Source organism: Shimia sp. (genome assembly GCF_022448905.1).
Lineage (GTDB): Bacteria > Pseudomonadota > Alphaproteobacteria > Rhodobacterales > Rhodobacteraceae > Shimia.
Window position 1 is genome coordinate 169318 of sequence record NZ_JAKVCW010000006.1, and the last position, 55668, is coordinate 224985.

Below are 55668 nucleotides of genomic sequence, written 5' to 3' on the forward strand. Positions count from 1 at the left end.
GGGGCCCCCGAGCTACAAGCCGCAATTGCCGGCTGGATTTACCGCCGATATGGCGTGAAAGTAGACGCGTCTACGCAAGTCATGGCGCTCAATGGTACCCGCGAAGGTCTGTACAACGCGGCCATGGCGCTGTGCCCGGAGCAGAAAAACGGACAGCAACCGCTGATCCTCACGCCAAATCCGTTTTATCAGGTTTATGCTGTAGCCGCGCAGTCCGTGGGTGCTGAAGCGCGCTTTGTGCCTGCAACCGACGCCAGCGGTCACCTGCCTGACATCGCCTCTCTATCGGACGAGGATCTTAACCGCGTCTCTATCGCCTACGTCTGTTCCCCGGCCAATCCGCAGGGCGCGGTGGCAGATCGCGATTATTGGAAAGCGTTGATTGCGCTGGCCGAAAAACACGAATTCCAGATTTTTGCCGATGAGTGCTACTCGGAAATCTATCGTGAAACACCACCTCCCGGTGCGCTTGAGGTGGCCAAGGAAGTGGGCGCTGACCCAGAGCGCCTGTTGATTTTCCATTCGCTGAGCAAGCGCAGCAACCTGCCAGGTCTTCGCTCCGGTTTTGTTGCCGGTGGCCCGGAAAGCCTGCGTCGCATCAAGCAACTGCGTGCCTATTCCGGTGCGCCGCTGCCGCTGCCGCTGCAAAAGGCGGCTGAAAAAGTCTGGAACGACGAGGCTCATGTGGTCGAAAACCGCCGCCTTTATGCGGAGAAGTTTGACGTAGCCGACGAAATCTTTGCGGACGTGCCAGGCTACAAAAGCCCAGACGCAGGGTTCTTCCTATGGATTCCGGTCGAAGACGGTGAGGCGGCCGCGATCAAAGCGTGGACAGAAACGGGTATCAGGGTGTTGCCCGGCGCCTATCTGAGCCGCGACGTGAACGGGGAAAACCCCGGCAAAGGATATATCCGGGTTGCACTAGTGGCTCCAAAAAACGAAGTGGCAGACGCGCTGACCAAGCTGCGTAACTGCCTCTACGGATAAGAATAAACGAGGTGGATCATGGCATATCAAGCGCGCGGACGCGGACCCTTGTTGGATAGCGCAACCCAGGCCGCAGTGGAAAAACGCGGCAAAGAGCTCATTGGCATCGCGCTGATCGTTGTGGCGCTGTTGCTGGCAGCGACGATCCTGTCGTATTCGCCCACCGATCCCAGCTGGATCTCCGTGACTGATGCCCCGGTAGAAAACCTGCTGGGCCGCCTTGGCGCATCCATCGCAGCGCCGCTGTTCATCATCGTGGGCTGGGGCAGCTTTGGTTTGCCACTGATCCTGGGTGTTTGGGGTGTGCGTTTTGCTTTCCACTTTGGCGAAGAACGCGCGCAAAGCCGGATCATCTTTGCGCCGATCATGTTGGCTTTGGCATCGATCTATGCGTCAACGCTCGCGCCTGGAGCTGAATGGATTCACGCGTTTGGCCTAGGCGGTCTGTTTGGCGACACCATCACCGGTGCGCTGCTGACCATCTTGCCTATCGGTGCGCAGTCCGGTGTGAAGCTCATGTCCATGCTGGCTGGTGTGGTGTTTGTGCTCTCCAGCGCCTTTGTACTTGGCTTCACCCGCAATGAGCTTGGCAATATGGCCCGCCGTTTCATGATTGGCCTTGTGCTGACCTATGACGCCATCATGCGTCTCCTGGGCCGTGGTGCCACCGGTGCCGTGCATGCCGCCAAATCCGCGCAGGCCCGCCGTGTTGAACGCCGCGAAGAGGCGCAGGCGCATTACGCGGCAGAGCAGGCTGCTTGGGAAGAAGAAAGCCTGGTCGAAGATGTGGTGGATGAGCCTTACGTTCCGGTTGAAGACGAGCGTCCCAAACCGCGCCTGCGCATGCCTACCCTGATCAAGCGGGCAGACCCTGCGCCGGAGCCCATGCCGGAGCCTGAGCTGGTCGAAAACGTTTTTGCCGATGATTGGGACGTGAAGCCCGAAGAAGAGCGGATCAGTGCCAAGATCGCTGACGTGATGCGCACTCGAGCGCGCCGTGGCGCGGCAATTGCTCCGCCAGAGCTACATTCTGACAAACCGCTGACCAAGGGTCGCGGGCGTGGTCCGGATCCGTTGTTGCTGGATGAAGGCCCGGAAGAGCATCATGTGCCACTGCAAGCGGAACCGCCGCTGACTGCAGGTCCGATCCTGACCCGCGCAGAACCGCCGCTCTCCGCACCTGTCGCCACACCTGCAGCCGCAGCGCCGACAATTTCACCTGCGGCCGCGCCGTTTGCAGAGCCTGTCGCGATGGAGCCAGCGCCCATGGTGGAACCTGTGTCACAATCTGTGCCGCAACAGCCGCGCATGGCGCCGATTCCAACGCCGGAACCCAAAAAGGTTGTGCAGCCACGGGTCAACAAAACCGTGCAACCTTCGACCCGCGCCAAAGCCGAGGCGCAGCCATCGCTGGCTTTTGAAGAAACCCATTCCGAGTTTGAGCTTCCTCCACTGGGCCTGCTGGAGAACCCGTTGGAAATTCAGCGCCATCACCTCTCTGACGACGCGTTGGAAGAAAACGCGCGCATGCTGGAGTCCGTGCTGGATGACTACGGCGTCAAAGGCGAAATCGTCTCCGTGCGCCCCGGTCCGGTTGTGACCATGTATGAGCTGGAGCCTGCGCCCGGCCTCAAAGCAAGCCGTGTCATTGGCCTGTCCGACGACATCGCCCGCTCCATGTCGGCACTGTCTGCCCGTGTTTCCACGGTGCCGGGCCGCTCGGTGATCGGTATCGAACTGCCTAACGAAAACCGCGAAAAAGTGGTGCTGCGCGAGATCCTCGCTGCCCGCGACTTTGGCGACAGCAACATGAAGCTGCCGTTGGCGCTGGGGAAAGACATTGGCGGCGACCCCGTTGTGGCCAACCTCGCAAAGATGCCGCACCTGCTGATCGCTGGGACCACCGGCTCCGGTAAATCCGTGGCGATCAACACCATGATCCTGTCGTTGCTCTACCGTCTGACACCGGACGAGTGCCGGCTGATCATGATCGACCCGAAAATGCTCGAACTGTCGGTCTATGACGGCATTCCGCACCTGCTCTCTCCGGTTGTGACCGATCCGAAAAAGGCGGTTGTCGCTCTGAAATGGGTCGTGGGCGAGATGGAAGAGCGTTATCGCAAAATGTCCAAAATGGGCGTGCGCAACATCGACGGCTACAACAGCCGCGTGGCGGATGCGCTGGCCAAAGGCGAGACTTTCTCCCGCACGGTGCAAACCGGCTTTGACGATGACACCGGTGAACCTGTGTTTGAGACCGAAGAGATTATCCCGGAGAAAATGCCCTACATCGTCGTCATCGTCGACGAGATGGCCGACCTGATGATGGTCGCGGGCAAAGAGATCGAAGCCTGCATCCAGCGTCTAGCGCAAATGGCGCGGGCCTCCGGCATCCACCTGATCATGGCGACCCAACGTCCGTCCGTGGACGTGATCACCGGCACCATCAAAGCCAACTTCCCGACCCGGATTTCCTTCCAGGTGACGTCGAAAATCGACAGCCGGACGATCCTCGGCGAAATGGGCGCGGAACAGCTCCTGGGCATGGGCGACATGCTCTACATGGCCGGTGGTGCCAAGATCACCCGCTGCCATGGTCCGTTTGTGAGCGACGAGGAAGTCGAAGAGATTGTAAACCACCTCAAGAGCTTTGGCCCGCCAGAGTACATCGGTGGTGTGATCGACGGTCCGGCTGACGACAAGGCAGACAACATCGACGCCGTGCTGGGCCTGAACACCGGCGGAAACACCAACGGCGAAGATGCGCTTTATGACTCCGCTGTGGCGATTGTCATTCAGGACCGCAAATGCTCAACCTCCTACATCCAGCGCAAGCTGGCGATTGGCTACAACAAAGCCGCGCGTCTTGTGGAGCAGATGGAAGAAGAGGGCCTTGTCAGCCCAGCCAACCATGTGGGCAAACGGGAAATCCTGGTGCCTGAGCAGTGATGCTCAGGTCCAATCAAATTTTTTTGTAACGCGTATCAGGGTAAGCGGGCCAAGCGCCCCTATATTGAACCTATGACCAAACTCAAAACCATTGCCACCGCTGCGATTCTGTCTCTGGCCACTGCCATGCCCGCCATGGCGGAAAAACTCTCGCTCAATCAGATCAGCAACTATTTCAACACCCTGAAAACCGCGAAATCTGACTTCATGCAGATTTCCGATGATGGCTCAGTGCAAACCGGCACTCTGTTTATCCAGCGCCCCGGCAAGATGCGCTTTGAATATGACCCGCCGCAAAAAGCTTTGGTTCTGGCGTCCAATAATGCCGTCGCGATCTTTGACAATCGTGCCAAAGGCGCCCCGGAGACCTACCCTTTGGGCCGCACGCCCTTGTCCATTATTCTCGCCCGCAAAGTGAACCTGCAGTCCGCCAACGCTGTAATTGGCCATACCTACGACGGTAAGCACACCATTGTGACGGCGCAGGATCCCAAGAATCCCGACATTGGCCGCATTCAGATGAAGTTCTCCGCCTCGCCGGTCACGCTTGATGAATGGGTGATTCAGGATGCGCACGGCGGGCGCACCACAATTCGCCTGGGTGATACCGAAACCGGTATGAGCTACCCGCGGGCTTTGTTTGACATTGATACGGAGCGCAGCAAGCGCCGCCGCTGATCTTCGGAGCGCTTAGGCAATGATGTCCGGCGTCAGCCGGTCTTCAATCCGCGAGATAATGTCTTTCAGGCGCAGCTTCTGCTTCTTCAACCGCTGGATCGTCAACTGATCGCCGGTGCCACGATCCACCAAGGCGTTGATCGCCTCATCAAGATCGCGGTGTTCCTGCTTGAACACCTCCAACTCGACACGCAAAACGTCGTCGGTTTTCATTGCGAGATCAGTGGTGGCGTTCATCTTTGGGTCCTTAGCCTAAGCGGACTCCTAAGATAGGGCTTTCCGCGCCCGCTGAAAAGAAGGCGATTTGTCCATTTTTTTGAGACCTTGTTTAGCATTCGATAGCGCGACACTTGCAGCACAGGTCAGGCTGCCCCATATTCAAAAGGCACATTGGTTGCCAGAAAGGGATCTTTGTGCGGACTGTCGCTTTGCACAAGGACGTGTCGATGACCAAACTATCTTTGGGGTCTCACCCCCACATGCTGGGCTTTGAACAGCTCGAACGCCTTTTGGAACGGACCGCCAAGTCCTCCGAAGGCTACCCGCCCTTTAACATCGAACAAACCGCAGACTATGCCTATCGCATCACGCTGGCTGTCGCTGGCTTTCGCGAGGAGGATCTGAGCATCACGGTGGAAGATCGCCAATTGGTGATCCGTGGCCGCTCCTCTGATGACGCGAGCGAGCGGGTGTTCCTGCACCGAGGTATCGCCTCTCGCCAATTTCAGCGCAGCTTTGTGCTCGCCGACGGCGTCGAAGTGGGCGAAGCGTCGATGGAAAACGGCCTGTTGCACATCGATCTATCCCACGCGCGGCCAGAGACAGTTGTTCAGACGATCCAAATCAAGAAAGGATAACCCATGCATAATGTTGACCTGCTGACCCATTTCACCGATGATCGCACCGTCTATGTGCGTGAGGTCATGGTGTCCGACCTGCCCGAAGAGATGCAGGAAGAAGCGGACGGGGCCGAAACCCTGTTTGCAGTGCACGCCACAGATGGTGAGCGGCTGGCACTGGTGAAAGAGCGCGGCTTGGCCTTTGTTCTGGCGCGCCAGAACAACTATTCGCCAGTGACCGTGCACTAAGCACGCCGCACATTCTGAGTAATTGGAGGGCGCCGTTTGGCGCCTTCATTCGTTTAGGGATACGGCTACCGTGTCCTCGCCCCACCCATCCAGATTGCACTTGCTGCGCACATGGATCGTGGTGATTTCCGGTGGGATCCAAACGCGGGATAGGCTGCGGGTAAACGGCTGCTCGTTTACGTGAGGGTGCGCCAAAACCCGCGTGCCAAGCACTTGACCGTTTTCAGTCTCAATGCGCCAGCCATCTGCATAATGGTCCCAGCCTGTGTCCGGATGTTCAAGGGTGACATCAAACCGCCAGCCTGCATCGCTTTGGGTGGCTTTCACATCGGTGATCTGGGCCGGATCGGCCAGCGCCGTCTTCGCGGCAAAAACTATCGGTACAACAAAATATCGCATGTTGGGAGGGTAGCAGCCCGGCGTCTCACTGTCGTGGTTTTACCTGACAAAAAGAAACCCGGGCCGCGATGGCCCGGGTCAAATTTTCGTGTCTCTTGGGGCTGTTTAGCCTTTGGAGAACTCTGGGTAGGCTTCCATGCCCAGTTCTGCCATGTCCAAACCGTTGATCTCGGTCTCTTCGTCAACCCGCAGACCCATGGTGGCTTTCAGGATGAACCAGACGATTGCAGAGACAACCACGGTGAAGAGCCCGACCACAACGATGGCGTAGAGCTGGGTGCCGAGGGACGCGTCACCGTTGGTGAACACAACCGCGATGGTGCCCCAGATGCCGGCGATCAGGTGCACCGGGATGGCGCCAACCACGTCGTCGATTTTCAGCTTGTCCAGGAATGGAACCGCGAAGACCACGATCACGCCGCCAACTGCACCGATCAGAGTTGCTGCGCCCAGGGACGGGGTCAGCGGCTCTGCAGTGATGGACACGAGGCCGGCCAGTGCGCCGTTCAAAACCATGGTCAGGTCAGGCTTTTTGTACATGATCTGGGTCAGGATCAGAGCTGCGATTGCGCCGCCTGCTGCCGCTGTGTTGGTGTTGGCAAAGATGCGGGACACGTCTGCAACGTCACCCACGGTGCCCATTGCCAGCTGCGAGCCGCCGTTGAAGCCGAACCAGCCGAGCCACAGGATGAATGTACCCAGAGTGGCGAGCGTCAGGTTGGAGCCTGGGATTGGCACGGTACGGCCTTCTTTGTTGTACTTGCCGATACGTGGGCCGAGGATGATGGCGCCGGTCAGAGCGGCCCAGCCACCTACGGAGTGCACAACGGTCGAACCCGCGAAGTCCAGGAAGCCAGCTGCATCCAAGAAGCCGCCGCCCCATTTCCAGGACGCCTGCAGTGGGTAGATCACGGCGGTCAGAACGATCGTGAAGATCAGGAATGGCCACAGCTTGATACGCTCTGCCAGAGTACCGGACACGATGGACGCGGTGGTGGCACAGAACATCAGCTGGAAGAAGAAGTCGGAACCGGTGGAGGCGTAGGAGTAGTCATCCGCCGCATCAGAGGTGACACCAACCGCTTCCAGAACACCGGGGCCCCAGACGCCGGACAGGATGCCGTCCACAGACCATGTGCCCAGCGGGTACATCAGGTTGTAGCCGATCAGGTAGTAGAAGATGGCTGCGAGCGAGAACAAAGAGATGTTCTTGATCAGCTGCATGGTCACGTTTTTGGAGCGGACAAGCCCCGCTTCCAGCATGGCGAAGCCTGCCGCCATCCAGAACACGAGGAAGCCACCCACAAGGAACAGCAGAGAGTTAAGAATAAAGACAGTGTCGGTGGAGGCATTCACGCCCGGCACCGGACCTTCTTCGGCCAGGCCTAGGCTCGGCAGCGCGATCAGCGCGGCGGGCAGGGCCAGTTTTGCGAGGGTATTCATCAGTGTATTCCTTCCTTGCGGCGCCTTAGATGGCGTCTGCATCCGTTTCGCCGGTGCGCACGCGAATGGCTTGCTGCACGTCCAGCACGAAGATTTTTCCGTCACCGATCTTGCCGGTCTGAGCGGTTTTGGTGATGGTTTCGACCACCTGATCGGCCATATTGGCGGCAACCACGAGTTCGAGTTTGACCTTAGGCACGAAATTCACCGCGTATTCTGCGCCGCGATAGATTTCAGTGTGGCCGGATTGGGAGCCGAAGCCCTTAATTTCAGTGACCATCATGCCGCGCACGCCGATGTCGGTCAGCGCCTCGCGGACCTCCTCCAGCTTGAACGGTTTGATCGTTGCGATAATCAGTTTCACCTTGTTCCCCTTTTGGCGGTGCGGGGAGTGCCCCGCGAATTTGCACCTGCAGAAAAACGCGGCAGGGCCTGAAAAACGAAGATTCGAGGCTGGTTTTTGGGCAAAAATTTAGTTTGAGAGGTGAAAAAATGGGCACAAAGGTTAATTTGCGCGAAAATTGGGCATCAAAAGAACGGATTTGACCGCTTCGGTGGGTCTACATCGGGGGGCACACAGGTTAAAATGCCCCAAAAGAACATCCCGGGCAGTGGGCAGATCATGAGTGATTCAAGACGTCGGAAACCACCTTTGGTGGCGGACAAGCGCTACTCGCGCAAATCCGCCAAACCCGCGCGCAAGCCGACCAAATCCAAAGCCAAGCCTGCCCCAAAGCGTCCTGCCCGACGTAAGGCGGCCCCGAAGCGTCCGCGCAAACAGTCGCGCAATCCCATTGTCCGGTTCTTCAGTAATATCATCCGCTGGATCCTGCGCCTGATCTGGACCGTTGTCTGGCGCACCTCCGTGGTGATCGGCATCATGGTTGGCTTGGCTGTGACCTATGTCTATGCGACCTTGCCTGAGGTAGACGAGTTGCTGGATGGCCGCGCGCGCGGCTCGGTCACGTTGCTGGACCGTGACGACAAGGTCTTTGCTTGGCGCGGGGACCAGTTTGGCGGCGTTGTGACCGCGGACACCGTGTCTAAACACCTCAAAAACGCGGTCATCGCCACCGAGGACAAACGCTTCTATCGCCACTTCGGCGTTAGTCCCCGTGGCATTGCCAGTGCTGTGCGCATTAACCTGAGCGAAGGTCGGGGGCCATTGTCCGGTCACGGCGGCTCCACATTGACCCAGCAGACGGCAAAACTTCTGTGTCTTGGCGTGGAATACGACGCCAGCGAATGGGAAAGCGAAGCCGAATATGTGCGCGATTGCCGTCGCGGCTCTTTGGGGCGGAAGGTGAAAGAAGCTATCTACGCCATGGCGATGGAGGTCAAATACACCAAGGATGAAATCCTCTCCGTCTACCTCAACCGCGCCTATATGGGCGGCGGCGCTTACGGAGCTGAGGCCGCGTCTCAGCGCTACTTTGGCAAACCTGCCGCCAATCTAACACCGGCCGAGGGCGCTATGATTGCCGGTCTCTTGACTGCGCCGTCCTCTCTTGCGCCCACAGCAAACTTGCAGCGCTCCCAGGACCGCGCTGCCACAATTCTGCGTCTGATGAATGAGCAGGACTACCTGTCCGACAAGGACACCAAATATTATCAAACCAACCCTGCAACCCTGTCCAAGGCGGCCGAAGCAAAGGCGGGCGGCTACTTTGCCGATTGGGTTATGTCCTCCGGTCCAGAGTTCTTCACCCGCAACACCACTGAAGATGTGATCCTGAAAACCACCATGGATCCGCGCATCCAAAAGGCTGCGGAAGATGGCCTGAAGTGGGTGTTTGAAAACAAGGTGCGGGAAGGCTCCAAAGCTCAAGCGGCCATTGTGGTTATGTCCGCCGATGGTGCCGTGCGCGCGATGGTCGGCGGTCGCAAAACCAAAGTCTCTGGTGCCTTCAACCGCGCCACACAGGCCAAGCGACAAACCGGCAGTGCGTTCAAACCCTTTGTTTATGCAACCGCTCTGGAGTTGGGGGGGCATTACGATGATAGCGTTGTGGACGAACCTTATTGCCTCAACATCGCCGGGTCCGGACAATGGTGCCCCAAGAACTACACTGGCAAACACTACGGCGAAGTCTCGCTGACTTTTGCTCTGATGAATTCGCTCAATATTCCAGCCGTGAAAGTCTCTGAGAAGGCAGGGCGCGAAAACGTCCGCACCGTGGCCAGTATGTTTGGCATTGAAAGCGATCTGGCCGCAGGCCCGGCGCTTGCGCTGGGCGCATCAGAAAGCAGCCTGCTGGAAATGACCGGCGCCTATGCCGGGATCCTCAACGGCGGCTCCTCCGTGACGCCTTACGGCCTCGTTGAACTGCGCCTGTTGGGAGAAGACAACGCCCTGATGGGCACCGGCGGCGGTATTGGTGAGCGGGTGATCTCAGACGCCGCTGCGCGGGAACTCATCTGGATGATGGAAAAAGTGGTCAGCGAAGGCACTGGCGGACGCGCCAAAATGGACGGCTGGCAGGTGGCCGGTAAAACGGGCACCACACAAGCAGCTCGCGATGCCTGGTTCATTGGCTTCACCAATGAATATGTCGCTGGTGTCTGGATGGGCTATGACGACAACACGCCGCTGACCGGGGTTACCGGTGGCGGTCTGCCTGCGGAAATCTGGCGCGAGGCCATGGTGCGTGTGCATGAGGGTCTGACGCCAACACCTCTGCCAGCCTTCACGCCAGTGCCTCAGAAAAGGCCGGCACAGACAGGTGGAAATCGTCAGCGCAAAGGACAGGGGATCGATGATGTCGTGAATGGCATCCTGCGCGACATCTTTGGCGGCGGGAACTGATCCCGCCTGCCTCGTGTCTAAAAGGGGCGCTTAGCCCGCTTTCTTGAGGTCCTGAATCAGCCCATTGATGTCGCCTTTGCGGCGATCCAGCATCGCGCCAATCTCTGCCTTCTCAGACAGGCGCAGGCTGATGCCTTCGATGATCAGATCAAAGAACTTGTTCTTGCCGGACTTGTCGGACACTAAAAACGCCACCTGAAACGGCTTTTGTCCTCGCAGGGTCACTTTGGCGCTCACCTCATAGAAGCTCTTGACCGGACGAGAGCCGGTCACTTCCACTTTGCCACCAACAAATTCGTTAAAGCGTTTGCCATATTTGCGGGAGATATAGCCCTGAAACGCCTTGGTGTAGCTGTTCAGCTGGCTTTTGCTCAGGCTGCGCGCATCCGGGCCAAGCGCGGAGCGGGCAATGATGCTCACGTCACCATACTTCACAAAGATTTTCTCAAAGTCCTTGATCATCCGGTCCAGCGACTTGCCGGAAGAGATCACCTTGTTGATGTCGGCAACCGCTTTGTCGATCAGTGCTTTGGCCTGCGCATCGTTGAGCGCAAAGGCAGAAGTGGGCAAAGTCGCCACCGCACCAGCAGCGGCAGACAGGGCGACGAAATTGCGTCGGGTCAGCTTAGAAATCTGCATAGGGATCCTCATACGGGTCAAATTCCGGATCGACATAGGTCTCTTCGCCCTGATTTCCAAGACGGAAGCGGCGGTTTTGCAGGTAAAGAATACGTGCCTGCGCATAGCTGTCAGCGCTGTCGTAGAGGATCGAGTCGACGGTCGCGTCATACTCATAGCGCTCGCCCATCTTGTTCACGACATAGGCCACGCCGCCGATATAGCGCGTGGGTTCCCGGACCACGACAAAGAACGGGTCCAACATAATGTCAACGGCAAAGCCATAGGCATCACGGGTTGTGGAGGGCCCAAAGAATGGCATCTCGGTGTAGGCCCCTTCACCGGCGCCCCAGACATGCAATGTCTCGCCAAAGTCGGTGTCATGGCGCTCCATGCCAGCCGCAGACGCAGGGTCAAACAGACCCGCAATGCCAAATGTGGAGTTGAATACAAAGCGAAACAGAGACGAGCCCGCTTCCGGTATCTTGCCTTGCAAGGTGTTGTTGATCACATCGTTGGGCAGCGACAAATGGTCGGCAAAGTTGGACACACCAGTGCGCACCGGCCTCGGAATGATGGTGCCGTAGCCGTTGGACGCGGGCGACAGCAAGATCGTATCGACACGTTTGTTGAACTCATGGATGCGCCGGTTGGCCGCTTCATTTGGATCATGGATGCCCGTGGGCGGGAGGTCCGATTTTGCGCATGCCGTTAGGGTTGTGCTGACGCAAAGGGTCAGTACAATGCTTCGCAACAAATTCTTGGGAACAAGTTTCAAAAGGCTACCACACGTCTTTCAATTCGCCACAACACTCCACCATTTAGATTAATCGATTGCTTACCCCAATGTCATAGTGATGTTCGTCACATGATGTGGCAGTTTGGGAACATAAGCCTGACCGCTTAACAGGCACAAGAACGCCGGACATCACATGTTTGTGGACTAGTCCGGCATACAGGGACCGTTTGATGACCACACAAGCTAAAGAACGCGGTTTGCAGGAACTTCGCTCCGTCCGGGCACAAAGTCGCGGCCTTTACTGGACCGTTGCGGTGTTCAGTTTTTTCGTAAACCTTCTGATGCTCACCGGACCGCTCTATATGCTGCAAGTGTATGATCGGGTGCTGGGAAGTGGCTCTCGGGAAACGCTTTTTGCTTTGTCGCTTCTGGTGATGTTCCTCTACGGCCTGATGGGGCTGATCGATTTTGCCCGCGGCCGGATCATGGCCCGTGTTGGAGCGCGGTTTCAGGATGCCTTGGATCAGCGGGTCTTTGATGCGTCTCTGCGCCGGGCGTCGCTGGGAAAATCTACCGGCTCGGAAACGGCGCTTCAGGATCTGGAGTCGGTGCAACGGCTGTTGACCTCACCGGTTTTGACCTCTGTCTTTGACATGCCCTGGGCGCCGCTGTTCTTTTTTGGCATTGCCCTGTTCCATCCCTGGTTGGGGCTGCTGGCCATCGTTGGCGGCACAATGCTGATTCTAGCCGCTGTGTTTAACCAACTGGCCACCCGACGCCATAACGAGCGCATGCTGGCCGCGACCCATAACGCCAACCGCATGTCGGCGCAGTTGCAGTCCGAGGCAGAGCTGGTCTCCGCTCTTGGCATGCGCAATGCGGCTTTTGAGCGTTGGAAAACCGTACGCCGCATGTCGCTTCAGGAAACCATGAACACCGCGGACGTGGGCGGTGGCTTTACCACCTCGATCAAAACGTTCCGCTTGTTTCTACAATCCGCCATGCTGGGACTCGGTGCTTATCTGGTGCTGGAAGGCGAAATCACCCCCGGTGCCATGATTGCCGGCTCTATCTTGTTGGGCCGCGCGCTGGCGCCAATCGAATTGGCCGTGAACCAATGGGCTGTCGTGCAACGCGCGCGCAAAGGCTGGAACAGCCTTGCGGAGCTTCTGGGCACGGTGTCGCCAGTACAGCCGCGCACCGAATTGCCCACACCGGCGGCCAAGCTGCAATTGCAACAGGTCACCATCGTGCCCCCAGGCGAGTCACAAGCCACATTACGGATGATGGCCTTTGACGTAAATCCCGGCGAAGCAATTGGCGTGATTGGCTCGTCCGGTGCCGGCAAATCCACTTTGGCCAAGGCAATTACCGGCGTGTGGCGCCCTGCAGGTGGCAAAATCCGCCTCGATGGGGCCTCGCTGGAGCAATACGATCCGGCCGCACTGGGCCGCTACATTGGCTATCTGCCACAGCGCGTGGAACTGTTTGACGGCACCATTGCGGAAAACATCGCCCGTCTGGAAAAAGACGCGCCAGCTGAAAAAATCGTCGCCGCCGCCCAAAAAGCGGATGCACACGAAATGATCCTGAAGCTGCCGGATGGGTACGAAACCCAGGTCGCCGCCCACGGCGGGCGACTGTCCGGTGGGCAGCTACAGCGTATTGGCCTTGCGCGCGCGATGTATTCCGATCCCGTGATCCTGGTGCTGGATGAGCCGAACTCCAACCTCGATAACGAAGGGTCCATGGCGCTCAACGCCGCGATCCGGAACATGAAACGTGAGGGCAAAAGCGTGCTGATCATGGCGCACCGCCCGGCTGCCATTCAGGAATGTGACAAGCTCTTGGTGGTGGAACAGGGCCAGAAACGTAGCTTTGGTCCCAAAGACGAAGTGCTCAAGGAAGTGCTGCGCAACCACAATGAGGTCCGCAACTCTATCGGTCCGGGAGGCGTACAATGAGCACAGAGAAAGCATGGAGCGCGCGCAAGCCGCTGTGGATTGGCGGCATTGCGCTAGCAACCTTGGTGATTGGCTTTGGGGCCTGGGCCGTGGGCACAGAGATCGCCGGGGCCATCGTTACCTCCGGCCGGGTTGAGGTGGACCGTAACCGTCAGATCGTGCAGCACATTGATGGCGGCGTGGTCACGGACATCAAGGTGGAGGAAGGTGACCGCGTCGAGCCGGGCCAGATCCTGATGCAGCTCGACGAAGCCGAACTTACGCTGGAACTCACCGTGACCGAAGGCCAGCTTTGGGAGCTTATGGCCCGCCGTGGACGGCTCGAAGCGGAACGCGACGAAGCGCAGGACATTGTCTTTGACCCCGCCTTGGTGGAGATCGCGGAAACCTCGCAAGAGGCCGCTGGCTTGATGACAGGTCAAAGCCGCCTGTTTGCCGCCCGCGCCGACACGCTCAACAAAAACCTCGATCAATTGGCCAAGCGCAAGGCGCAAATCCAAAGCCAGATTGTTGGCATCGACGCCCAAAATGTCGCCCTCACACAGCAGCTTGATCTGATTAAGGCGGAACTCAAAGACCAGCAGGCGCTGCTTGACAAAGGCCTTGCGCAAGCCACCCGCGTTCTGGCGCTACGCCGCGAAGAGGCCAACCTCGCTGGCCGCGTAGGTGAGTTGCAGGCCAATCGCGCACAGGCTGAAGGGCGCGTCACTGAAATTGAAATCGAGGCTTTGGCACTCGGCAGTTCGCGCCGCGAAGAGGCGATAACAACGCTGCGGGACCTGCGCTATCGTGAGTTGGAGCTGTCTGAGCGTCGCCGTCACTTGATTTCGAAAATTGAAAACCTCGACATCCGTGCCCCGGTGGCCGGTCTGGTTTACGGCCTACAGGTGTTCGCCTCCCAATCGGTCATCCAACCGGCTGAGCCGCTGATGTACATCGTGCCTCAGGACCGCCCGCTGGTCGCGGCAGTACAGGTGCCCACCATTCATGTGGATCAAGTCTATCCGGGCCAGTCTGTCACCCTTAAATTCTCCGCCTTTGATCAACGCACAACGCCTGATCTGGAGGGCAGCGTGGTGCATGTCTCAGCAGACGCCTTTCAGGATGATCAAACCGGTGGGTCCTTTTATAAGGCGGAAATTGAATTGCTAGACGGCGAAGTGGAAAAACTGCCGGCCGAAGCCTCGCTTGTGCCGGGCATGCCTGTGGATGCGTTTTTCCGCACGCGGGACCGAACCCCTTGGGAGTATCTCACCAAGCCTTTGACCGATTATTTCGTCAGAGCCTTCCGAGAAAGCTGAGCCTGCATTTCACGCTTTTCAATTCCCATTTCGCGGTCTAGCGTCAGCGCAAACATCGCATATGGAGAGCACGTGATGAGCGCGATCGAAGCACGCCTGAAAGAACTGGGAATTACACTGCCGGACGTGGCCGCCCCTGCGGCCAACTACGTGCCTTACGTGGTTGTGGGCGACATGGTCTATGTCTCCGGTCAAATCTCGATGACTGAAGCAGGGTTCACCACTGGCAAAGTCGGTGCAGACCTGACTACTGAGGAAGGCGTGGCCGCCGCGCGCACTTGCGCGGTGGGCCTTTTGGCTGCCCTGAAAGCGGCCTGTGGCGGGGACATTGATCGTCTGGTGCAGGTGGTCAAGCTGGTGGGCTTCGTGAACTCCACGCCTGACTTCACCGATCAACCGAAAGTCATCAACGGCGCATCCGATTTTATGGTGGAGGCGCTGGGCGACAAAGGCCGCCATGCCCGGTCTGCGGTCTCTGCTGGCTCCTTGCCGTTTGGCGTGGCCGTGGAAATCGAAGGCATCTTCCAGATCGCCTGACATGCTCGACAAACGGTTCTTTGATGCGCCCATCGCGCATCGGGCCCTGCATGACGTCACTCAAGGCCGCCCGGAAAACAGCCGGGCGGCCATTGAGGCGGCCATAGCGCAGGGTTTTTGCATTGAAATTGACCTGCAACTGTCCGCCGACGGTGTGGCCATGGCCTTCCATGACTACCAATTGCAGCGCCTGGCCGACGCCAAGGGGGCCATTCGCCAACACACGGCAGCGGCGCTGGGCGCGATTCCGTTGATTGGCGGGGATGAAGGCATTCCCACCTTCGCCGAAGTGCTTGACCTGATCGCAGGCCGCGTGCCGCTGTTGGTGGAGTTTAAGGACCAAGACGGCATCATGGGGCCCAATGTCGGCACGCTTGAAGCCTCTGCTGCTGAGGCTGTGCAGGGGTACGCCGGCCCCTTGGCCTTCATGTCGTTCAATCCAAATAGCGTGGCTGCCTTGCGCGATCTTGCCCCTGATGTGCCCCGTGGTTTGACCACCGATCCCTTCCGAGACGAGGACTGGCCGCTCCTGCCTGAAGCGGTCCGCGCCCGCCTGCGTGCGATCCCGGATTATGACGACGTTGGCGCCTGTTTTATCAGTCATAGTGTTGATGATCTGCAATCGGCCGAAGTTGCACGACTCAAGGCGCGCGGTGCCAATATCCTGTGCTGGACTGTGACGTCGGCCAAGCAGGAGCAAGCGGCACGCCAGATCGTCGACAACGTCACTTTTGAAGGCTACGTGCCAGAGGGCAGCTAGAATTGGCTGCCCTAAAAGTGATTTGTCTCGCGCCCACCATCGTAGCAGGTACACTACTGACAAGGAGGCGCGCGCATGGACGGTGATCCAATTGAAATCACATTGCATCAGTCGCTGGAGACCGTTTCCGCGGCCGATTGGGACGCCTGCGCCGACCCTACGCCAAACGGCACCGGGCGCGCGGAAAACCCCTTTGTCACCCATCGCTTCCTGCGGGCGCTTGAGGAAAGCGCCAGTGTCGGCTCCGGCACCGGCTGGCTGCCCCGCCACCTGACCGCCAAAGCGGGTGGCGAGGTCATCTCCGTCGCGCCGATGTACATCAAACAGCACAGCCAGGGCGAATACGTCTTTGACCACAATTGGGCCCACGCCTACGAACAAGCAGGCGGGCGCTATTACCCGAAACTGCAAACCGCCGTGCCGTTTTCCCCCGTCACAGGCCGCCGCCTGATGACCCGCCCCGGCTGGGAGGCCACGGGCCAATCCGCGCTAGTCCAGGGCATGGTGCAGGTCGGCACAGACAATGGCCTCAGCGGTGCGCACATCACTTTTTGCACCGAAGAGGAGGCGCAAAACGGTCAGGAGATGGGCCTGCTCTATCGCACCGGGCAACAATTCCACTGGCTCAATAACAATTACGTCAACTTTGACGCATTCCTCGCCGCACTCTCCTCCCGCAAACGCAAAAACATCCGCAAAGAGCGCAAACAGGCGCAGGCCTTTGGCGGCACCATCACCTGCCTGACCGGCGAGGACATCAAGCCGCACCACTGGGACTCCCTGTGGCGGTTTTACCAAGACACCGGCGCGCGCAAATGGGGCACGCCTTACCTGACCCGTGCCTTCTTTGACATCCTCCACCAAACGATGCGCGACGACACGCTGCTGATCTTTGCGGAGTGCGACGGCACCCCCGTGGCAGGCGCCATGAACATGATTGGCAGCGACACGCTCTTTGGCCGCTACTGGGGCTGCGTCGAACACCACCCGGCATTGCACTTCGAATTGTGCTATTATCAGGCAATGGACTGGGCCATAGCGCAGGGGTTGGCCTCGGTGGAGGCGGGCGCACAAGGCGAGCACAAACTGGCGCGCGGCTACCTGCCGGTGACCACCCACTCGCTGCACTGGATCCAGGACCCAGGGTTTCGCGACGCTATAGATCGCTACCTCCAAGAGGAGCGTGAAGCGGTCAGTCAGGATGTCGAAGTGCTCACCAACTATGGCCCGTTCAAACGCGGCAATGAGGAGGACCACGAATGACCGAAAAACTCAGTCAGGCCGCCCGCGATGCGGTCATGGAGCCGCTGTTGCAGACCGGCTGGACCTATTGCGACGACCGCGACGCGATCCGCAAATCCTTTGAGTTTGAGAACTTTGTAGAGGCCTTTGGCTGGATGACCAAAGCCGCCATCTGGGCCGAGAAATGGAACCACCACCCGGAATGGTCCAACGTTTACAAAACTGTAGACGTGTCTCTAACCACCCATGACGTGGGCGGTCTATCCGCTTTGGACGCCAAATTGGCGCGCAAAATGGATGTCTTGTTTGGCGAGGCCTAAAGGATAGGCCTGACACGCTCGCGCAGCACGTCAGGCCTCATATCAAAAGCTTACAGAGCGGCAACCATGGTCTCACCCGCGCTGATCTCGCAGGTGCCCGGCGCCTCTTCGACGTTCAGGATCTTGAACTCGCCGTCTTCGATCATCGCCGCATAGCGCTTGGAGCGGTTCACAAAGCCAATCGCTGGTACGCTGAAGTCCAACCCCATCGCGGTGGTCAACTCGCCGGTTGGGTCTGCCAACAGGGTCACTCCTGCGTCGGCCGCGTTGTGCGCTTTGTCCCAAGCATCCATCACAAATGGATCGTTGACCGACACACAAATCACCTCATCTACGCCTTTGTCTTTCAGCGCATCCACATTGCGCATGAAGCTTGGCAAATGCGCGCTGCTGCACGTCCCGGTGAACGCCCCTGGCAGGCCGAACAGCACAACCTTGCGGTCTTTGGTCAGGCTTTCCACCGACACCGGTTCCGGCCCTTCTGCACCAATCTTCATCAACGTGCCTTCGGGGATTTTGTCTCCGATCGAAATACTCATTTGTGATACTCTCATTGCGTTTCCCTGAACCTGCGATATAGGCTCGCCAGCGGCTAAGACAATGGGTTTGAGGGAGAGTGACGTGACGCACATTGTTGTGATCGGAGCGGGGCAGGCAGGCGCGGCCTGTGTGGCCAAATTGCGCGCCAAAGGCTTTGAGGGCAAGATCACCCTGATCGGGGCCGAAACCGCCCCACCGTACCAACGTCCGCCGCTGTCCAAAAAGTACCTGTTGGGGGAAATGGACCTCGAACGCCTCTATCTGCGGCCAGAAAGTTATTACGCCGATCAAAACATCACCCTGCGCCTTGGCACGACTGTTCAGGCCATCGACACAACGGCGCAAACGGTCTCCCTAGCCGAGGAAATTCTCTCCTATGATCACCTCGTTCTGACCACCGGTGCGTCTCCCATTCGCCTGCCCGCCGCCATCGGTGGCGATCTCGACGGCGTCTACACCGTGCGCAACCTCGCCGATGTGGACTCTATGGCCCCGGAGTTTGCCAAAGACCGCCACGTGCTGATTGTTGGGGGCGGCTACATCGGTCTCGAAGCCGCCGCTGTGGCCGCCGCCAAAGGCCTCAAAGTCACGCTGGTCGAAATGTCCGACCGCATTCTGCAACGCGTCGCCGCCAAGGAAACCAGCGACTATTTCCGCGCGCTGCACAGCTCGCATGGCGTTGAGATCCTCGAAGGCACCGCACTGGAAGGCCTGGCTGGAGACGTCCGGGTGACCACCGCGAAACTCTCCGGCAACCGGGACCTGGCCGTGGACTTCGTGATTGTCGGCGTTGGCATCCGCCCTGATACTGCGCTGGCCGAAGCCGCAGGCCTGACCCTCGACAACGGCATCGCCACCGACGACCAAGGCCGCACCAGCGTGCCTAACGTGTGGTCCGCAGGCGACTGCGCCTCTTTCCCCTACAAAGGCACCCGCATCCGGCTTGAAAGCGTGCCCAACGCAATTGATCAGGCCGAAGTGGTTGCCGAAAACATCCTCGGTGCCGAGAAAACCTACGTCGCCAAGCCTTGGTTCTGGTCCGATCAATATGACGTCAAACTGCAAATTGCGGGCCTGAACACCGGCTTTGACACCATCGTCACCCGCGACAGCGGCGCAGGGGCCACCTCCTTCTGGTATTACCAAGGCGACACGCTTCTGGCTGTCGACGCCATGAACGCTCCGCGCGACTACATGGTGGGCAAGCGCCTGATCGAAAGCGGGAAATCTCCAGCACGTGACATGGTCGCCGACATGAACACTGACATCAAAGATCTGATGCGTCTCTAAGGAGCCTACATGCGGATCATTGGCGGAGAATGGCGGGGCATCGCGCTAGCGGCAGTGGGCAAAGGCGATCAGGGCAAACACCTGCGCCCCACTACAGACCGCGTGCGCGAAAGCCTGTTCAACGTGCTGCAAGGCGGCAAGCTGGGCAATCCCATCACGGGCGCCCGTGTGCTGGACCTCTTCGCAGGCACCGGCGCGCTGGGTTTGGAGGCAGTGTCGCGCGGGGCCACAACCGTGACCTTTGTGGACGATGGCCGCGTAGCCGGCGGCCTGATCCGCGACAACATCCGCAAAACCTGCGGCCCCACGCGGGCCAAGCTGATCAAAGCCGACGCCACCCGCCTGCCGCAAAACCCGGATGCGCCTTATGACCTGATCTTTCTGGATCCGCCCTATGGGAAGTCCATGGGGCAAAAGGCTTTGTCTCTGGCGTCTCAAAACGGGTGGATTGATCCAGATGCGTTGATCGTTTGGGAAGAGAACACGCCACAGGTGGCGCCTGAAGGATTCACGCAGCTGGACCAGCGCAAATACGGCGACACATGGATGACCTTTCTGGAGGTCTCAGCCCCTAACTGAGGGGAGCGAAACCCTCCCTCCAGAGGCTATCGACTCGACCGGACAAGCGTCGGGTGGCTTGAAGAAATTCATCTTCCCTGCGTAAATTTGTGACAATCATGCTGACGTAATTGAGGTTTTTGTCTCCCCGCGTCGTATGTGTGGTGTTGGGTAATAAATATTTAAAATCAATCCACTAAGTGTTGATTGGTGAAGCTGACAATTAAAATTGTTGACAGAAATCATACCGGCTTAAATAGTTCGTCTAGTCACCGAACTAAAGGAGGCCCGCGTGTCTTTTTCAGGAAATGTCTCCCGACAGCTGTCGATGAGCACCATTGTGCAAGCGATCACCAGCTACGCGCCGATTTCTAGAGCGTCGATCGCAAAGATGACCGGCTTGTCCAAGCAAACGGTCTCCGAGATCATGGCGCAGCTTGAAGAAGACGGGCTGGTGCAAACCGTTGGTCAGACCGAAGGCCATGTTGGGCGGCGCGCGGTCGTGTATGAAATCAACCCGCGCGCCGCTCTGGTTGCCACGGTGGATCTTGGCGGCACCAAAGTACGCGTCGCCATCTGCAATCTGGTGGGCGAAGTGGTGGCCGAAACCGTTGCCCCAACGGTCAAGGACGGTGGCGTTGCGGTCACAACCCAGATTGCCGACCTGATCCGCGAGCTGGCCACAAACCACGCCATCGACCCACAGACCATCCGCACCGTTGTGGTTGGCGTGCCTGGCGTACCACAGCCGGACGGCACCATTGCCTTTGCCCCCAACGTGCCCGGCGTGGACAAAATCCACTTTGCCGACACCCTGTCCGACTCCGTCGGCGTGGAGGTTATTGTCGAAAACGACGTGAACCTCGCAGCCCTCGGCGAGCATTGGATGACCAAGCGCGGCGACACCGACGATCTGGTCTATGTCTCCATCGGCACCGGCATCGGTGCCGGGCTGGTGATCGGGGGCAACCTCGTGCGCGGGGCGTCCGGCGCAGCGGGCGAAGTGGGTTACCTGCCGTTTGGGGCTGATCCTTTTGATCCCGAAAGCCTGCGGGTGGGCGCGCTGGAGCGTGTGTCTGCCACCCAGGCGCTGATTGCGCATTATCAGGAACAAACCGGCAAGGCGCTTGGCGTGCCGGAAATCTTTGATGCCGCACTGGCAGGTGATGCGGCGGCACAGGCCTGCCTTGAACGCGCTGCCAAAAACATCGCGCTGGCGATTGGTGCCATTGCCGCAGTGGTCGACCCGTCTTGCATTGTCATCGGCGGCTCCATCGGCGCCCGCAGCGAGTTGGTGGCCTTGATCGAGCCCATTCTGCGCAAATGTTTCCCCGGGGCGATCCCAATTGAAAACACCATTCTGGGCAATCACGCCGCCTTGGCCGGGGCCACCTCCATCGCCCTGTCACGCCTGCACGTAGCGCTGTTCACCGGCGGCCTGAAAGGCGCGGAGATCCAAGTGCCACCGCCCGCGCTGCAAACCTTTCAGGAGGTCACCACATGAGCGATGCGCTTGTGAACACCCTGAAGGACTTGCAGGATCGGGACGCGGACATTGCCCTCCTGAAATCCGCCCTGCGCCACGAAAGTGTGACCGGCAACGAGGCCAATTTTGTCTCGTTCCTGCAGTCGCAAATGGCGGACCTAGGCCTCGCACCGCGCTCCGCAGATTTCCTGCCCGGTCGCCCAAATATTTGGGGCGTGCGCAAAGGCTCTCAAACAGAGCCGGGGCGCAACCTCATGTTCACCGGCCATACCGATACCGTGCATGTGCGTGGCTGGGCCGACCATTGGGAAGATGATCCGCGCAATGATCCTTTTGGCGGGGCCATTGTCGATGGCCACGTCTGGGGCAGGGGGGCCTGTGATCTCAAGGGGGGCATATGCGCCGCACTCGCAGCTTTGCGCCTGCTGGACCGCGCTGGCATCACCCTCGCAAACGACCTCAGTTTTGCCTTCATCGGCGATGAGGAAAGCGGCGAGGTCGGCACCGGTGTCAGCGCGGGTGCTAAGGACCTGACGCACCGCATCCTATCCGGCACCGTGCCCAAGCCTGACTTTGCCGTCTATGTCGAGCCCACCAAGCTGGACGTGTACACCGCGCAAATCGGCTTCTTCATTGCAGATGTGAAAATCACCGGCAAATCCGCCTACTTTGGCACCCCGGACGAAGGCGTCGACGCGCTCAAGGCCACCCATAAAATCCTGTCCGCCGTCTGGGCGCACAGCGACGAACTGCGCAGCCAGCCGCATCATGATCTGGTTGGCCCCTCAGATGTGCTTGTGACCCATCTGTCCGGTGGCGGCTACATCGCTGTTCCTGGCGAGTGCAGCTTCTCTGTCATCCGCAAACTCCGCCCCGGCGAAGACCTATCCGAAGCCGTGATCGCCTTTGAAAGTGTGGTGCGCGGGGCCGACATCGACCCATCCATCGAGATTTCTTTCGACTATCCAGCGGGACGCGACCATCCCAAAGGCGGCTCTCCGGTCGAGATCGACCGCAACCACCCCGCCGCCGCCATGCTGCAATCCAGCCTCAAGGACACCGGCGCAACTGGTGGCGACATTGGCGGCGCGCCCTACTGGTCTGAATCCCCATTCTGGGTCGACCAGCTTGGCTGTCCAACCGTTTACTGCGCCCCCGGCAACATCGCCGTGGCCCATACATTTGAGGAGCGCATCTCGATTGATGCCTACCTCGATGCCGTGAGGGCCTACGCCCTCTTCATGACCCGCTTCTGTGGCGTGGTCGAACCCTAGTTATGTTTTTTGTGGGAGGAAAACATGAAATACTTCAACATCGTAGCGGCTGCGTGCCTGTCGGTGGCTTCGGCTGCCGGCGCGGAAACCATTGGTCCAAACGGCGAAGCGGCCACCGCCTCGACCGCTGTTCAGGTCAGTGACGATCACCTCGCCGCGCTCAAGTCCGGCAATCACAGCGCCGCGCTTTTGTGGCATGATCAATCCGATTTTGTGAACGCTGTTACCGCGGGTGCTAGCGACGAATTTGAACGCCTTGGCATCAAAGTTGTCGCCACCGCCTCAGCCGGTTTTGACGCCGCCAAACAGCGCAGCGACATTGAAACCGCGATGGCCAAAGAGCCCAGCATCATTCTGTCCTTGCCATTGGACCCGGTGACCTCCGCAGCGGCCTTTGAAGAGGCCAAGGAAAACGGCGTGGCGCTCAGCTTCCTGTCCAACGTGCCATCCGGCTATTCCCATCCGGCAGACTATGCCGCCATTGTGACCGACGATCTGTTCCAGATGGGCAAGCAGGCCGCAGATGCGTTGGCTGCCTCTATGGGTGGCTCCGGCACCGTGGGCTGGATCTATCATGACGCGGACTATTACGTGACCAACCAGCGTGACAACGCGTTCAAAACCACCATTGAAACGGACTATCCGAATATCGAGATTGTGGCGGAACAAGGCATCAGCGACCCGGCCCGCGCCGAGGAAATTGCCAACGCCATGCTGCTGCGCAACCCGGATCTGGGCGGCATCTTTGTCACCTGGGCAGGCCCTGCTGAAGGCGTCCTGGCCGCACTGCGCGCCAATGGAAACAAAAGCACCAAGATTGTGACTTTGGACCTGTCCGAGCCGATCGCGCTGGACATGGTCAAAGGCGGCAACGTGGTCGCGATTGTGGCGGATGAAGCTTATGAGCTTGGCCGCGCCATGGCCGCCTCCGCAGCGCTTGATCTGCTGGGCGAAGAGGTGCCTGCCTTTGTTGTGGCCCCGGCCATCACCGTGACCGCAGACAACGTGCAAGATGGTTGGCAGAAGTCCCTGCGCGTGGACGCACCGGCCAGCCTGAGCAAGTAATCTCCTCTCTGTCGCTGGACCATAGGTGATCCCTTTTCACACTGGTCTGGCGGCAGGTCTCGCCTATCTCGTGGCCCCTGCGCGTATATGCGTGCATCGGCTGCTCCCCGACGTTCTCCTCCGGCGCGTACAACGGCCCTGCTTTGCTGCGGGATGTCGCTCTTGACGCGTCCGGTGTGGTAGCTCTTCTATCTGAAAGATCGACATGACCCGCGTCTCTTCTCGACTGCAAGGATTGGATTTCCAACAAGCGGTTGTCTACTTTGGCTTCCTTGCCATCTTCCTGTTTTTTGCGGTGACCCTCTATGACGATGGGTTCCTGACCCAGCGCAATCTCACCAACATCGTGCTGCAAACTGCGCCTGCCACTATCATGGCTGTGGGCTTGGTCTTTGCGCTCTCCGCTGGCGAAATTGACCTCAGCTTCGGCTCCATTGTGGCCGTCTCCGCGCTCTCTTGCGCGGTCGCCTTACAAAGCTTCCCCATGCCGGTTGGTGTCTTGGTGGGCTTGGGCGTTGGCGTTGCCATTGGCGCGTTTAACGGCGTCTTGGTGGCTTACCTCAAGCTGCCCTCGTTCCTTGTGACCCTCGCCACTATGGGGCTGTTTGCAGGCATCGCCCGCTCCATGACCAACCTGCGCTCCGTGCCGGTGATGAACGACACCTTCACCGGCCTGTTTGGCTCCGGCAAGCTGTTCTCTGTGCCATCTTTGGTGATCTGGACCTGCCTTGGCGTGGGCATCGGCCATCTGATCTACCGCCACACCCGTTTTGGTGCCCATGTGCTGGCTACCGGAGACAACCCACGTGCGGCGCAAGTGTCTGGCATCAAAGTGGCCCGCGTGCGGCTGTATGTGATGATGATCTGTGGCGGCTGCGCTGGTCTGGCAGGGCTGCTCTATGCAGGTCGGCTTCAAGCTGCCAAGTACACCCTTGGCGAAAGCGACCTGATGACTGTGATCGCCGCCGTGATTGTCGGCGGCACTGCGCTCAACAGCGGCAAAGGCTCGGTTGTGGGCGCGCTGTTGGGTTCGCTCCTGATGGGCATGCTCAACAACGGGCTGATCCTTATGAACCTCAAAGTTTCGGACCAAATGATTGTGCGTGGCTTGATCATCCTGATCGCTGTTGCCGTCTCGCTCCGCGACACCTCGCGTTAAGAAAGGACACCTCATGTTCCTGAAAACACTGATTGACCGAAACCCGCGCTTCATCGAGGCCGCCATGGCCTTGCACCAAGCCGGGGAAATTCCGCCCAACTCTTATGTGATCGACCTCGACCAAGTCGAAGCCAACGCACGGTTGTTCTCCGAAGAGGCCGCTAAATACGGCTTGAAAACCTTTGCCATGACCAAGCAGGTCTCCCGTCACTCCGGCTTTTGCGCCGCCGTGATGCGCGGCGGTATTGATCGCTCTGTTGCGGTCGACATGGACTGCGCCATCGCCTGCCACCGTGCCGGTTTGCGCACCGGCCATCTGGGCCATCTGGTGCAAGTGCCTCAGCGAGACGCAGGCTATGCCGCTGCGCATTTGAAGCCCGACTACTGGACCGTCTTCACCATGGACAAAGCCCGCGAAGCTGCCCAAGCAGCGTCCGAGGCTGGTCGCGTGCAAAACATCCTCGCGCGGATCCAGACCGGCGGCGACACCTTCTATCGCGGCCACGAAGGCGGCTTCGCTGCCGAAGACATTGTGAAAATCGCCGACGAGATCGACGCGCTCGACGGCGCACGCTTTGCCGGCATCACCACCTTCCCGGCTCTCCTGTTTGATCTCGACAGCAATTCGGTGAAACCCACACAAAACCTCGCCACACTGAGCGAAGCGCTGAAAGCCTTGGCCGACGCCGGTCGGACTGACATCGAAGTCAACGCACCAGGCACCAACTCCATGGCGCTCTTGCCTGCCCTGGCCGAGGCGGGCGCCACGCAGGTCGAACCCGGCAACGCACTGCACGGCACCACGCCTCTGCATGCGGTGAAGGATCTGCCTGAAGGTCCCGCTGTGTTGTACCTGAGCGAAGTGTCTCACCAGCACAAAGACGAAGCTTACTGCTTTGGTGGCGGTCTCTACATTGACCCGGTGTTCCCGGCCTACGACGTGCAGGCGTTGGTCTCCGCCACGCCGACTTCTGCGCCGGACGCGCTCTACAAGGTTGACATCCCTGAGTACAAAGCCATCGACTACTACGGCATGATCAACACCAAAGACCGCCCTGTACCCAACACCGGCGACACAGTGGTGTTTGGCTTCCGTGGTCAAAGCTTTGTCACCCGTGCCAATGCTGTCAGTGTCTCCGGCGTCGCGTCCGGCACGCCCAAAGTCACCAGCATCGAAAACATCTTTGGCCAGCCCGTCGACCGCCACGAGGGGTATTCCGCATGAGTGATCAAGAAGTACTTTCCCTCACCAACATCCACAAAGCCTTTGGCGGCGTGGTGGCCATCGAAGACTTTTCCCTGAACTTGAAAGCGGGTGAGGTGGTCGCGCTGGTGGGCGACAACGGCGCGGGCAAATCCACGCTGATCAAGATCATCTCAGGCGTTTACACACCTACATCTGGTGAAATTCTGCTGGATGGCGAGGCCGCTGACATCCGCGACGCCTCCGCCGCTCGCGCCAACGGCATCGAGGTGGTTTATCAGGATCTCGCGCTGGCGGATCAGCAACCGGTCTACATGAACATGTTCTTGGGGCGCGAGCTGACCAAAGGTCCGCTGAACCTGCTGGACAAGGCCCGCATGCGCCAGGAAACGCAGGACCTTGTGGACGAGCTCGACGTGCGCATCCCCTCGGCCAGCTCCACCATCAGCGATCTCTCCGGTGGTCAACGCCAAGGCATCGCCATCGCCCGCGCCACACACTGGGCTAGCAAACTGGTTTTGTTGGATGAACCCACGGCAGCGCTTGGGGTTGCGGAAACCGCACGGGTGGAGGCGCTGATCGAACAGCTGAAGGCCAAAGACCTCGCCATTCTCATCATCAGCCACAGTTTGGATCAGGTGTTCCGCCTGTCTGACCGCATCTGCGTCTTGCGGCGCGGCAAGCAAATTGGCGTGCGCGACACCAAATCCACCGACAAGAACGAGATTGTCTCAATGATCACGGGCGTCGCGTAAAGCGGCAAAAACCACCACTCATTTCCCATACCAGGGCGCTCCCGTGCCCTGGCACCTGTCCTCGGCCCCTATCAGGCTGAGGACTTTGTTTTTTGCAAGGAAGGTTACTTCCAGGTGGGGTGATACAGCCCCGCCTTGGAGAGCGTAAAGATATCCACGCCATCTGCGGTCACGCCCACGGAATGCTCAAACTGCGCCGACAAGGATTTGTCGCGCGTCACCGCTGTCCAATCATCCGCCAGCACTTTGGTTTCCGGACGGCCCATGTTCAGCATCGGCTCAATGGTGAAGAACATGCCTTCTTCCAGCACTGGCCCGCTGCCCGCGCGGCCATAGTGCAGCACGTTGGGCGGCGAGTGAAACACTCGGCCCAGACCGTGGCCGCAGAAGTCGCGCACAACGGACATGCGCTGGCGTTCCGCATAGGTCTGGATCGCATAACCGATGTCGCCAAAGGTGTTGCCCGGTTTGACCGCCTCAATGCCCAGCATTAGCGCATCATGGGTCACCTGAATGAGCTTCTTGGCAAATCCCTTAGGCTTGCCCGCCACATACATACGGCTGGTGTCGCCATACCAACCATCAACCACCACGGTCACGTCGATGTTCAGAATATCCCCATCATGCAGCTTGTCGTCTTCGCGCATCGGGTCTTCCTTGCGCGCGCTGGTCTCTTTGTTCCACTTCGGGATCGGGCTGCCGGGAATACCATGGCAGACCACATGGTTCACACTGATACAGCTTGCATGCTGATAGCCGCGATAGCCAATGGTGGCCGAGGTCGCGCCAGCGGCATTGACCTGCGCTTCGATCAGCCGGTCCAACTCCGCAGTGGTTTGACCGGGAAACACGTGCTCTGCGATGTCATCCAGAATCTGCGACGCCAAAGCCCCGGCCTTGTGCATGCCGGCATGATCCTCTGGCGAATAGAGGTCGATGCTGTCGCGTGTTTTGCGGCGTTTGCCGATCATTTGGAGTGCTCCGTCACGTAAGGTTTGCGGCTATGTAAGCGCAATTTCTTAAAACTTCTAGGGCTTAGGCACACCACCTTCTGTCACGCACCGTCAAAGGAAAAGGGCAGGGGGCGGCCGATGGTGATCTCCGTTGGCGAAATGTCACAGCCGTAGGCCAGCACCTTCACGCCCGCCGCTTGGGCGCGCCTGAACGTCTCGGCATAGGTCGGGTCAATGTCCGGAGCCAAGGTGACACGTGTTGCATCTGTGCGCTGCACCAGATAGAGCATCATCGCGTCATGCCCTTCGGCGATCATCGCCATCAGCTCTTCGAGGTGCTTTGCACCCCGCGCGGTCACACTGTCCGGAAACTCCGAAACGCCATCTGCGCGACTCAATGTCACCGACTTCACTTCCAAATAGAGGTCCTTGCGCCCTTCGCCAGACAGCAGGAAATCAATCCGGCTGTTGCTACCGTATTTCACCTCTGGCCGCACGGTTTCATAGTCTGCCAGTTCCGGTATCTCATGCGCCAACAACGCGGCTTTCAAAGCGCGATTGGGAACCGAGGTATCGACCCCAGTGAAATGCCCGTTCTCATGTTCCACCAACCGCCAGCCGTATTTCAGCTTCTTTTTGGGATCATCGTTGGGTTCCAGCCAGACTTTGATGCCCTCATCCTTCAACCCCATCATCGAGCCGGGATTGGCACAATGCGCGGTCACTTCGCGCCCATCTTCTAGGCGAACATCTGCGAGGAACCGCTTGTAGCGGCGAAGTAGCACGGCGGGAACGAGAGGGGTTTGAAAGCGCATGGCACAGGCCTATACCTGCGGTGAGTGACTGACAAGGACATGAGACCATGGCAAACCCAACCGCAGCCATGCTGGTGATTGGCGATGAAATTCTTTCCGGCCGCACCCGCGATGCCAATATGCATTTCTTGGCTGGGGAATTGACCAAACATGGCATCGACCTGACCGAGGTGCGTGTGGTTTCTGATAATGCTCCGGCGATTGTCACAGCGGTGAAGCAACTTTCAGGTGCCTACGAGCACGTCTTCACCTCCGGCGGCATTGGCCCAACCCATGATGACATCACCGCCGACTGCATTGCCGAGGCTTTTGATAAACATATCGACGTGCGCGCCGACGCCGCCGCGCTGTTGCAGGCGCACTACGACAACGCCGGGCAGGAGTTCAACGAAGCGCGCAAGCGCATGGCCCGCATCCCGGACGATGCCACGCTGATCGACAACCCCGTGTCTGTCGCGCCGGGCTTCCGGCTGGAAAACGTCTACGTCATGGCAGGGGTGCCATCGGTATTCCAAGCCATGGTGGCCAGCGTTCTGCCAACCCTGACGGGTGGCGCGCCTCTGCTGAGCCAAACTCTGCGGATAGAGCGCGGCGAAGGTGACATCGCGGGCCCGCTGGCAGATCTCGCAACCGAGTTCTCCGACCTTTCCATCGGCTCCTACCCCTATCAACGCAACGGGGCTTATGGCTCCAACATCGTTATTCGCGGCACCGACGGTGCGCGGATCGATGCGGCGATCACCAAACTCTCCGGCCTCTTCGCATGACCTCTAACGTCTCGGCGCACACCCTCTATGACGTGATCGACGGCACCTGGCCTGCCGCCGCGACCCATAGTTGCGGGTGTTTCACCCTGCGCGACGGTCAGGGCGGTGGCAAACGGGTCTCTGCCGCCACGTTAAGCGGCGACCTTGTGCTGGACGACATCGCCGCGGCTGAGGCAGGCATGCGTGCCCTCAACCAACAACCGCTTTTTCAAATCCGTGAAGGTGACGCGGAGCTGGACGCCGCTCTGGAGGCGCGCGGGTATGAGATCGTCGATCCCGTGACCATGTACGTCATCCCGGCCAAGGACCTCGCGACTGAACGCCCGCCGCGCACTGCAGCCATCCCTGCATGGGAGCCGCTGCAGATCATGAAAGAAATCTGGGCGCAGGGCGGCATGGACCTCGTCCGTTTGAACGTCATGGGCCGCGCCCCTATGCCCAAAACCGGCTTTGTGTCCCGCTGGCAGGACAAGCCCGCGGGCGCATCTTTCCTTGGCCTGCACAACGGCATCGGCATGGTGCACGCGCTGGAAATCCTGCCGTTCCAACGCCGTCAGGGCGTCGCCCGCTTCTTGATGCAACGTGCCGCCTTCTGGACGCTAGAGAACGGCGGAACCCACCTGTCGGTCATTTGTGTCACTTCGAACGCAGCGGCAAATCGGCTGTACTCTTCCCTCGGTATGACCGTTGTGGGAGAGTACCACTACCGGTGCAAACCCACCGATTAAGGGAGGCCAACGTGGCAGATACAAGCAAACCAACCGCGCTTAACATTCCAATGATGGACCCGCTTCCGCCGGAGACCCAGCGCTACTTTGACATCTGCCAGGAAAAGCTTGGCATGGTGCCCAATGTGCTCAAGGCCTACGCCATCCATGCCGACAAGCTGAACGCCTTCACCGCGCTCTACAACGACCTCATGCTGGGCGACAGCGGCCTCACGAAACTGGAGCGCGAGATGATCGCCGTGGTGGTCAGCGCGATCAACAAATGTTTCTACTGCCTCGTCGCCCATGGCGCCGCCGTGCGTCAACTCTCCGGCGATCCGGCGCTGGGCGAGATGATGGTGATGAACTGGCGCGTGGCCGATCTGGACGCCCGCCAATACGTCATGCTGGCCTTTGCCGAGAAAATGACCACCGCCTCTGCAACCATCGAAGAGACCGACCGCCAGGGCCTGCGCGATGTGGGCTTCACCGATCAAGACATCTGGGACATCGCCAATGTGGCTGGCTTCTACAACATGTCCAACCGCGTTGCCTCCGCCACCGCCATGCAACCCAACGCAGAGTACCACGCACTCGCAAGATGAAATCCGGCACGCTCATAACCTGGCTCCTCCTGTGCCCAGCCGCCAGCTGGGCCTTTGAGCCGCGTTTTGAAACGCCGGGGCAGCTTTTGGGCGAAGACATTCAGCCGCAAAACGTGTTGTCTCTCGCGCTGTCACCAGCAACCGATGGCACGGTGCCAACCATTCCCGTGGCTGGCACTCTGCGCAAACGCAGCTGGCGCTTCTCCAGCGGCTTTCCCGGCACCGGCAGCGTCAATGCCGCGCTTGCGGCCCAATTGCTGGACGACGGATACGACCTGATTCTGTCCTGTGACGCTGCAGGCTGTGGCGGGTTCGACTTCCGCTTTGGCATTGACGTGCTCCTGCCGCCGCAGATGTTTGTCGACCTCTCCGACTACTTCTACCTCTCCGCCCGCCGCGAAACCGACCAAGGCCCCGAAGCTGTCGCCGCCCTTGTCAGCCGCACCGCTCAAGCTGGAATGGTTCAGCTCTACGACATCCGGCCGGACAGCGTTCCTGCGCCGGAGCCCACCGAACCCAGCGCGCCGTTCGATCCGCCCAAAGTCGAAGAGCAGACGCAGCCCGCCGTCGTGCCGGAGGTGACCACAGCTGTCACCGCTCCAGAAACTGCCACCGACATTGCCAAAACCCTGGCCCAATCCGGCCATGTGGTTCTCAGCGATCTGTCCTTTGAAACCGGCGCGTCCAGATTGGCCGACACGGAGTTTGCCTCGCTCGCCGCCTTGGCCGCGTTCCTTAAAGCGGATCCCAACCGCCGCATCGCGCTTGTCGGCCACACCGACAGCAAAGGCTCGCTGGCGGCCAACACCAGCGTTTCGCAAAAACGCGCCTCCGCCGTGCGCAACCGGCTAATCAACACCCACGGCGTGCCGAGAGCGCAGGTCGAAGCCCAAGGCGCAGGCTACCTCGCCCCCATTGCCACAAACCTCACCGAGGAAGGCCGCACGCGCAATCGTCGGGTTGAGGCGGTGCTGCTGTCTGGCAGCTAACGGCTGACGCAGAGTCGCCCGCACACAAGACCATTGCACCCGATTCGCCGCTGCAATAGGCTGATCCCATGGCCATCTGCATCCTGTACAAACCTGCCAAACGCACACGCCCCCGCTACTACCGCGTGGAAATTGCCATGAACCTGTTTGAAGAGGTCTCTGTCCTGCGCGAATGGGGCGTCGCCGGTGGCAAGGGGCGCAGCATGGTGCGCATCTTCAGCAACCTGCGCGACGCATCCTTGGCCGCGGATCAATACCGCCACGGCGCCCAAAAACGCGGGTATGCGCGGGGGTAGAACTCCACGTTTAAGTCTCCAACCATTTCCTCAAAGTATGCGGATTCCGGGCTCTCTCAGACTTGCTGGCTGCGAATCCGTTAATTAGTGAGCATCCAAAAAATGTCGTATCGAACTTATATCGCGGCAAGCCGCGCCGCTTATGTTGCGGGGATTGAAGCGGGCATCGCGCCCCAAGAGCTTCGGGCTCATACAGGTGTGATGGGGGAGGCCTTTGTGGCCGACTATCTGGGTGTAAAGCTGACGCCTGAGAATAATCAGCGCGGTTTCGATCTGGTTGATAAGAATGGCCTCCGAGTTTCAGTCAAAACAATTACAACGAGTACTGGTGCTGGTCTCAACGAGAACACCATTGATCTTGTTGATCGAGTGATTGTCGTTTGGATCGATACACACGAGGACGAGTTGGACCTTACGGTCGTTTACGACAAGAGTGTTGAGGCGTTTCTTGCCGACGCGGCCGCGCCTTATCGTGGGGTTTTGAGGCTTGGCAAAGGAGTGATGACGTTTCCGCAACGCGCTCAGACTGCCAGTAAGTTTGAAGTCGGCGAAGTCGAAGATACATTTGAAGATGGAGATGTCGTTATTCGAAAACACACAACAGGCTCATTCACCGCCCTAGTCAAAGGGGAACCGCAACCTGCCCGCCAATACCTTTTGGAAATACGGGATCGGATGAATCTGCCCGATAAGAGCACAAACACAACGCGTTCGCTTGGTGCACAGGTCTTTGGAAGTAAGTCGCGTTCATAGGCACCAGTCTGCTGCGTTTATTGATAGTAGCCCCCCAAACAAAAAAAACCGCCCCACCGGACGGTCTCCTCAATCTCGTAAAAACCTAACAACCCTTAGGCCACCTTGTCTTTGAAATCCTCGTGGATGAACTTGCAGTCACAATAGGGGCATTCCACCCAGCCATGCTCGTTCGGGATTTGCAGATACACGCGCGGGTGGCCCATCGCCCCCTCACCGCCGTCACAAGACACTCGGTAGCTTTCCACAATCTTGGTTTCTGGGGCTTCAATCGTCATCTGCGATGTCCTTCATGGCTTCGGAGAGGTTCTCCAATGGCGGTGTTTTCTGGCGGCTGCGGTTGAGCTTCACGTCCGCTTTGGTTAGGGCAAATAATAGGCATTGCGCGGCGGGGAGCAAGAGTGGCCATGACCAACAACGCGATTGAAATCCGTGGGTTGCAAAAGACCTACAAAGGGGGGCGCGGCGCGCCTGCCAAACACGCGCTCAAAGGCGTGGATTTGACCGTGCCCGCTGGCAAGATTTTTGGCCTGCTTGGCCCCAATGGCGCGGGCAAATCCACCATGATCAACATCATGGCCGGTCTGGTGACCAAATCCTCCGGCACGGTGAAAATCTGGGGGTTTGATCAGGACGAAAACCCGCGCCAATCCCGCGCGGCCATTGGCGTGATGCCACAAGAGCTCAATCTCGATCCGTTCTTCACGCCCCGCGCGGCGCTGGAAGTGCAGGCCGGTCTCTACGGCGTGCCCAAACATCAGCGTCAGAGCGACGAAATCCTGCGCATGGTGGGCCTGTCGGACAAAGCGGAGGCCTACGCCCGCACACTTTCCGGCGGGATGCGGCGTCGTCTCTTGTTGGGCAAAGCGCTGGTGCACCACCCGCAGGTGCTGGTGCTCGATGAACCCACCGCAGGCGTCGATATCGAGTTGCGCCAGATGCTCTGGTCCAACATTCGCCGCCTCAATGAAGAGCGCGGCCTGACCGTGATCCTGACCACCCATTATCTCGAAGAGGCCGAGGAGATGTGTGACGAGATCGCCATCATCAACCACGGCGAAGTTGTTGCACGCGACAGCACTTCTAACCTGCTGGGACAGGTGGACAGCAAATGTATGGTGATTGATCCGGTGGCCCCGGTGGAAACCCTGCCAACTGCGCCCGGCATCGAAGTCACCCGTCGCGGAGACGGCCGCATCGCGCTGACCTATCAAGCGCGCGAAACCTCTGCCGAAGATGTGCTTGGCGCGGTCCGCGCCGCTGGCATCGCCATCGCCGACGTGAAAACCGAACAGGCGGACCTGGAAGACGTCTTTTTGCAGCTCACCAAATCGGCCTAAGCCAAGCGGGTAGGGCGGCCGCACACCGCCCCGGCCTTAGATTTCTTCCACCGCCATCACGCCCTCAACCGACTTGAGCGCGCTTTTGATCTGCGGGTTCACCGGGAAGCCCGCGCCCGCATCGATTTCCACCTCGCCGGGCAGTTCCATGTTGGTCAGGCAAAACCAGATCGGCCCTTTGGGCATGTTCTTCATGGTCTCTTTCGCGCCCTCAAGGATGTTGGCCACTGGCCCCACCGCGCTGGCGTCATCGAGGTAGATCTTTAGCCCCGAGTTGCCCGCATCCGCGACAATGGTCTCCACCGGCGTCATGCTCTGCGCCAGCAGCTTCAACTGATCACTCTCCATCTCGGCCTTCACGGTCACCACCACCTTGGAGCCGGTCTCTAGGTGTTCGCGGCATTTCTCCAACGTGTCCGAGAAGATCGTGACCTCATAGGCCCCGGTTGGGTCGCTGAGCTGCGCAAAGGCAAAGCGATTGCCCCGCGCCGACTTTCGCTCTTGTCGCCCAGACACCCGCCCGGCGAGCTTGGCCACACACGGCCCGCCCCGCGCCTTGTCGGTCAACTCATCCAGCGTCATCACGTTCTTACGTTTGAGCGGGGCCATGAAGTCTTCAAGCGGGTGGCCCGACAAGAAGAAGCCAATCGCCTTGGCCTCTTCATCGAGCCGCTCCGCCTGCAACCAATCCCCTGCCGGTGACAAACGCGGCTCCGGCAAATCATCCCCCGCCTCGCCAAACAGCGACACCTGATTGGAGCTCTTCTGCTCATGGATCGCGGCGGAGTAATTCACCAGCCCATCCAGGCTTTCCATCACCCGCCGCCGGTTGTTGTCGAGCTGATCAAACGCGCCGGACCGCGCGAGCATCTCCAAAGGCCGCTTGCCAACCTTCTTCAAATCCACCCGGCGGGCAAAATCAAACAGCGTCGCAAACGGCTTGTCCACGCCATCCACCTTGCGCCCCTCGGTCACCAGCTTCATCGCCTCAAGGCCGACGTTCTTCAACGCCCCCAGCGCATAGACCAGCGCGCCGTCGACCACCTTAAACGTCGCATCCGAGCGGTTTACACAGGGCGGCACATAAGGCAGTTTCAGCGCCTTTTTCACCTCTTCAAAATACACCGCCAGCTTGTCCGTTAGGTGAATATCGCAGTTCATGACGCCCGCCATAAACTCCACCGGATGGTTCGCCTTCAGCCACGCGGTCTGGTAACTCACCACCGCATAGGCTGCCGCGTGCGATTTGTTAAAGCCGTAGTTCGCAAACTTCTCCAGAAGGTCAAACACCTCCGAAGCTTTCTTCGCCGGCACGCCGTTCTCCGCCGCGCCTTTCTCAAACTTCGGACGCTCCGCGTCCATCGCTTCCTTGATCTTCTTACCCATCGCCCGGCGCAACAGGTCCGCGCCGCCAAGCGAATAGCCCGCCATGACCTGCGCAATCTGCATCACCTGTTCCTGATACACGATGATGCCCTGGGTCTCTTCCAGAATGTGGTCAATCAACGGGTGCACGGACTCAATCTCGCGCAGCCCGTTTTTCACCTCACAATAGACCGGGATGTTCTCCATCGGACCCGGACGATAGAGCGCCACAAGTGCAACGATATCCTCGATACAAGTCGGCTTCATACGCTTCAGCGCATCCATCATGCCGGTGGATTCCACCTGGAACACCGCCACGGTTTTGGCCGCTGAGTAGAGCTTGTAGGTCGGCTCATCATCTAGCGGGATGGCGTTGATCTGGTTCTCCGCACCGTCGGCTGGCTTATAGAGTTCGGTCCCATCTGCGGCCACATGCAACGGCCGCCCCGAGCTGTGGATCTGCTCAATCGCGTTTTGAATAACCGTCAGGGTTTTGAGACCCAAGAAGTCGAACTTCACCAGGCCGGCCTGTTCCACCCATTTCATGTTGAATTGGGTCGCCGGCATGTCAGAGCGCGGATCTTGGTAGAGCGGCACCAAGGCATCCAAAGGCCGGTCGCCAATCACAACCCCCGCCGCGTGGGTCGATGCGTTCCGCAACAGCCCCTCAACCTGTTGCCCATAGGTCAGCAGCCGGTCCACCACCTCTTCGTTTTTGGCCTCTTCGCGCAGGCGTGGCTCTTCTTTCAAAGAGTCTGCGATGGACATCGGCTTCACGCCTTCCACCGGGATCAGCTTGGAGAGCCGGTCCACCTGACCATAAGGCATCTGCAACACCCGCCCGATGTCGCGCACCGCCGCCTTGGACAAGAGCGCACCAAAGGTGATGATCTGCCCCACCTTGTCGCGCCCATATTTCTCCTGCACGTATTTGATCACCTCTTCGCGGCGATCCATGCAGAAGTCGATGTCAAAGTCCGGCATCGAAACCCGTTCCGGGTTCAAGAAGCGTTCAAACAGCAGAGAGTAGCGCAGCGGATCAAGGTCGGTGATGGTCAGCGCATAGGCCACCAGCGAGCCCGCACCAGACCCTCGCCCAGGCCCCACCGGAATGTTGTGGTCCTTGCCCCATTGGATAAAGTCCGCAACGATCAGGAAGTAGCCGGGGAACCCCATGCCCTCAATGATGCCCAGCTCAAAATCCAGCCGTTCCTGATATTCTTCGACTGACACGGCGTGTGGGATTACCGCCAGACGGGCCTGCAAGCCTTCGTTGGCAATCCGGCGCAGTTCCGCAACCTCATCATCGGCAAACTTCGGCAGGATGGGGTCGCGCAAATAGGTGGCAAAGGCACAGCGTTTGGCAATCTCGACCGTGTTCTCAATCGCTTCAGGCAGATCCGCAAACAGCGTGATCATCTCTTCCTGCGATTTGAAATAGTGCTGTGGAGTCAGACGGCGGCGCCCGTCCTGTTGATCGACATAGGCCCCTTCGGAAATACAGATCAGCGCGTCATGCGCCTCATACATGTCCGACGTAGGGAAATAGACGTCATTGGTCGCGACCAGAGGCAGATCCATGGCGTAGGCCATCTCGATAAACCCGCGCTCTGTCAGCCGCTCCGCCTCCGGTGCGCCGTTTTCGCCGGGATGGCGTTGCAGCTCCACATACAGCCGGTCGCCAAAAATCTCCTTGAGCCGCGTCATCATCGCTTGGGCGGCGGCATGTTGACCGTCGCGCATCATGCGGCCCATTGGCCCATCCGGCCCCCCGGTCAAACAGATCAACCCAGCAGAGCGCTCCGCCAGTTCTTCCATCGTCACTTGCGGCAGCTGCCCGTCATTGTCCACATAGAGACAGGACGACAGTTTCATCAGGTTCTCATAGCCTTCTTCACGCTGCGACAGCAGCACGATGGGCGCAGGCTTTGGCGGTGCGGTCCGTCCTGACGGATCATCATGCGGCATATGCATGTCGACCTGACAGCCCACAATCGGCTGAATGCCCGCGCCCTGCGCGGTGACAGAGAACTCCAACGCAGCAAACAAGCTGTTGGTGTCGGTGATCGCCACCGCTGGCATGCCCATGTCGGCACACATGCCGGGCAGCTTTTTACAGCGCACCGCCCCTTCGAGTAGGGAGTATTCGGTGTGGGTGCGGAGGTGGATGAATCGAGGCGCGTTGGTCATCCGCCAAAACTATCTCAGCCCCGGATGATAGGAAACTGCCCTCGGCTTCATTTGGCCAAAAATATCCCGGGGGAACACCGCCCACGGAGTCAGGGGTGGCGTCCCTTTGTCCTACGGCTAAACGGCTGCCTTTAGTAGTGCGGCGGCCGTTCGTCGCCCATGACAACCCCGCCGCTGCCATCTTGTTCCCGAGTGGCTTCCCGCTCCATCAGCATCTGAACACGGCGGGTCAAAAGCGCAATCTCGGTGTCCTGGCGGGCCACAACGTCACTCAACTCCTCGACAGTGCGAGTGAGATGGGCAATCTTTTCTTCAAGCTGTTCCATAGCTGCGGCATAGGCTGTGACCCTTTGTGGGTCAAGCGACGCCGCGTTTTTCTTGCCTGTTTCTGGTGGGACGCAACAGTGGACAAAGGGAGGTAAGTCATGACTGTTTTGGTACAGACCAGAGGTCGGGTGCGCATCATCAGCATCAATCGCCCGGAGGTTCGCAACGCCGTGAACCCGGATACCGCCGCCGCGCTGTATGAGGCTTTTCTGACCTTCGAGGCGGATGACGGCGTTGATGTTGCTATCTTGACCGGTGGGCAAACGGCTTTCTGCGCTGGGTTTGATTTGAAGGCTGCGGCTGGCGATCTTGGGGCTGACTGGCAAAATACCATCGCTATTCCCGACGATTGGCAGGACGCCCAGGATCAGCCCATTCCAGGCCCGATGGGGCCATCCCGCCTGATGTTGTCCAAGCCGGTGATCGCAGCGGTCGAAGGTCATGCCGTGGCCGGTGGGCTGGAGTTAGCCGCATGGTGCGACATGCGCGTGGCGTCAGAGGCGGCGGTGTTTGGCGTGTTCTGCCGCCGGTGGGGCGTGCCGTTGATTGATGGCGGCACTGTGCGGTTGCCGCGCATTCTGGGGCAGGGCCGCGCCAACGATCTCATCCTCACTGGGCGTCCTGTGTCTGGTGAGGAGGCCCATCACATTGGAGTGGTGGATCGACTCTGTCCAGAAGGTCATGCGCTAGAAGAAGCTTTGGTTTTGGCGGAAAGCCTGACGCGCTTTCCGCAAGCTTGCATGCGCGCGGATTTTCTTTCGGCGCGTCCAAGTGGCACGAATTTGGCGCAGGCGCTGCGACGGGAATGGGCCTCGTTTGAAGCTTTTGCCACCGAAGGCCAAAAAGGCGCGGCGCGCTTTGCGGCGGGCAAAGGTCGAGGCGGCGGGTTTTCAGACATCTGACCTGAGCCGCAACAACAGCGCACCTTGTGGTAAGATGTGGCCGGGACACAAGCACCCGCACCACCGCAAAACAGTCGTGATACCGACGTAATACCGACGTCGAAATGGGAGGTTAACACGCCAGAACCGACGCAACGGCAAGGCCAAGTTGCGCGCCGTTTGACGCCGCGTCGGGCGTGACAAAGGCACTGCTTTACGTTTTGGTCAACTTAAATGACGAGGCACCTTGGAGGCACCTATGACCCAGTACCCGCACATGCTCGCCCCGCTTGATCTGGGCTTTACCACCTTGAAAAACCGCGTCCTTATGGGCTCGATGCACACCGGCCTGGAGGAAACCAAAGACTGGAACCGCGTGGCAGAATTCTACGGTGAACGCGCCCGCGGCGGCGTTGGCCTGATCGTCACCGGCGGCATGGCCCCAAGCCGCGAAGGTGGCGTCTTCCCCGGTGCGGCAGGCCTCTTCACCGACGAAGACATCGCCAACCACAAAATCGTAACCGACCGCGTCCACGCCAGCGGCGGCAAGATTGCAATGCAGATCTTGCACGCCGGTCGCTACGCTTATGGGCCGGAGTGTGTCTCTGCCTCTCCGGTGAAATCTCCGATCTCACCTTTCCCGCCAAAAGAACTGGATGAAGAGGGAATTGAGAAGCAAATTCAGGACTTTGTCACCGCCACAACCCGCGCACGTGAAGCCGGCTATGACGGCGTGGAGATTATGGGGTCCGAGGGCTATTTCCTCAACCAGTTCATCGTCACCCACGTGAACAAACGCACGGATCGCTGGGGCGGCTCCTACGAAAACCGCATCCGCCTGCCCATCGAAGTGGTGCGCCGCTGCCGCGAGGCTGTGGGCGAGGACTTCATCATCATCTACCGCTTGTCGATGATTGATCTGGTGCCCAATGGCTCCACCCACGAAGAGGTGGTGCAGCTCGCACAAGAGATTGAAAAAGCGGGCGCAACCATCATCAACACCGGCATCGGTTGGCACGAGGCGCGTATTCCGACCATCGCCACCTCGGTCCCGCGCCGCGCCTTTGCCTGGGTGACCAAGAAGTTGATGGGCAAGGTGAGCATCCCGGTGATCACCTCCAACCGCATCAACACGCCAGAAGTGGCTGAAGAGGTTTTGGCCGAGGGCTGTGCCGACATGGTCTCCATGGCGCGGCCGTTTTTGGCGGATGCCGGTTTTGTTAACAAAGCCGCTGAGGGCAAGTCCAACCAGATCGCGCCTTGCATTGGTTGTAACCAAGCTTGCTTGGATCACACCTTTGGCGGCAAGCTCACCTCTTGTTTGGTGAACCCGCGCGCCTGCCATGAAACCGAATTGGCCATTCCGACCTCTGAAACCGTAAAGAAAATTGCCGTTGTTGGGGCGGGACCAGCGGGTCTCTCTGCGGCCATGACCGCAGCACAGCGCGGCCACAAGGTCACTCTGATTGATCGTGCTGACAAACTGGGCGGGCAGCTCAACGTTGCTAAACAAATCCCAGGCAAAGAGGAGTTCTGGGGCTTGGTCGACTGGTATGAGGCAATGATCGCCGAGCTAGACATTGAGGTTCAACTCAACACCGAAGCCACAGCCAACACTTTGGCAGGCTACGACGATGTTATCATCGCAACTGGCATTGTGCCACGTGATCCCGGCATCCCGGGGCAGGATCGCCCCGAAGTGCTGTCCTACCTTGATGTCCTGCGCGACAAGAAGCCCGTTGGCAAAAAAGTCGCCGTTGTTGGTGCGGGCGGCATCGGTTTTGATGTGTCTGAATTCCTTGTGCACGAAGGTGCAAGCCTGACAGAAAACCTGCCGGAGTGGATGGTGGAGTGGGGCGTCACTGACCCTGCTGAGCACCGTGGCGGTCTCGCACCAGAAGGCCCGCAGCCGCATCCTGCGGCGCGTCAGGTTACGTTGATGCAGCGGAAGGCCAAAGCGCTGGGCAAAGGTCTGGGCAAAACCACCGGCTGGATTCACCGCGCGGCGTTAAAAATGAAAAACGTCGAGATGCTGGGCGGCGTGAACTATGAGAAAATTGACGACGACGGCCTGCACATTTCCTTTGGCGAAGCGCGGGACAATCCACGGGTGCTGGATGTGGACAATGTGGTGATCTGCGCTGGCCAGGTTAGCGACCGCTCTCTGGCAGACGCGCTGGAAGCCGAAGGCGTGACTTGCCACGTGATCGGTGGTGCAGATGTGGCGGCAGAGCTGGACGCCAAACGCGCCATCAACCAGGGCACCCGCCTTGCGGCCACGCTGTAAGTCAGACGCGATAGAAAACACGAAGGGCGCCATCGGCGCCCTTTTCCCTAGCCACAAAAAAAGAAGGCCCGGACAGTTTTGCCGGGCCAAGGTGCTTTCATAGAAAGCCAGGGGAAAATTCGAATATTACCAGTCAGTCGGTCCTTTTTCAGCAAAGGCATGGACCAGGAAGTCGATGAAGGCGCGGACCTTCGGCTGGGTGAAACGACCGGGTGGGTACACGGCATAGATGCCTTGTGTCTCCACCGGCAGGTCCGGAATGGCCTCTTCCACCAGTCCTTGCTCCATCGCATCCGCGTAGAGGAAGCTTGGCAGGTAAGCGATGCCCAGGCCGGCCTGAGCCGCGTTCAGCAAGGATTGTCCGTCGTTCACCGACAGCCAGCCCGCGGTGCGCACCTGGCGCTTCTCGCCGGATGGTGCGGTCAGCTTCCACACCGCGCCATTGGATTGGCTGGAGTAATGTAGCAGCTTGTGGTGGTTCAGATCGTCAATCTTCTCCGGGCGGCCGTATTTCTCAAAATAGGCCGGAGAGGCGATCATGCGTTTGGTGGTCTCGGTCAGCTTGCGGGCCCGCAAAGTGCTGTCTTCCAACTCGCCAATGCGAATGGCCATATCAAAGCCTTCGGAGATCAGCTCTACATAGCGGTTGTTCAGCACCATGTTGACGGTGATGTCCGGGAACTCGCTCAAGAAATCGCCCAACACAGGCGAGAGGTGGTTCACCCCAAAATCCGTGGCCACAGAGATGCGCAGCAAGCCCGAAGGCGCCGATTGCATCGAGGTCACAAGCGCATCCGCTTCGCCCGCGTCGTTCAGAACGCGACGGGCGCGGTCATAATAGGCCAAGCCAATTTCGGTTGGCGAAACACGCCGCGTCGTGCGGTTCAGCAAACGTGCGCCCAGGCGTGCCTCAAGTGAGGACACATGTTTGGAAACGGCAGATTTGGAGATGCCCATCTTCTTTGCGGCATCTGTAAATCCACCCTGATCCACCACAGTGGCGAATGCTTCCATTTCGGTCAGGCGATCCATGTTTCGATCCTCTAATGTCTTCCTTGGGGACAAGATATGCCGGTGAAATCGGGCAGGAAGAGGGCAGATGCCGGACAATGTTGCGGTTTTGATGGGATCGTTTTTGTCTTGGAAACGGGGAAACGATGCGTTTCTCAGGGCTGCGCATCTGACTAATGCGCGTCGTTCGGCTCAAAAAGCGCATCGCCAAGCCGTCGCGCCGACTCCTGCAGAAAGCCAACCTGCGCTATTGCATCTGTCAATGTCATGCGCGGCGTTGGTCCGTGATAGGCAAGCGCTGCAATGAATCGCCCGCGTGCATCCTTGACCGGTACGGCAATGGCGACCATGCCGTCCATGAACTCTTCGCGGTCTAGTGCAAAACCGTCCCGCGCTATTTGCGCCAACTCTGACAAAAGACTGTCCGCTGTCAAATGTGTGGCCTCTGTGCGCGGTTCCAAAGTCAGGGACGCCACCATTTTCCTTCGCGCGGTTGGCCCCAGGCTCGCCAGGAAGCACTTGCCGCTGGCTGAGCAGTGAAACGGCACTTCGGTGCCCACAGGCAGTTGGATGCGAAATGCCCAATCGGTTTCCACCCGATCCAGATAGCGCATACCGGTGTCTTCCGGCACCACATAGTTCACGCTCTCGCCGACGGTCTGAGACACGGTTTTGAGAATTTGGTGGCGGAAAATGTGGTCTCGCGAATTGTGAAGCAGCCCCGCGCCCATCTCTCGCAGGCGTCTTGCGACCTGGTACTTTCTTGAGGTGCCGCGCCGCACCACAAAGCCGTTGTCCTCCAGCGTGGCACACAACCGGTGCACGGTCTGTTTTGGCAATTGTAATGATTCATTGATTTCTGTGGCGGTCATTGCCCGATCACTTTTCCCGAGGATCTCTAAGATCAACAGGGTGCGCAGGTTGGTCGGGATACGCTCGGAGGTTGCCATGTCTGTATGTCCGCAAAATTTGTATTGGAGCTGGTTTGAAAACACTGTAGCCTCAATTTTTGCAAAAAAACAGGACATCTAGTCTCATTTTTTGGCATTTTGCGATTTTTAAAAATGCGAGGTGAGAAAATGCGGACATATCTTAAGAAGGCACTGCTGAAACCGGAAACGGAAGCGGCGGACATTCAGCAAGCGGTAGCAACCATCTTGGCCGATATCGAACGCGGGGGAGATGCGGAGGCGCTGGCCTATGCGGCCAAGTTTGACCGATATCCTGGCCCAACGCGCGTGACGGATGAGATGATTGCGCAGGCCGCCGCGCAGGTGCCGCAGAAGCTAAAAGACGACATCCAATTTGCCCATGACAACGTGCGCCGTTTTGCCGAATTGCAAAAGGCCACGGTGCAGGATTTTGAGGCCGAACTTCTGCCAGGGTTTGTTACAGGCCAGAAGTCCATCCCAGTGGATGCCGCTGGCTGTTACATTCCCGGTGGCCGCTACAGCCATATTTCCAGCGCCATCATGACGGTTACCACCGCCAAAGTCGCCGGCTGTCAGCACATCACAGCGTGTTCGCCGCCGCATCCGGACACCGGCGTTGCACCCGCCATCCTCAATGCGGCGCATGTGAGTGGCGCGGATCAAATCCTTGCCATGGGCGGCGTGCAGGCCATCGCGGCCATGACCTTTGGTCTGTTTGGTCTGCCCAAAGCGCACATTCTGGTCGGGCCGGGCAACCAATATGTTGCAGAGGCGAAGCGTCAGCTGTTTGGGCGGGTCGGCATTGATATGGTGGCTGGCCCAACCGACAGCTTGATCCTCGCGGATGCCACAGCGGATCCGCATATAGTGGCCACCGATTTGGTGAGCCAGGCGGAGCACGGCTACAACTCCCCGGTCTGGTTGGTCACCAACTGCAAGGTGCTTGCCGAGGCCGTTCTGGACGCGGTCCCCAAACTGATCACAGCCCTCCCGGAGCTCAACCGCATCAATGCCGAAGCCGCATGGCGCGACTATGCTGAGGTCATTTTGTGTGACACCCGCGAAGACATGGTGGCAACGTCAGATGAATATGCCCCAGAGCACCTCACCGTTCAGGCCGCCGATCCCGAATGGTGGCTATCCTCGTTGACGTCGTACGGCTCTTTGTTTCTGGGGGAAGAAACCACCGTTTCCTATGGGGACAAGGCCGCTGGCACCAATCATGTGCTGCCCACATCCCGCGCGGCGCATTATACGGGCGGCCTGTCGGTGCATAAGTACATGAAGGTCGTGACGTGGCAGAGGGCCACGCGCGAGGGTTCCAAAGCGGTGGCGCAAGCCACAGCGCGCATTTCTCGTCTGGAAGGTATGGAAGGCCATGCCCGCGCAGCAGATGCGCGGCTTGCCAAGTACTTTCCTCAGGAGACTTTCGACTTAACTGCCAGCGATCGCCCGTAGTGGGGGGAGCTTTTCGCTTAGAGCAGCGGAGAAAACAAACGTGTAATGGGCGCGCCAATCTGGATGTGCAGCGGTTGCTCACTTAGGGTTTTGTCCAGGAGGAAAGACTTGGCAAAGTCGGTCTTGAACATGTCTTCCAGGTCGTCAGCTGCACGCGCATCAAACATAACAGCCATGGTTTCGAAATTTAGAACAAACGAGCGGTTGTCCATGTTTGTCGTTCCCACCGCCGCGAGGCTGTTATCTACCAAAACGGCCTTCTGGTGCATGAACCCATCTGTAAAGCGCCAGATTTGTGCACCGGCTTCACGCACTTCGTCAAAATAGGCAAAGGCAGCGAGCCAAACTGTTTTGTGGTCAATATTGTCTGGCACGAGAATCCGCACGTCGATGCCCTTGAGAGCCGCATGTTTGATCGCAGTCAGCACATGTACATCAGGCACAAAGTAAGGCGACGCGATCCAGACTCTTTCCTTGGCGTTTGCCAAAGCAGAGAAGAAGAACATCGCCCCGGTTTCCAATTTGTCACCAGGTCCGGTTGGCACAATTAGGCCCGCCATATCCTCATCGGCTCGACCGCTTTGCCAATTCAGATCAGTAAGTAGATTTTCCTCGGTGGTCCAATGCCAGTCCTCGGCAAAAATCAACTGGAGCTGACTGACCACCGGCCCTTTTAGCCGCACGTGCGTGTCCCGCCAGTTGCCAAACTTCGGGTTTAACCCGAGATACTCGTCCCCAACATTAAGCCCACCGGTGAAGGCCGTGGTGCCATCAATCACAACCGTCTTGCGGTGGTTGCGGAAGTTCAGTTGAAAGCGGTTTTTGGGAACACGCATTTGCGACGGCTCAACAATCTGAGCGCCGACATCGCGCAGGGCTTGCCGGTATTCATGCCCGAGTTTGTGGCTCCCCACCGGATCATACAGCACACGTACAGTGACGCCGCGCTCCGCTGCCGCGATCAGGTGCCGCTGCAGGCGCTTGCCAAGTCCATCGCCATGAATGATGTAGAACTGAACAAGCACATAGGTTTGCGCGCTATCAATGGCGGCAAAGATCGCATCAAACGTCTCTTCGCCGTCAATCAAAAGCTCCATGGCGTTGCCACGTGCGACGGGTAGATCGGAAATCGCTTCAAGTGCTTTGGTCGGGAAAGTCGAGGGGACTTCCGGCTTCAGGGCTTCACTGACTTCCTGGATGCGCTCGATGATTTCCTCGCTGTCTCGTCGACCGGTCACATAGTGCTCAAATTTGTGGTGCCCTAAAAACAGATAGGCGGGCACGGCGATATAGGGGGCTGCGATCAGGAAAACGACCCAGCCTACCGAGCCTTGCGAGGTGCGAGAATACTTTACGGCACGCCAGGCCATCACCAGCGCGGTCAGCTCCAAAAGTACAAAACAGACAGCCAGAAATGTGGCCATAAAGGTCTCCTATATAGTAGGGCAGTCGCTGACCTGAGTGTCGTCTCCAAAAGCCTAGCGTACAGGCCTTGGTTGCGCCAACCGCGTTTTCACTTGTGTGCAGGACCAAGCAAGACAGCAAAAGGCAACTGGCCCAAAACGCAAATACTTCGGCAAAACGCTTGCCAGCCTTCCAAATGGGCTGTAAAGGGCGCGGGTTCCTTACTGGAATCTTGAGGCGGGGTGATTCCCGCCTTTTGGGTTCGATGAGGGTTTGCGATGGTCGCGGATCCTCCTCTCAACTCCAACGCCTAAAAAAGGCTGACGAAATGCAAAGTCAAAACATTCGCATTCGGCTGAAGGCTTTTGATTACCGTGTGCTGGACGCAAGCACTCAGGAAATCGTGAACACTGCAAAGCGCACCGGCGCGCAGGTTCGTGGCCCGATCCCACTTCCCAACAAGATTGAGAAGTTCACCGTTCTGCGTGGTCCACACGTAGACAAGAAATCCCGCGATCAGTTCGAGATCCGTACGCACAAGCGTCTTCTCGACATCGTAGATCCGACCCCGCAGACCGTAGACGCGCTGATGAAGCTCGATCTGGCGGCCGGCGTGGACGTACAGATCTCTGTTTAAGGAGTTTATCTGATGCGTTCCGGTATTATCGCAAAGAAAGTGGGCATGACCCGCTTGTTCATGGAAGACGGCAAGCAGATCCCTGTGACCGTTCTTTCCCTCGACGGCCTGCAGGTTGTTGCTCAGCGCACCGAAGAGAAAGACGGCTACACCGCCGTTCAGCTCGGCGCTGGCACTGCAAAAGCCAAGCGTACCTCCAAAGCCATGCGTGGCCACTTCGCAGCAGCGAAAGTGGAACCAAAGCGCAAGCTGGTTGAGTTCCGCGTTCCAGCAGACGGCCTGATCGAAGTGGGCGCGGAAATCTCCGCAGAGCACTTCCTAGAAGGTCAGAAAGTGGACGTTGCGGGCACCTCCATCGGTAAAGGTTTTGCCGGTGCGATGAAGCGCCACAACTTCGGCGGTCTGCGCGCAACACACGGTGTTTCGATCAGCCACCGTTCCCACGGCTCCACTGGTCAATGTCAGGATCCCGGTAAGGTTTTCAAAGGCAAGAAAATGGCCGGCCACATGGGTGCCGTACGTGTGACCACACAGAACCTGGAAGTTGTCAAAACTGACGCCGACCGTGGTCTTCTGTTCATCAAAGGTGCCGTACCTGGCTCCAAAGGTGGTTGGGTCTCCGTGAAGGACGCCGTGAAGAAGAAAGCTCCTGAAGGTCTGCCTTTCCCGGCAGCCGTAAAAGCAGCAGCGACCGAAGCTCCGGCTGAAGAAGCACCTGCGGAAGGTGGTGAAGCATGAAACTTGACGTGATCAAACTCGACGGCTCCAAAGCCGGTTCGGTTGAACTGTCCGAAGATCTGTTCGGTCAGGAACCACGTGCGGACATCCTGCACCGTGTGGTCCGTTGGCAGCGTAACAACGCACAGGCCGGCACCCACAAGGTAAAGACCCGTTCCGAAACTTCCTACTCCACCAAAAAGATCTATCGCCAAAAAGGCACCGGCGGCGCACGCCACGGTGACCGTAACGCGCCGATCTTCCGCGGTGGTGGCATCTACAAAGGTCCAGTTGTCCGTTCCCACGGCCACGACCTGCCAAAGAAGTTCCGTAAGCTGGGTCTGAAGCACGCGCTGTCCGCGAAAGCGAAAGCAGGCGAGCTGGTTGTGATCGAAGACGCCGCATCCGAAGGCAAGACCGCCGCTCTGGCCAAACAGGTGAAGAACCTGGGCTGGAAACGTGCTCTGGTCATCGACGGTGCCGAGGTCAACGAAGGCTTCCTGAAAGCATCGCGCAACATCGAAGGTCTGGACATCCTGCCAACGATGGGTGCGAACGTTTATGACATCCTCAAGCGTGACACCCTGGTGATCACCAAAGCGGGGATCGAAGCACTGGAGGCTCGACTGAAATGAGCGCTAAGGCAGAACACTACGATGTGATCCGCGCGCCGGTCATCACCGAGAAATCCACCATGGCGTCTGAGAACGGCGCAGTGGTTTTCGAAGTGGCGATCGACAGCAACAAACCACAGATCAAAGAAGCCGTTGAAGCTCTCTTTGGTGTGAAGGTCAAAGCGGTCAACACCACCATCACCAAGGGTAAAGTCAAACGTTTCCGCGGCCAGCTTGGCAAGCGTAAAGACGTGAAAAAGGCTTACGTGACCTTGGAAGAAGGCAACACGATCGACGTGTCCACCGGACTGTAAGATCCGCCTAAAAATTAGGGGCCGTCCGAGAAATCGGGCGGCCTCTTTCTTTTTGTGTTGAGATTTTTGCCCATCTGACTAGGTGTGGGGTAGTGTAGGTCATATTTTAAACCTTCAGGACAATACCGTGTATTCTCACACAATTTCATTTCGCGACGATGAGACATCGCGCACCAACGATCAACGAACTTTTCTGATCTTCGGGGTCAATCGCGGGGGTACAACAGCCACGGCCGGCGCGCTGCGTCGCCTGGGGGTTTTTCTCGGAGATGACATCGGTGGCAATCTTGAAGACAAGCTGTTTCGCAAGCGCCTCGGGCTGGACGCCATTCGCGCGACCGTTGCTAATCGCAATGCGAGCCATGACGTCTGGGGGTGGAAACACCCGCATCCGCATCAGTACATTGACGATCTTTTGCCGGATTTGCGCAATCCGCGCTTGATCCTTGTGACGCGGGATTTGACCGCCAACGCGGCTGGCGTGACCTCCTGGGACCGCGAAGATGTGGATAAGGCGCTGGCGATGTACTTGAGGCAGACCCAGAAAAACGCGGACCTGATCCGCCGGGTCGACTGCCCGGTTTTGTTGGTGAGCTATGAGAAACTCCTGATAAGGTCGGATCTCGTACTGCGCGATATGGCGCATTTCTGCGGCCTGACTCCGTCCTCTTCGGCATTTGCCCATGCGGTCGACTTCATCCAGCCCGGGTCTTATCAGCACGGCGAGGCTCAAGATTTGACGCTTGCCGAAAAACTGCGCCATCGCGGTAGCCGGATCAAAAGGGCGATCCTACGGCGTTAGGTTGCATCGCGGTGTTCCGCCGGGATTTCTGCGCGCGATGATGTCCATCAGGGTCATTGAATAATTCTCCTCCGGTTATGACCTCCGCCACATCTCTTCATTGGGCAGGCGAAGTCTGCTTCTCTATGTCTTTCGCCAAGGCGCATGACGAGAAAGGACAGAGAAATGAACACACAGGCTGAGTTGTTTGAGGCGGTACAGACGTATTTTGACGGGCTGTTTTACTGCGACAAAGAAAAGCTCGATGCGGTGTTTCACCCAGCGGCGAGCCTGTTTGATGTCGAGAAGGGCGAGATTTTCGCAGAGCCGATTGCGAGCTTTAATGCTGATGTGGGTGGCAATGCGGCCAACTCTCCACATGCGCTTGGACAGCAGATGGATGCGGAGATTTTGATGGTGGACTACCTGACGCCCCAAAGCGCCCTGGTCAAAATCCGCTTCCGCGCGCGGCGCAATGTGTATCAGGACCACCTGTCGATGCTGAAAGGCGAGAACGGTTGGCAGATCGTGGCAAAGGTCTGGATGCTGGAGAAGGTGATGGCGGAGATTTGAGAGCGCACGTCACAACGCGACATTGGTCATCCTGCCAAAAAGCATTCCGCGCCCAATTTAGCTATTCCTGTTTTCACTTCGGTTTGCGATGAGTAAACCGATGAAGAATTTGAGAAATGGAAGTTTCTCGGTTGGAAAAATGGAGCTTGAAATGCTTCCAAGACCAGTTCGGACGCTACTTTGGATAGTGTCCGGCGCCGTATTTTTGGCCGGTTACTTGGCCACATTTGCTAGCATCGGCGGTCCGAAATTTTTGCCGAGCCCTATGTGGGCCAAGGCTTCACTTTGGATTGTCCTTCCTTTGGGATTGCTCACAGGCGCTTTCCTTCTGCTAGAGATCAAAAGGGAAAAGGCAGGGCGGTTCAAAAACTTTGGGCCGTTGCGCAGAGCCTTTTTGTACGTTTTGACGGTATTGATTTGTTTTTGTTTTGCGTTGTTCGCAGTAACAAATGGCGTGCCTTTGCTATTATCGCAATACAAGGGGTCGCCGGTACAGTTCGAGTACATCGTCGCGGATCCAATTCCAAAGCGACGAAAATACTGCAAGAGCTCGATAAAACTGAAGGAACCCATTTTAGCGCTGGGTCAGATTTGTGGTGTTTCAGAAGAATTCGCCGCCGAGCTAGAGGATGGTTCGACGGTTTTGATTTCTGGGGAAGGCACCAAGCTTGGACTTTATGTGGAACAAATCCAAGTCATTAAAGGTGACACACTATAAGTGCTATCCAGCGCGAAACAGCGGCCGATAGGCCGCCGCGCATCGACGACGCGCCCCCACGCGGCGGCGATTTGGGGAGGCTAGCGCGCCCTCGATAGGACCTACTGACGTGGCCGGGATCAACTGGCAGGCACTTAGGTTTGGATCGCCACCACGCGCGTCGTCGATGCGCGGCTTAGCGGTGGACGAGGGCGCAAGCCAAGAAAAACAAGCGCTCCTATAGACACCCCCTCTCATCCAAGCTATATCGCGCGGGTCGTGTAGCCTCAGATTCGTTCTGGGGCTGCTCGCCTTTTGAACCGGGGACCTTCGGGGCCCTAAAAACTTGGCCACCTTCGGGGGGCTTTAACATCGCCGGGTCTGACCAATTTCCACAGACCGGGCTGCTATACGGAAGACAGAAAGCATGGCACTCAAGTCGTACAAGCCGACGACGCCGGGCCAGCGTGGGCTGGTGCTGATCGACCGTTCGGAACTTTGGAAAGGACGTCCCGTCAAAGCTCTCACCGAGGGTTTGACGAAATCGGGCGGCCGGAACAACACCGGACGGATCACCTCGCGTCGTCGTGGTGGTGGCGCAAAACGCCTTTACCGGATCGTTGACTTCAAACGGAACAAATTTGATGTTGCGGCAACCGTTGAGCGGATCGAATACGACCCGAACCGGACCGCGTTCATCGCACTGATCAAATATGATGACGGCGAGCAAGCCTACATCCTCGCACCACAGCGTCTTGCCGTGGGTGACAAGGTTGTTGCGTCTGCAAAGGCCGACATCAAGCCGGGCAACGCAATGCCGTTCTCGGGCATGCCGATCGGTACCATCATTCACAACATCGAACTGAAACCAGGCAAAGGCGGCCAGATCGCTCGCGCAGCTGGTACCTACGCTCAGTTTGTTGGTCGTGACGGTGGCTACGCTCAGATCCGCCTGTCCTCTGGCGAACTGCGCCTCGTGCGTCAGGAATGCATGGCCACCGTTGGTGCCGTGTCCAACCCTGACAACTCCAACCAGAACTTCGGTAAAGCCGGCCGTATGCGCCACAAAGGCAAGCGTCCGTCGGTTCGTGGTGTGGTTATGAACCCGATCGATCACCCACACGGTGGTGGTGAAGGTCGTACCTCCGGTGGTCGCCACCCAGTGACACCATGGGGTAAGCCGACCAAAGGTGCACGTACCCGCAACAAAAACAAAGCGTCGCAAAAGCTTATTATCCGCTCGCGTCACGCCAAGAAGAAGGGGCGTTAATAGATGTCTCGCTCTGTATGGAAAGGCCCTTTTGTGGATGCTTACGTGCTTAAGAAAGCCGAAGCAGCCCGTGAATCCGGCCGCAATGAAGTGATCAAAATCTGGTCCCGTCGTTCCACCATCCTGCCCCAGTTCGTGGGTCTGACTTTTGGTGTGTACAACGGCAAGAAACACATCCCTGTCAACGTCACTGAAGACATGATTGGTCAGAAGTTTGGTGAGTACTCGCCAACTCGGACCTACTACGGTCACGCAGCTGACAAAAAAGCGAAACGGAAGTAAGTCATGGGCAAGGTAAAGAACCCCCGCCGCGTGGCTGAAAACGAAGCAATGGCGAAAACTCGCATGCTTCGCACCAGCCCGCAGAAACTGAACCTGGTTGCTGGCATGATCCGCGGCAAGAAAGTTGAGAAGGCTCTGACCGACCTGACTTTCTCCAACAAGCGTATCGCAGCAGACGTGAAGAAGTGCCTTCAGTCCGCAATTGCCAACGCCGAAAACAACCACAACCTGGACGTCGACAGCCTGATCGTTGCCGAAGCCTATGTGGGCAAGAACTTGACCATGAAGCGCGGTCGCCCGCGGGCCCGTGGTCGTTTCGGCAAGATCATCAAGCCGTTCTCTGAGCTCACCATCAAGGTGCGTCAAGTTGAGGAGCAAGCCTAATGGGTAACAAAGTCAATCCGATTGGCATGCGCCTGCAGGTGAACCGCACCTGGGACAGCCGCTGGTACGCTGACACCAAGGACTATGGTGATCTTCTGCTGGAAGACATCAAAATCCGCGAGTTCATCAAGAACGAGTGTAAGCAAGCCGGTATCGCACGCGTGATCATTGAGCGCCCTCACAAGAAGTGCCGTGTGACTGTTCACACTGCGCGTCCGGGCGTGATCATCGGTAAGAAAGGCGCGGACATCGAGACTCTTCGCAAGAAGATCGCCGAGATGACCGACTCCGAGCTGCACCTCAACATCGTTGAAGTGCGCAAGCCGGAACTCGACGCAACGCTGGTTGGCGAGTCTATCGCTCAGCAGCTGGAGCGCCGTGTGTCTTTCCGTCGCGCAATGAAGCGTGCCGTTCAGAACGCCATGCGCATGGGCGCCCTGGGTATCCGGGTGAACGTTGCAGGTCGTCTGGGTGGTGCCGAGATCGCACGTACCGAATGGTATCGTGAAGGTCGCGTGCCTCTGCACACACTGCGTGCCGACATCGACTACGCACACGTGGAAGCTACCACCGCTTACGGGATCATTGGTATCAAAACCTGGATCTTCAAAGGCGAGATCATGGAGCACGATCCACAGGCGCGTGATCGCCGTGCACAAGAAGTCCAGGATGGCCCAGCACCTCGCGGTGCAGGCGGTCGTCGCTAAGGGAGACTGATCAATGCTTCAGCCAAAGCGTACTAAATTCCGCAAGATGCACAAAGGCCGCATCAAGGGTCTGGCGAAGGGTGGTTCCACCCTGAACTTCGGCTCCTTCGGCCTGAAGGCAACCACACCGGAGCGTGTGACTGCTCGCCAGATCGAGGCAGCACGTCGTGCGATGACCCGTCACATGAAACGTCAAGGTCGTGTTTGGATCCGTATCTTCCCAGACACTCCTGTGACCTCGAAGCCTACCGAAGTCCGTATGGGTAAAGGTAAAGGCTCCGTGGACTACTGGGCTTGCAAAGTGAAGCCAGGTCGCGTGATGTTCGAAATCGACGGTGTTGACGAAGACATCGCACGTGAGGCTCTGCGCCTCGCCGCGATGAAACTTCCGGTCAAAACCCGCGTCGTCGTTCGCGAAGACTGGTAAGGAAGTGAGGGGCTTGCCCCTCATGCCTGACAAGATTGACCCTCTGCCGGAAGACCGGCGGAGGGTTTTTTGTATCCGCAGGGGAGCGTGCTGTTGCGGCAGTTTGTATGGGAGTGTCTTTGCTCTGCGCCACCGAGACGCTTTAGGATTGGCTGGCGACGGCAATTCTTAGCGTAGGTAGGGACAATGCGCATGCTAAAAGGCCCCGCCGGTAGGCGAGGCCTTTTGTTGTTACGTTGTTACCGATGCGAGGCTTAAGCGGCGTCCCATTGGTCGTCGAGGTCGTCCTCGGCGGTGCGAGAGGCGCTCTCGCCTTTGAGCGTGAAGCCATCCACGGCGCGGACCAGGTTCTCGGCTTCGCCACGCAGGACCTGACCAGAAGCGGCGGTCTCTTCGAGCATGGCGGCGCTCTTCTGGCTGTCGCTGTCGAGGTTCTCGACCGCGGCGCTGACCTCTTTCAAACCGGTGGACTGATCCACGGCGTTCTCGGCGATCTCGCGGACCTTGCCTACAACCTGTTCAACAGCTTGCATAATTTCGCCAAGCGAGTTGCCGGTTTCGTCCATCAGATCAACACCATTGGCAACTTCGGCTTGCGAGCTGGAGATCAGTGTGTTGATCTCATGCGCTGCTTCAGAGGATCGTTGTGCCAGTGCTCGGACCTCGGAGGCCACAACTGCGAACCCGCGGCCTGCGTCGCCTGCACGGGCGGCTTCCACGCCAGCGTTCAGAGCCAACAAGTTGGTCTGGAAGGCCACGTCTTCGATCAGTCCGCTGATCTGAGAAATCGCGTCAGAGCTCTCTTTGATCTTCTGGATCGCCGCTACGGTCTGGTCCGCAACTTCACGGGTTGACTCGGCCTTTTTCTGGGCGTTGTTGACGTGGGTGCGGGCTTCCTGAGCGCTTTGGGCCGTGTGGTTGACGGTTTGCGCAACAGTTTGCAGCGAAGAGGAGGTTTCTTCCAGGGAGGCGGCAGAGATTTCACCGCGACGGGAGGCATCGTCCACCGAGGAGGAGATCTCCTGGGAGGTGTGGTTCAGCACCTGGCTGGAGGCGGACAGCTGCCGGACCATACCGTCGAGGCTGTTGGTCAAGTGGGTGATGGTGTCCGAGATATCTTTGAAGACCCCTTTCTGGCCTGCTGGCATCTCATGGGTGAGATCGCCGGTTGCAAGGGTTTCTAGCGCTTCCTGAACGTCGCCCAGACCTTTTTGGGCCACTTCACCAATGGTATTCACGCCTTGACCAAGGTCTTTGAACACACCTTCGGAGCCAGTGGTGTCGATCCGGCGCGAGAAGTCGCCTTCGCCACAGGCCTCGATTACTTTGGTGATCTCGCGGGTCATATGGACTTTGGTTTCTTCCTGCTTACGGAAGTCACCGACGGCTTCAGAAATGGCAGACAGCTCTCGAATGCCGGATTTTGGCATCTCTTTTGAGAAGTCTTCGTTCATCATATCTTTCAACACTGCGTCGATGCGCTTAAGCGGACGGGAAATGCCCCGTGCGAGGAAGAAGGCAAAGATTGCAAACAGGCCAGCGCCGATGATCGCAGCCCACTGGGAGCTTGTTTGGGCTTTTTCGCTTACACGCGTGCTTTCGTGATGAATATTATCCATTGCAGCGGTCACGTCCGTCAGAATGGCGTCCATGTAAGGGGATGCATCCTTATAGCGTGCCGATACGTCATTGCGGAATCCGCGTTCTTTCAGGGTTTCGGAGACCAGAGACTCAAACGCCTTTTTGTAGCCCGCCATTACTGGCAGAATGGACTCGCGCTGCTCTGCGCTATCGTAGAAGAAGACCGGAAAGCCTTCGAATTCGGTGAGGCGAGCGTTCACTTCATCGAGCCATTTCGGGTCACTAGAGATCAAAAAGTCTTTTTCGTGCTGGCGCATGGTTAGGACGTTCACCTTCAATACTGGAATGGCGACGTCCTTGAGACTTTCGTTTACTGTCGCAGCGGCCTCCCCTAGTTGGGCGCGCAGGCCCTGAGCGTCGGTTAAACCTAGTCGCTTGTTTG

At 58.4% G+C, this 55668-nt stretch carries 58 protein-coding genes (2 of these 58 cut by a window edge); 42 read left to right on the forward strand and 16 right to left on the reverse strand.

The window, feature by feature from the left end; translation table 11 throughout:
* The 3 genes from MK208_RS09055 to MK208_RS09065 form a co-directional block, all read left to right on the forward strand.
* A protein-coding gene (locus MK208_RS09055) for an aminotransferase class I/II-fold pyridoxal phosphate-dependent enzyme (RefSeq protein WP_294116063.1) crosses the window boundary here: on the forward strand, positions 1-987 show its 3' portion. 195 nt of this gene lie to the left of the window's left edge; only the last 987 of its 1182 coding nucleotides appear in the window; its start codon lies beyond the left edge, outside the window; its stop codon occupies positions 985-987.
* An 18-nt stretch (positions 988-1005) separates the two neighbouring features.
* Entirely contained in the window at positions 1006-3936 is a 2931-nt protein-coding gene (locus MK208_RS09060) for a DNA translocase FtsK (protein ID WP_294116065.1), read from the forward strand.
* 72 nt (positions 3937-4008) lie between these two features.
* The gene (locus tag MK208_RS09065; protein WP_294116067.1) at positions 4009-4614 is read left to right on the forward strand and encodes an outer membrane lipoprotein carrier protein LolA; all 606 of its coding nucleotides are present in this window, start codon (positions 4009-4011) and stop codon (positions 4612-4614) included.
* 12 nt (positions 4615-4626) lie between these two features.
* Here MK208_RS09065 and MK208_RS09070 read toward each other — a convergent pair whose 3' ends face one another.
* The gene (locus MK208_RS09070) at positions 4627-4851 is read right to left on the reverse strand and encodes a DUF465 domain-containing protein (RefSeq protein WP_294116068.1); all 225 of its coding nucleotides are present in this window, start codon (positions 4849-4851) and stop codon (positions 4627-4629) included.
* Positions 4852-5060: 209 nt separating this feature from the next.
* Between MK208_RS09070 and MK208_RS09075 the strand changes: the two genes are divergently transcribed.
* Positions 5061-5471, forward strand: coding sequence for an Hsp20 family protein (locus tag MK208_RS09075; protein WP_294116069.1), 411 nt, complete (start codon positions 5061-5063; stop codon positions 5469-5471).
* Positions 5472-5474: 3 nt separating this feature from the next.
* Positions 5475-5702, forward strand: coding sequence for a DUF1150 family protein (locus MK208_RS09080; RefSeq protein ID WP_294116070.1), 228 nt, complete (start codon positions 5475-5477; stop codon positions 5700-5702).
* A gap of 45 nt (positions 5703-5747) precedes the next feature.
* Here MK208_RS09080 and MK208_RS09085 read toward each other — a convergent pair whose 3' ends face one another.
* The 3 genes from MK208_RS09085 to MK208_RS09095 all read right to left on the reverse strand — a co-directional run bounded on the left by MK208_RS09085 (position 5748) and on the right by MK208_RS09095 (position 7908).
* A complete protein-coding gene (locus MK208_RS09085) occupies positions 5748-6101 on the reverse strand; it encodes a hypothetical protein (RefSeq protein WP_294116071.1) in 354 nt (117 codons plus the stop codon).
* A gap of 105 nt (positions 6102-6206) precedes the next feature.
* A complete protein-coding gene (locus tag MK208_RS09090; RefSeq protein ID WP_294116072.1) occupies positions 6207-7544 on the reverse strand; it encodes an ammonium transporter in 1338 nt (445 codons plus the stop codon).
* Positions 7545-7569: 25 nt separating this feature from the next.
* The gene (locus tag MK208_RS09095; protein ID WP_058238401.1) at positions 7570-7908 is read right to left on the reverse strand and encodes a P-II family nitrogen regulator; all 339 of its coding nucleotides are present in this window, start codon (positions 7906-7908) and stop codon (positions 7570-7572) included.
* Between the two features lie 258 nt (positions 7909-8166).
* On the opposite strand from MK208_RS09095, the gene MK208_RS09100 reads away from it, so the two are divergent.
* Complete coding sequence (locus MK208_RS09100; protein ID WP_294116076.1) at positions 8167-10350, forward strand: transglycosylase domain-containing protein; 2184 nt, start codon at positions 8167-8169, stop codon at positions 10348-10350.
* A gap of 30 nt (positions 10351-10380) precedes the next feature.
* On the opposite strand, the gene MK208_RS09105 is transcribed toward MK208_RS09100, so the two are convergent.
* Together MK208_RS09105 and MK208_RS09110 are read right to left on the reverse strand one after the other, a co-directional pair.
* Positions 10381-10989: an ABC transporter substrate-binding protein gene (locus tag MK208_RS09105; RefSeq protein WP_294116077.1), complete on the reverse strand. Its 609-nt coding sequence runs from the start codon at positions 10987-10989 to the stop codon at positions 10381-10383.
* Positions 10976-11722, reverse strand: a complete 747-nt coding sequence (locus MK208_RS09110) for a VacJ family lipoprotein (RefSeq protein WP_294116078.1) — start codon at positions 11720-11722, stop codon at positions 10976-10978. Before MK208_RS09110 ends, MK208_RS09105 begins: the two co-directional genes overlap by 14 nt.
* Positions 11723-11937: 215 nt before the next feature.
* Here MK208_RS09110 and MK208_RS09115 point away from each other — a divergent pair, with 215 nt between their 5' ends.
* From MK208_RS09115 to MK208_RS09140, 6 genes are all read left to right on the forward strand, one after another.
* Positions 11938-13671 (forward strand): type I secretion system permease/ATPase, encoded by a 1734-nt coding sequence (locus MK208_RS09115; protein WP_294116079.1) that lies wholly within the window; start codon positions 11938-11940, stop codon positions 13669-13671.
* Positions 13668-14972, forward strand: coding sequence for an HlyD family type I secretion periplasmic adaptor subunit (locus MK208_RS09120; RefSeq protein WP_294116080.1), 1305 nt, complete (start codon positions 13668-13670; stop codon positions 14970-14972). Before MK208_RS09115 ends, MK208_RS09120 begins: the two co-directional genes overlap by 4 nt.
* Positions 14973-15047: 75 nt before the next feature.
* On the forward strand, positions 15048-15509 hold the full coding sequence (locus MK208_RS09125; protein WP_294116081.1) for a RidA family protein: 462 nt from the start codon (positions 15048-15050) through the stop codon (positions 15507-15509).
* A 1-nt stretch (position 15510) separates the two neighbouring features.
* Positions 15511-16269: a glycerophosphodiester phosphodiesterase family protein gene (locus MK208_RS09130; protein ID WP_294116082.1), complete on the forward strand. Its 759-nt coding sequence runs from the start codon at positions 15511-15513 to the stop codon at positions 16267-16269.
* A gap of 75 nt (positions 16270-16344) precedes the next feature.
* On the forward strand, positions 16345-17532 hold the full coding sequence (locus MK208_RS09135) for a GNAT family N-acetyltransferase (RefSeq protein WP_294116084.1): 1188 nt from the start codon (positions 16345-16347) through the stop codon (positions 17530-17532).
* Entirely contained in the window at positions 17529-17831 is a 303-nt protein-coding gene (locus MK208_RS09140; RefSeq protein WP_294116086.1) for a 4a-hydroxytetrahydrobiopterin dehydratase, read from the forward strand. The genes MK208_RS09135 and MK208_RS09140 overlap by 4 nt, the downstream gene beginning before the upstream one ends.
* 50 nt (positions 17832-17881) lie before the next feature.
* Here MK208_RS09140 and MK208_RS09145 read toward each other — a convergent pair whose 3' ends face one another.
* A complete protein-coding gene (locus tag MK208_RS09145) occupies positions 17882-18370 on the reverse strand; it encodes a peroxiredoxin (RefSeq protein WP_294116088.1) in 489 nt (162 codons plus the stop codon).
* A gap of 82 nt (positions 18371-18452) precedes the next feature.
* Between MK208_RS09145 and MK208_RS09150 the strand changes: the two genes are divergently transcribed.
* The 8 genes from MK208_RS09150 to MK208_RS09185 all read left to right on the forward strand — a co-directional run bounded on the left by MK208_RS09150 (position 18453) and on the right by MK208_RS09185 (position 27162).
* Positions 18453-19661, forward strand: a complete 1209-nt coding sequence (locus MK208_RS09150) for an FAD-dependent oxidoreductase (protein WP_294116090.1) — start codon at positions 18453-18455, stop codon at positions 19659-19661.
* Positions 19662-19670: 9 nt separating this feature from the next.
* Entirely contained in the window at positions 19671-20240 is a 570-nt protein-coding gene (gene rsmD, locus MK208_RS09155) for a 16S rRNA (guanine(966)-N(2))-methyltransferase RsmD (RefSeq protein WP_294116091.1), read from the forward strand.
* A gap of 307 nt (positions 20241-20547) precedes the next feature.
* A complete protein-coding gene (locus MK208_RS09160) occupies positions 20548-21723 on the forward strand; it encodes an ROK family transcriptional regulator (RefSeq protein WP_294116092.1) in 1176 nt (391 codons plus the stop codon).
* Positions 21720-22979: a M20/M25/M40 family metallo-hydrolase gene (locus tag MK208_RS09165; protein ID WP_294116093.1), complete on the forward strand. Its 1260-nt coding sequence runs from the start codon at positions 21720-21722 to the stop codon at positions 22977-22979. The genes MK208_RS09160 and MK208_RS09165 overlap by 4 nt, the downstream gene beginning before the upstream one ends.
* Before the next feature lie 24 nt (positions 22980-23003).
* Entirely contained in the window at positions 23004-24044 is a 1041-nt protein-coding gene (locus tag MK208_RS09170) for a substrate-binding domain-containing protein (protein WP_294116094.1), read from the forward strand.
* 205 nt (positions 24045-24249) lie between these two features.
* Complete coding sequence (locus MK208_RS09175; protein WP_294116096.1) at positions 24250-25203, forward strand: ABC transporter permease; 954 nt, start codon at positions 24250-24252, stop codon at positions 25201-25203.
* A 13-nt stretch (positions 25204-25216) separates the two neighbouring features.
* The gene (locus MK208_RS09180; RefSeq protein ID WP_294116098.1) at positions 25217-26428 is read left to right on the forward strand and encodes an alanine racemase; all 1212 of its coding nucleotides are present in this window, start codon (positions 25217-25219) and stop codon (positions 26426-26428) included.
* Positions 26425-27162, forward strand: coding sequence for an ATP-binding cassette domain-containing protein (locus MK208_RS09185; RefSeq protein ID WP_294116100.1), 738 nt, complete (start codon positions 26425-26427; stop codon positions 27160-27162). The genes MK208_RS09180 and MK208_RS09185 overlap by 4 nt, the downstream gene beginning before the upstream one ends.
* A gap of 104 nt (positions 27163-27266) precedes the next feature.
* On the opposite strand, the gene map is transcribed toward MK208_RS09185, so the two are convergent.
* Both map and sfsA read right to left on the reverse strand, forming a co-directional pair.
* Positions 27267-28133: a type I methionyl aminopeptidase gene (map, locus tag MK208_RS09190; protein WP_294116102.1), complete on the reverse strand. Its 867-nt coding sequence runs from the start codon at positions 28131-28133 to the stop codon at positions 27267-27269.
* A gap of 83 nt (positions 28134-28216) precedes the next feature.
* Positions 28217-28930, reverse strand: a complete 714-nt coding sequence (sfsA, locus tag MK208_RS09195) for a DNA/RNA nuclease SfsA (protein ID WP_294116103.1) — start codon at positions 28928-28930, stop codon at positions 28217-28219.
* 47 nt (positions 28931-28977) lie between these two features.
* Between sfsA and MK208_RS09200 the strand changes: the two genes are divergently transcribed.
* The 6 genes from MK208_RS09200 to MK208_RS09225 all read left to right on the forward strand — a co-directional run bounded on the left by MK208_RS09200 (position 28978) and on the right by MK208_RS09225 (position 33047).
* Positions 28978-29697, forward strand: a complete 720-nt coding sequence (locus MK208_RS09200; protein ID WP_294116104.1) for a molybdopterin-binding protein — start codon at positions 28978-28980, stop codon at positions 29695-29697.
* Positions 29694-30425, forward strand: coding sequence for a GNAT family N-acetyltransferase (locus tag MK208_RS09205; protein ID WP_294116105.1), 732 nt, complete (start codon positions 29694-29696; stop codon positions 30423-30425). Before MK208_RS09200 ends, MK208_RS09205 begins: the two co-directional genes overlap by 4 nt.
* Before the next feature lie 11 nt (positions 30426-30436).
* Complete coding sequence (locus MK208_RS09210; RefSeq protein ID WP_294116106.1) at positions 30437-31009, forward strand: peroxidase-related enzyme; 573 nt, start codon at positions 30437-30439, stop codon at positions 31007-31009.
* Complete coding sequence (locus MK208_RS09215; protein WP_294116108.1) at positions 31006-31998, forward strand: OmpA family protein; 993 nt, start codon at positions 31006-31008, stop codon at positions 31996-31998. The genes MK208_RS09210 and MK208_RS09215 overlap by 4 nt, the downstream gene beginning before the upstream one ends.
* 68 nt (positions 31999-32066) lie before the next feature.
* Positions 32067-32294: a WGR domain-containing protein gene (locus MK208_RS09220; protein ID WP_294116109.1), complete on the forward strand. Its 228-nt coding sequence runs from the start codon at positions 32067-32069 to the stop codon at positions 32292-32294.
* 87 nt (positions 32295-32381) lie between these two features.
* Positions 32382-33047: a hypothetical protein gene (locus MK208_RS09225; protein WP_294116110.1), complete on the forward strand. Its 666-nt coding sequence runs from the start codon at positions 32382-32384 to the stop codon at positions 33045-33047.
* A 95-nt stretch (positions 33048-33142) separates the two neighbouring features.
* Here the strand turns inward: MK208_RS09225 and MK208_RS09230 are convergent, their stop codons facing one another.
* A complete protein-coding gene (locus MK208_RS09230; RefSeq protein ID WP_294116111.1) occupies positions 33143-33325 on the reverse strand; it encodes a zinc-finger domain-containing protein in 183 nt (60 codons plus the stop codon).
* A gap of 129 nt (positions 33326-33454) precedes the next feature.
* On the opposite strand from MK208_RS09230, the gene MK208_RS09235 reads away from it, so the two are divergent.
* The gene (locus MK208_RS09235; protein WP_294116112.1) at positions 33455-34387 is read left to right on the forward strand and encodes an ABC transporter ATP-binding protein; all 933 of its coding nucleotides are present in this window, start codon (positions 33455-33457) and stop codon (positions 34385-34387) included.
* A 36-nt stretch (positions 34388-34423) separates the two neighbouring features.
* Here the strand turns inward: MK208_RS09235 and dnaE are convergent, their stop codons facing one another.
* Positions 34424-37942, reverse strand: coding sequence for a DNA polymerase III subunit alpha (gene dnaE / locus MK208_RS09240; RefSeq protein WP_294116113.1), 3519 nt, complete (start codon positions 37940-37942; stop codon positions 34424-34426).
* A gap of 131 nt (positions 37943-38073) precedes the next feature.
* Complete coding sequence (locus MK208_RS09245) at positions 38074-38268, reverse strand: SlyX family protein (RefSeq protein WP_294116114.1); 195 nt, start codon at positions 38266-38268, stop codon at positions 38074-38076.
* A gap of 99 nt (positions 38269-38367) precedes the next feature.
* Here MK208_RS09245 and MK208_RS09250 point away from each other — a divergent pair, with 99 nt between their 5' ends.
* Positions 38368-39171, forward strand: coding sequence for a crotonase/enoyl-CoA hydratase family protein (locus tag MK208_RS09250; RefSeq protein WP_294116115.1), 804 nt, complete (start codon positions 38368-38370; stop codon positions 39169-39171).
* A 238-nt stretch (positions 39172-39409) separates the two neighbouring features.
* Positions 39410-41437 carry an NADPH-dependent 2,4-dienoyl-CoA reductase gene (locus tag MK208_RS09255; protein WP_294116116.1) on the forward strand — a complete coding sequence of 676 codons (2028 nt, stop codon included), beginning with the start codon at positions 39410-39412 and terminating at the stop codon, positions 41435-41437.
* A 126-nt stretch (positions 41438-41563) separates the two neighbouring features.
* Here MK208_RS09255 and MK208_RS09260 read toward each other — a convergent pair whose 3' ends face one another.
* Both MK208_RS09260 and MK208_RS09265 read right to left on the reverse strand, forming a co-directional pair.
* Positions 41564-42469 (reverse strand): LysR family transcriptional regulator, encoded by a 906-nt coding sequence (locus MK208_RS09260; RefSeq protein WP_294116117.1) that lies wholly within the window; start codon positions 42467-42469, stop codon positions 41564-41566.
* A 152-nt stretch (positions 42470-42621) separates the two neighbouring features.
* A complete protein-coding gene (locus MK208_RS09265; protein ID WP_294116119.1) occupies positions 42622-43398 on the reverse strand; it encodes an IclR family transcriptional regulator in 777 nt (258 codons plus the stop codon).
* A gap of 129 nt (positions 43399-43527) precedes the next feature.
* Between MK208_RS09265 and hisD the strand changes: the two genes are divergently transcribed.
* Positions 43528-44838: a histidinol dehydrogenase gene (gene hisD / locus MK208_RS09270; RefSeq protein WP_294116120.1), complete on the forward strand. Its 1311-nt coding sequence runs from the start codon at positions 43528-43530 to the stop codon at positions 44836-44838.
* A 17-nt stretch (positions 44839-44855) separates the two neighbouring features.
* Here the strand turns inward: hisD and cls are convergent, their stop codons facing one another.
* Positions 44856-46262: a cardiolipin synthase gene (gene cls, locus MK208_RS09275; protein ID WP_294116121.1), complete on the reverse strand. Its 1407-nt coding sequence runs from the start codon at positions 46260-46262 to the stop codon at positions 44856-44858.
* 308 nt (positions 46263-46570) lie between these two features.
* Between cls and rpsJ the strand changes: the two genes are divergently transcribed.
* The 12 genes from rpsJ (at position 46571) to rplP (ending at position 53645) form a co-directional block, all read left to right on the forward strand.
* The gene (rpsJ, locus tag MK208_RS09280; RefSeq protein ID WP_044028221.1) at positions 46571-46879 is read left to right on the forward strand and encodes a 30S ribosomal protein S10; all 309 of its coding nucleotides are present in this window, start codon (positions 46571-46573) and stop codon (positions 46877-46879) included.
* 12 nt (positions 46880-46891) lie between these two features.
* Positions 46892-47617, forward strand: a complete 726-nt coding sequence (gene rplC, locus MK208_RS09285; protein WP_294116122.1) for a 50S ribosomal protein L3 — start codon at positions 46892-46894, stop codon at positions 47615-47617.
* Positions 47614-48231 carry a 50S ribosomal protein L4 gene (gene rplD, locus MK208_RS09290; protein ID WP_294116123.1) on the forward strand — a complete coding sequence of 206 codons (618 nt, stop codon included), beginning with the start codon at positions 47614-47616 and terminating at the stop codon, positions 48229-48231. The genes rplC and rplD overlap by 4 nt, the downstream gene beginning before the upstream one ends.
* Positions 48228-48524: a 50S ribosomal protein L23 gene (locus tag MK208_RS09295; RefSeq protein ID WP_164644437.1), complete on the forward strand. Its 297-nt coding sequence runs from the start codon at positions 48228-48230 to the stop codon at positions 48522-48524. The genes rplD and MK208_RS09295 overlap by 4 nt, the downstream gene beginning before the upstream one ends.
* A gap of 127 nt (positions 48525-48651) precedes the next feature.
* Positions 48652-49326, forward strand: a complete 675-nt coding sequence (locus MK208_RS09300) for a hypothetical protein (RefSeq protein ID WP_294116126.1) — start codon at positions 48652-48654, stop codon at positions 49324-49326.
* A gap of 165 nt (positions 49327-49491) precedes the next feature.
* Positions 49492-49878, forward strand: a complete 387-nt coding sequence (locus tag MK208_RS09305) for a nuclear transport factor 2 family protein (RefSeq protein WP_294116127.1) — start codon at positions 49492-49494, stop codon at positions 49876-49878.
* An 88-nt stretch (positions 49879-49966) separates the two neighbouring features.
* Complete coding sequence (locus tag MK208_RS09310) at positions 49967-50596, forward strand: hypothetical protein (RefSeq protein ID WP_294116128.1); 630 nt, start codon at positions 49967-49969, stop codon at positions 50594-50596.
* Positions 50597-51002: 406 nt separating this feature from the next.
* On the forward strand, positions 51003-51845 hold the full coding sequence (gene rplB / locus MK208_RS09315) for a 50S ribosomal protein L2 (RefSeq protein WP_294116130.1): 843 nt from the start codon (positions 51003-51005) through the stop codon (positions 51843-51845).
* Between the two features lie 3 nt (positions 51846-51848).
* Entirely contained in the window at positions 51849-52127 is a 279-nt protein-coding gene (rpsS, locus tag MK208_RS09320) for a 30S ribosomal protein S19 (RefSeq protein ID WP_294116132.1), read from the forward strand.
* A gap of 3 nt (positions 52128-52130) precedes the next feature.
* Positions 52131-52511: a 50S ribosomal protein L22 gene (rplV, locus tag MK208_RS09325; RefSeq protein ID WP_058238276.1), complete on the forward strand. Its 381-nt coding sequence runs from the start codon at positions 52131-52133 to the stop codon at positions 52509-52511.
* Positions 52511-53218: a 30S ribosomal protein S3 gene (gene rpsC, locus MK208_RS09330; RefSeq protein ID WP_294116136.1), complete on the forward strand. Its 708-nt coding sequence runs from the start codon at positions 52511-52513 to the stop codon at positions 53216-53218. The genes rplV and rpsC overlap by 1 nt, the downstream gene beginning before the upstream one ends.
* Before the next feature lie 13 nt (positions 53219-53231).
* Positions 53232-53645 (forward strand): 50S ribosomal protein L16, encoded by a 414-nt coding sequence (rplP, locus tag MK208_RS09335; RefSeq protein WP_164644444.1) that lies wholly within the window; start codon positions 53232-53234, stop codon positions 53643-53645.
* Positions 53646-53899: 254 nt separating this feature from the next.
* Here the strand turns inward: rplP and MK208_RS09340 are convergent, their stop codons facing one another.
* Positions 53900-55668: the 3' portion of a HAMP domain-containing methyl-accepting chemotaxis protein gene (locus MK208_RS09340; RefSeq protein WP_294116138.1), read on the reverse strand. It continues 397 nt past the right edge of the window; only the last 1769 of its 2166 coding nucleotides appear in the window; the start codon falls outside the window, past its right edge — the gene reads right to left on this strand; the stop codon is at positions 53900-53902.

What these genes read in the sequence shown, in the direction of transcription:
- MK208_RS09140 (WP_294116086.1), top strand. Translation starts at nt 17,529, where the DNA reads ATGACCGAAAAACTCAGTCAGGCCGCCCGCGATGCGGTCATGGAGCCG.
- MK208_RS09145 (WP_294116088.1), bottom strand. Translation starts at nt 18,370, where the DNA reads ATGAGTATTTCGATCGGAGACAAAATCCCCGAAGGCACGTTGATGAAG.
- rplD (WP_294116123.1), top strand. Translation starts at nt 47,614, where the DNA reads ATGAAACTTGACGTGATCAAACTCGACGGCTCCAAAGCCGGTTCGGTT.
- MK208_RS09255 (WP_294116116.1), top strand. Translation starts at nt 39,410, where the DNA reads ATGACCCAGTACCCGCACATGCTCGCCCCGCTTGATCTGGGCTTTACC.
- MK208_RS09200 (WP_294116104.1), top strand. Translation starts at nt 28,978, where the DNA reads ATGGCAAACCCAACCGCAGCCATGCTGGTGATTGGCGATGAAATTCTT.
- map (WP_294116102.1), bottom strand. Translation starts at nt 28,133, where the DNA reads ATGATCGGCAAACGCCGCAAAACACGCGACAGCATCGACCTCTATTCG.
- MK208_RS09245 (WP_294116114.1), bottom strand. Translation starts at nt 38,268, where the DNA reads ATGGAACAGCTTGAAGAAAAGATTGCCCATCTCACTCGCACTGTCGAG.
- MK208_RS09105 (WP_294116077.1), bottom strand. Translation starts at nt 10,989, where the DNA reads ATGCAGATTTCTAAGCTGACCCGACGCAATTTCGTCGCCCTGTCTGCC.
- hisD (WP_294116120.1), top strand. Translation starts at nt 43,528, where the DNA reads ATGCGGACATATCTTAAGAAGGCACTGCTGAAACCGGAAACGGAAGCG.
- MK208_RS09165 (WP_294116093.1), top strand. Translation starts at nt 21,720, where the DNA reads ATGAGCGATGCGCTTGTGAACACCCTGAAGGACTTGCAGGATCGGGAC.
- MK208_RS09085 (WP_294116071.1), bottom strand. Translation starts at nt 6,101, where the DNA reads ATGCGATATTTTGTTGTACCGATAGTTTTTGCCGCGAAGACGGCGCTG.
- MK208_RS09180 (WP_294116098.1), top strand. Translation starts at nt 25,217, where the DNA reads ATGTTCCTGAAAACACTGATTGACCGAAACCCGCGCTTCATCGAGGCC.
- rpsJ (WP_044028221.1), top strand. Translation starts at nt 46,571, where the DNA reads ATGCAAAGTCAAAACATTCGCATTCGGCTGAAGGCTTTTGATTACCGT.
- MK208_RS09175 (WP_294116096.1), top strand. Translation starts at nt 24,250, where the DNA reads ATGACCCGCGTCTCTTCTCGACTGCAAGGATTGGATTTCCAACAAGCG.
- rpsS (WP_294116132.1), top strand. Translation starts at nt 51,849, where the DNA reads ATGTCTCGCTCTGTATGGAAAGGCCCTTTTGTGGATGCTTACGTGCTT.
- rpsC (WP_294116136.1), top strand. Translation starts at nt 52,511, where the DNA reads ATGGGTAACAAAGTCAATCCGATTGGCATGCGCCTGCAGGTGAACCGC.
- MK208_RS09310 (WP_294116128.1), top strand. Translation starts at nt 49,967, where the DNA reads ATGAGTAAACCGATGAAGAATTTGAGAAATGGAAGTTTCTCGGTTGGA.
- cls (WP_294116121.1), bottom strand. Translation starts at nt 46,262, where the DNA reads ATGGCCACATTTCTGGCTGTCTGTTTTGTACTTTTGGAGCTGACCGCG.
- MK208_RS09305 (WP_294116127.1), top strand. Translation starts at nt 49,492, where the DNA reads ATGAACACACAGGCTGAGTTGTTTGAGGCGGTACAGACGTATTTTGAC.
- rplV (WP_058238276.1), top strand. Translation starts at nt 52,131, where the DNA reads ATGGGCAAGGTAAAGAACCCCCGCCGCGTGGCTGAAAACGAAGCAATG.
- MK208_RS09065 (WP_294116067.1), top strand. Translation starts at nt 4,009, where the DNA reads ATGACCAAACTCAAAACCATTGCCACCGCTGCGATTCTGTCTCTGGCC.
- MK208_RS09125 (WP_294116081.1), top strand. Translation starts at nt 15,048, where the DNA reads ATGAGCGCGATCGAAGCACGCCTGAAAGAACTGGGAATTACACTGCCG.
- rplP (WP_164644444.1), top strand. Translation starts at nt 53,232, where the DNA reads ATGCTTCAGCCAAAGCGTACTAAATTCCGCAAGATGCACAAAGGCCGC.
- MK208_RS09135 (WP_294116084.1), top strand. Translation starts at nt 16,345, where the DNA reads ATGGACGGTGATCCAATTGAAATCACATTGCATCAGTCGCTGGAGACC.
- MK208_RS09265 (WP_294116119.1), bottom strand. Translation starts at nt 43,398, where the DNA reads ATGGCAACCTCCGAGCGTATCCCGACCAACCTGCGCACCCTGTTGATC.
- MK208_RS09120 (WP_294116080.1), top strand. Translation starts at nt 13,668, where the DNA reads ATGAGCACAGAGAAAGCATGGAGCGCGCGCAAGCCGCTGTGGATTGGC.
- rplC (WP_294116122.1), top strand. Translation starts at nt 46,892, where the DNA reads ATGCGTTCCGGTATTATCGCAAAGAAAGTGGGCATGACCCGCTTGTTC.
- MK208_RS09075 (WP_294116069.1), top strand. Translation starts at nt 5,061, where the DNA reads ATGACCAAACTATCTTTGGGGTCTCACCCCCACATGCTGGGCTTTGAA.
- MK208_RS09205 (WP_294116105.1), top strand. Translation starts at nt 29,694, where the DNA reads ATGACCTCTAACGTCTCGGCGCACACCCTCTATGACGTGATCGACGGC.
- MK208_RS09185 (WP_294116100.1), top strand. Translation starts at nt 26,425, where the DNA reads ATGAGTGATCAAGAAGTACTTTCCCTCACCAACATCCACAAAGCCTTT.
- MK208_RS09090 (WP_294116072.1), bottom strand. Translation starts at nt 7,544, where the DNA reads ATGAATACCCTCGCAAAACTGGCCCTGCCCGCCGCGCTGATCGCGCTG.
- MK208_RS09080 (WP_294116070.1), top strand. Translation starts at nt 5,475, where the DNA reads ATGCATAATGTTGACCTGCTGACCCATTTCACCGATGATCGCACCGTC.
- MK208_RS09130 (WP_294116082.1), top strand. Translation starts at nt 15,511, where the DNA reads ATGCTCGACAAACGGTTCTTTGATGCGCCCATCGCGCATCGGGCCCTG.
- rplB (WP_294116130.1), top strand. Translation starts at nt 51,003, where the DNA reads ATGGCACTCAAGTCGTACAAGCCGACGACGCCGGGCCAGCGTGGGCTG.
- MK208_RS09235 (WP_294116112.1), top strand. Translation starts at nt 33,455, where the DNA reads ATGACCAACAACGCGATTGAAATCCGTGGGTTGCAAAAGACCTACAAA.
- MK208_RS09295 (WP_164644437.1), top strand. Translation starts at nt 48,228, where the DNA reads ATGAGCGCTAAGGCAGAACACTACGATGTGATCCGCGCGCCGGTCATC.
- MK208_RS09215 (WP_294116108.1), top strand. Translation starts at nt 31,006, where the DNA reads ATGAAATCCGGCACGCTCATAACCTGGCTCCTCCTGTGCCCAGCCGCC.
- MK208_RS09250 (WP_294116115.1), top strand. Translation starts at nt 38,368, where the DNA reads ATGACTGTTTTGGTACAGACCAGAGGTCGGGTGCGCATCATCAGCATC.
- sfsA (WP_294116103.1), bottom strand. Translation starts at nt 28,930, where the DNA reads ATGCGCTTTCAAACCCCTCTCGTTCCCGCCGTGCTACTTCGCCGCTAC.
- MK208_RS09260 (WP_294116117.1), bottom strand. Translation starts at nt 42,469, where the DNA reads ATGGATCGCCTGACCGAAATGGAAGCATTCGCCACTGTGGTGGATCAG.
- MK208_RS09100 (WP_294116076.1), top strand. Translation starts at nt 8,167, where the DNA reads ATGAGTGATTCAAGACGTCGGAAACCACCTTTGGTGGCGGACAAGCGC.
- rsmD (WP_294116091.1), top strand. Translation starts at nt 19,671, where the DNA reads ATGCGGATCATTGGCGGAGAATGGCGGGGCATCGCGCTAGCGGCAGTG.
- MK208_RS09220 (WP_294116109.1), top strand. Translation starts at nt 32,067, where the DNA reads ATGGCCATCTGCATCCTGTACAAACCTGCCAAACGCACACGCCCCCGC.
- MK208_RS09070 (WP_294116068.1), bottom strand. Translation starts at nt 4,851, where the DNA reads ATGAACGCCACCACTGATCTCGCAATGAAAACCGACGACGTTTTGCGT.
- dnaE (WP_294116113.1), bottom strand. Translation starts at nt 37,942, where the DNA reads ATGACCAACGCGCCTCGATTCATCCACCTCCGCACCCACACCGAATAC.
- MK208_RS09115 (WP_294116079.1), top strand. Translation starts at nt 11,938, where the DNA reads ATGACCACACAAGCTAAAGAACGCGGTTTGCAGGAACTTCGCTCCGTC.
- MK208_RS09230 (WP_294116111.1), bottom strand. Translation starts at nt 33,325, where the DNA reads ATGACGATTGAAGCCCCAGAAACCAAGATTGTGGAAAGCTACCGAGTG.
- MK208_RS09160 (WP_294116092.1), top strand. Translation starts at nt 20,548, where the DNA reads ATGAGCACCATTGTGCAAGCGATCACCAGCTACGCGCCGATTTCTAGA.
- MK208_RS09060 (WP_294116065.1), top strand. Translation starts at nt 1,006, where the DNA reads ATGGCATATCAAGCGCGCGGACGCGGACCCTTGTTGGATAGCGCAACC.
- MK208_RS09170 (WP_294116094.1), top strand. Translation starts at nt 23,004, where the DNA reads ATGAAATACTTCAACATCGTAGCGGCTGCGTGCCTGTCGGTGGCTTCG.